Origin of the sequence: Shewanella kaireitica (assembly GCF_023284045.1) — a bacterium.
GTDB classification, from domain to species: domain Bacteria; phylum Pseudomonadota; class Gammaproteobacteria; order Enterobacterales; family Shewanellaceae; genus Shewanella; species Shewanella kaireitica.
In genome coordinates this window covers 57672-115342 of record NZ_JAKIKQ010000008.1, presented here as the reverse complement: position 1 = coordinate 115342, position 57671 = coordinate 57672, and the positions used below count along the sequence as shown (strand labels likewise).

Annotated in this window: 54 protein-coding genes and 1 pseudogene (2 of these 55 cut by a window edge); 44 read left to right on the top strand and 11 right to left on the bottom strand. The window is 45.3% G+C overall.

From position 1 onward, the window contains the following. From yihG (L2730_RS12125) to L2730_RS12115, 3 genes are all read left to right on the top strand, one after another. Positions 1 to 410, top strand: the 3' portion of a protein-coding gene (yihG, locus tag L2730_RS12125; protein WP_248974837.1) for a 1-acylglycerol-3-phosphate O-acyltransferase, YihG family. 496 nt of this gene lie to the left of the window's left edge; 410 of the gene's 906 nt are visible here — the last part of the coding sequence; its start codon lies off the left edge, out of view; it ends in the stop codon at positions 408 to 410. A 5-nt stretch (positions 411 to 415) separates the two neighbouring features. Next, entirely contained in the window at positions 416 to 1354 is a 939-nt protein-coding gene (gene yihG, locus L2730_RS12120) for a 1-acylglycerol-3-phosphate O-acyltransferase, YihG family (protein ID WP_248974836.1), read from the top strand. 207 nt (positions 1355 to 1561) lie between these two features. Then, on the top strand, positions 1562 to 1972 hold the full coding sequence (locus L2730_RS12115) for an energy transducer TonB (protein WP_248974835.1): 411 nt from the start codon (positions 1562 to 1564) through the stop codon (positions 1970 to 1972). Between the two features lie 76 nt (positions 1973 to 2048). On the opposite strand, the gene L2730_RS12110 is transcribed toward L2730_RS12115, so the two are convergent. Both L2730_RS12110 and L2730_RS12105 read right to left on the bottom strand, forming a co-directional pair. After that, positions 2049 to 3137 (bottom strand): branched-chain amino acid aminotransferase, encoded by a 1089-nt coding sequence (locus tag L2730_RS12110; protein ID WP_248974834.1) that lies wholly within the window; start codon positions 3135 to 3137, stop codon positions 2049 to 2051. A gap of 156 nt (positions 3138 to 3293) precedes the next feature. After that, positions 3294 to 4061 (bottom strand): TetR/AcrR family transcriptional regulator, encoded by a 768-nt coding sequence (locus tag L2730_RS12105; protein WP_248974833.1) that lies wholly within the window; start codon positions 4059 to 4061, stop codon positions 3294 to 3296. A 188-nt stretch (positions 4062 to 4249) separates the two neighbouring features. Here L2730_RS12105 and L2730_RS12100 point away from each other — a divergent pair, with 188 nt between their 5' ends. The 5 genes from L2730_RS12100 to L2730_RS12080 are packed head-to-tail and all read left to right on the top strand — an operon-like array spanning position 4250 to position 8570. Beyond that, a complete protein-coding gene (locus L2730_RS12100) occupies positions 4250 to 5752 on the top strand; it encodes a flavocytochrome c (RefSeq protein WP_248974832.1) in 1503 nt (500 codons plus the stop codon). A gap of 11 nt (positions 5753 to 5763) precedes the next feature. Further along, positions 5764 to 6117, top strand: coding sequence for a cytochrome c3 family protein (locus L2730_RS12095; protein WP_220740333.1), 354 nt, complete (start codon positions 5764 to 5766; stop codon positions 6115 to 6117). 32 nt (positions 6118 to 6149) lie between these two features. Further along, on the top strand, positions 6150 to 6887 hold the full coding sequence (locus L2730_RS12090) for a cupin domain-containing protein (protein ID WP_248974831.1): 738 nt from the start codon (positions 6150 to 6152) through the stop codon (positions 6885 to 6887). Between the two features lie 57 nt (positions 6888 to 6944). Further along, complete coding sequence (locus L2730_RS12085; RefSeq protein ID WP_248974830.1) at positions 6945 to 7406, top strand: DUF3299 domain-containing protein; 462 nt, start codon at positions 6945 to 6947, stop codon at positions 7404 to 7406. A 30-nt stretch (positions 7407 to 7436) separates the two neighbouring features. After that, on the top strand, positions 7437 to 8570 hold the full coding sequence (locus L2730_RS12080; protein ID WP_248974873.1) for a hypothetical protein: 1134 nt from the start codon (positions 7437 to 7439) through the stop codon (positions 8568 to 8570). Positions 8571 to 8718: 148 nt separating this feature from the next. Here L2730_RS12080 and L2730_RS12075 read toward each other — a convergent pair whose 3' ends face one another. Next, complete coding sequence (locus L2730_RS12075) at positions 8719 to 9510, bottom strand: TetR/AcrR family transcriptional regulator (protein WP_248974872.1); 792 nt, start codon at positions 9508 to 9510, stop codon at positions 8719 to 8721. A 338-nt stretch (positions 9511 to 9848) separates the two neighbouring features. On the opposite strand from L2730_RS12075, the gene L2730_RS12070 reads away from it, so the two are divergent. The 5 genes from L2730_RS12070 (at position 9849) to L2730_RS12050 (ending at position 15089) form a co-directional block, all read left to right on the top strand. Next, positions 9849 to 11372, top strand: a complete 1524-nt coding sequence (locus L2730_RS12070; RefSeq protein WP_248974829.1) for a flavocytochrome c — start codon at positions 9849 to 9851, stop codon at positions 11370 to 11372. Continuing rightward, on the top strand, positions 11372 to 11740 hold the full coding sequence (locus L2730_RS12065; protein ID WP_248974828.1) for a cytochrome c3 family protein: 369 nt from the start codon (positions 11372 to 11374) through the stop codon (positions 11738 to 11740). The genes L2730_RS12070 and L2730_RS12065 overlap by 1 nt, the downstream gene beginning before the upstream one ends. 46 nt (positions 11741 to 11786) lie before the next feature. After that, a complete protein-coding gene (locus L2730_RS12060; RefSeq protein ID WP_248974871.1) occupies positions 11787 to 12920 on the top strand; it encodes an OprO/OprP family phosphate-selective porin in 1134 nt (377 codons plus the stop codon). Between the two features lie 179 nt (positions 12921 to 13099). After that, a complete protein-coding gene (locus L2730_RS12055; RefSeq protein WP_248974827.1) occupies positions 13100 to 14173 on the top strand; it encodes a DcaP family trimeric outer membrane transporter in 1074 nt (357 codons plus the stop codon). Between the two features lie 175 nt (positions 14174 to 14348). Continuing rightward, positions 14349 to 15089 (top strand): cupin domain-containing protein, encoded by a 741-nt coding sequence (locus tag L2730_RS12050; protein WP_248974826.1) that lies wholly within the window; start codon positions 14349 to 14351, stop codon positions 15087 to 15089. A gap of 70 nt (positions 15090 to 15159) precedes the next feature. Here L2730_RS12050 and L2730_RS12045 read toward each other — a convergent pair whose 3' ends face one another. The 4 genes from L2730_RS12045 to L2730_RS12030 are packed head-to-tail and all read right to left on the bottom strand — an operon-like array spanning position 15160 to position 19460. Next, complete coding sequence (locus L2730_RS12045; RefSeq protein ID WP_248974825.1) at positions 15160 to 16347, bottom strand: BamA/TamA family outer membrane protein; 1188 nt, start codon at positions 16345 to 16347, stop codon at positions 15160 to 15162. Further along, the gene (locus L2730_RS12040; RefSeq protein WP_346347824.1) at positions 16344 to 17645 is read right to left on the bottom strand and encodes a DUF4056 domain-containing protein; all 1302 of its coding nucleotides are present in this window, start codon (positions 17643 to 17645) and stop codon (positions 16344 to 16346) included. The genes L2730_RS12045 and L2730_RS12040 overlap by 4 nt, the downstream gene beginning before the upstream one ends. Continuing rightward, positions 17642 to 18550: an alpha/beta fold hydrolase gene (locus L2730_RS12035; RefSeq protein ID WP_248974824.1), complete on the bottom strand. Its 909-nt coding sequence runs from the start codon at positions 18548 to 18550 to the stop codon at positions 17642 to 17644. The genes L2730_RS12040 and L2730_RS12035 overlap by 4 nt, the downstream gene beginning before the upstream one ends. 22 nt (positions 18551 to 18572) lie before the next feature. Beyond that, positions 18573 to 19460 carry a virulence protein gene (locus L2730_RS12030; RefSeq protein WP_248974823.1) on the bottom strand — a complete coding sequence of 296 codons (888 nt, stop codon included), beginning with the start codon at positions 19458 to 19460 and terminating at the stop codon, positions 18573 to 18575. A gap of 538 nt (positions 19461 to 19998) precedes the next feature. Between L2730_RS12030 and L2730_RS12025 the strand changes: the two genes are divergently transcribed. Together L2730_RS12025 and L2730_RS12020 are read left to right on the top strand one after the other, a co-directional pair. Further along, the gene (locus tag L2730_RS12025) at positions 19999 to 20622 is read left to right on the top strand and encodes an outer membrane beta-barrel protein (RefSeq protein WP_248974822.1); all 624 of its coding nucleotides are present in this window, start codon (positions 19999 to 20001) and stop codon (positions 20620 to 20622) included. 172 nt (positions 20623 to 20794) lie between these two features. After that, a complete protein-coding gene (locus L2730_RS12020; RefSeq protein WP_248974821.1) occupies positions 20795 to 21499 on the top strand; it encodes an SOS response-associated peptidase family protein in 705 nt (234 codons plus the stop codon). Between the two features lie 103 nt (positions 21500 to 21602). On the opposite strand, the gene L2730_RS12015 is transcribed toward L2730_RS12020, so the two are convergent. Further along, positions 21603 to 22889, bottom strand: a complete 1287-nt coding sequence (locus L2730_RS12015; RefSeq protein ID WP_248974820.1) for an acetyl-CoA hydrolase/transferase family protein — start codon at positions 22887 to 22889, stop codon at positions 21603 to 21605. A gap of 743 nt (positions 22890 to 23632) precedes the next feature. Here L2730_RS12015 and L2730_RS12010 point away from each other — a divergent pair. The 5 genes from L2730_RS12010 to L2730_RS11990 all read left to right on the top strand — a co-directional run bounded on the left by L2730_RS12010 (position 23633) and on the right by L2730_RS11990 (position 30469). Then, complete coding sequence (locus L2730_RS12010) at positions 23633 to 24586, top strand: DmsE family decaheme c-type cytochrome (protein ID WP_248974819.1); 954 nt, start codon at positions 23633 to 23635, stop codon at positions 24584 to 24586. Positions 24587 to 24601: 15 nt separating this feature from the next. Beyond that, entirely contained in the window at positions 24602 to 26608 is a 2007-nt protein-coding gene (locus L2730_RS12005) for an MtrB/PioB family decaheme-associated outer membrane protein (RefSeq protein ID WP_248974818.1), read from the top strand. A gap of 40 nt (positions 26609 to 26648) precedes the next feature. Further along, entirely contained in the window at positions 26649 to 29078 is a 2430-nt protein-coding gene (locus tag L2730_RS12000) for a DMSO/selenate family reductase complex A subunit (RefSeq protein WP_248974817.1), read from the top strand. A gap of 12 nt (positions 29079 to 29090) precedes the next feature. After that, positions 29091 to 29726: a DMSO/selenate family reductase complex B subunit gene (locus L2730_RS11995; protein ID WP_220738040.1), complete on the top strand. Its 636-nt coding sequence runs from the start codon at positions 29091 to 29093 to the stop codon at positions 29724 to 29726. An 83-nt stretch (positions 29727 to 29809) separates the two neighbouring features. Next, positions 29810 to 30469, top strand: coding sequence for a TorD/DmsD family molecular chaperone (locus L2730_RS11990; protein WP_248974816.1), 660 nt, complete (start codon positions 29810 to 29812; stop codon positions 30467 to 30469). A 321-nt stretch (positions 30470 to 30790) separates the two neighbouring features. On the opposite strand, the gene L2730_RS11985 is transcribed toward L2730_RS11990, so the two are convergent. From L2730_RS11985 to L2730_RS11975, 3 genes are all read right to left on the bottom strand, one after another. Beyond that, positions 30791 to 31858 carry a phosphotransferase enzyme family protein gene (locus L2730_RS11985; RefSeq protein WP_248974815.1) on the bottom strand — a complete coding sequence of 356 codons (1068 nt, stop codon included), beginning with the start codon at positions 31856 to 31858 and terminating at the stop codon, positions 30791 to 30793. A gap of 90 nt (positions 31859 to 31948) precedes the next feature. Beyond that, entirely contained in the window at positions 31949 to 32842 is an 894-nt protein-coding gene (locus tag L2730_RS11980) for an NTP transferase domain-containing protein (protein ID WP_248974814.1), read from the bottom strand. Positions 32843 to 32966: 124 nt separating this feature from the next. Then, positions 32967 to 34067, bottom strand: a complete 1101-nt coding sequence (locus L2730_RS11975; RefSeq protein WP_248974813.1) for a DUF805 domain-containing protein — start codon at positions 34065 to 34067, stop codon at positions 32967 to 32969. 294 nt (positions 34068 to 34361) lie between these two features. Between L2730_RS11975 and gmk the strand changes: the two genes are divergently transcribed. The 24 genes and pseudogenes from gmk to L2730_RS11855 form a co-directional block, all read left to right on the top strand. Beyond that, entirely contained in the window at positions 34362 to 34985 is a 624-nt protein-coding gene (gene gmk / locus L2730_RS11970) for a guanylate kinase (RefSeq protein ID WP_248974812.1), read from the top strand. 61 nt (positions 34986 to 35046) lie between these two features. Continuing rightward, entirely contained in the window at positions 35047 to 35328 is a 282-nt protein-coding gene (gene rpoZ, locus L2730_RS11965) for a DNA-directed RNA polymerase subunit omega (RefSeq protein ID WP_020910538.1), read from the top strand. A 13-nt stretch (positions 35329 to 35341) separates the two neighbouring features. Continuing rightward, complete coding sequence (gene spoT / locus L2730_RS11960; RefSeq protein ID WP_248974811.1) at positions 35342 to 37447, top strand: bifunctional GTP diphosphokinase/guanosine-3',5'-bis pyrophosphate 3'-pyrophosphohydrolase; 2106 nt, start codon at positions 35342 to 35344, stop codon at positions 37445 to 37447. Between the two features lie 45 nt (positions 37448 to 37492). Further along, positions 37493 to 37876 (top strand): RidA family protein, encoded by a 384-nt coding sequence (locus L2730_RS11955; protein WP_248974810.1) that lies wholly within the window; start codon positions 37493 to 37495, stop codon positions 37874 to 37876. A gap of 71 nt (positions 37877 to 37947) precedes the next feature. Then, positions 37948 to 38634, top strand: a complete 687-nt coding sequence (gene trmH / locus L2730_RS11950) for a tRNA (guanosine(18)-2'-O)-methyltransferase TrmH (RefSeq protein WP_248974809.1) — start codon at positions 37948 to 37950, stop codon at positions 38632 to 38634. 254 nt (positions 38635 to 38888) lie between these two features. Beyond that, positions 38889 to 40544: an AMP-binding protein gene (locus tag L2730_RS11945; protein WP_248974808.1), complete on the top strand. Its 1656-nt coding sequence runs from the start codon at positions 38889 to 38891 to the stop codon at positions 40542 to 40544. Between the two features lie 202 nt (positions 40545 to 40746). Continuing rightward, a complete protein-coding gene (locus tag L2730_RS11940) occupies positions 40747 to 41676 on the top strand; it encodes a calcium/sodium antiporter (RefSeq protein WP_248974807.1) in 930 nt (309 codons plus the stop codon). Between the two features lie 108 nt (positions 41677 to 41784). After that, a complete protein-coding gene (locus tag L2730_RS11935; RefSeq protein ID WP_248974806.1) occupies positions 41785 to 42474 on the top strand; it encodes a tetratricopeptide repeat protein in 690 nt (229 codons plus the stop codon). A gap of 56 nt (positions 42475 to 42530) precedes the next feature. Then, on the top strand, positions 42531 to 43601 hold the full coding sequence (locus tag L2730_RS11930; protein ID WP_248974805.1) for a sensor histidine kinase: 1071 nt from the start codon (positions 42531 to 42533) through the stop codon (positions 43599 to 43601). A gap of 6 nt (positions 43602 to 43607) precedes the next feature. After that, entirely contained in the window at positions 43608 to 44204 is a 597-nt protein-coding gene (locus L2730_RS11925; protein ID WP_248974804.1) for a response regulator transcription factor, read from the top strand. Between the two features lie 80 nt (positions 44205 to 44284). Further along, positions 44285 to 46360, top strand: coding sequence for an ATP-dependent DNA helicase RecG (gene recG, locus L2730_RS11920; protein ID WP_248974803.1), 2076 nt, complete (start codon positions 44285 to 44287; stop codon positions 46358 to 46360). A 193-nt stretch (positions 46361 to 46553) separates the two neighbouring features. Next, entirely contained in the window at positions 46554 to 47426 is an 873-nt protein-coding gene (locus tag L2730_RS11915) for a DUF3014 domain-containing protein (protein WP_248974802.1), read from the top strand. Positions 47427 to 47750: 324 nt separating this feature from the next. Further along, positions 47751 to 48467, top strand: a complete 717-nt coding sequence (locus L2730_RS11910) for a beta-ketoacyl synthase chain length factor (protein WP_248974801.1) — start codon at positions 47751 to 47753, stop codon at positions 48465 to 48467. Next, a pseudogene (locus L2730_RS11905) lies at positions 48460 to 49282 on the top strand (lysophospholipid acyltransferase family protein). Before L2730_RS11910 ends, L2730_RS11905 begins: the two are co-directional and overlap by 8 nt. Further along, positions 49260 to 49514 carry a phosphopantetheine-binding protein gene (locus L2730_RS11900; protein WP_220738057.1) on the top strand — a complete coding sequence of 85 codons (255 nt, stop codon included), beginning with the start codon at positions 49260 to 49262 and terminating at the stop codon, positions 49512 to 49514. Before L2730_RS11905 ends, L2730_RS11900 begins: the two are co-directional and overlap by 23 nt. A gap of 8 nt (positions 49515 to 49522) precedes the next feature. Next, positions 49523 to 49771 carry an acyl carrier protein gene (locus L2730_RS11895; protein WP_020910524.1) on the top strand — a complete coding sequence of 83 codons (249 nt, stop codon included), beginning with the start codon at positions 49523 to 49525 and terminating at the stop codon, positions 49769 to 49771. Further along, complete coding sequence (locus tag L2730_RS11890) at positions 49771 to 50319, top strand: COG4648 family protein (RefSeq protein ID WP_248974799.1); 549 nt, start codon at positions 49771 to 49773, stop codon at positions 50317 to 50319. The genes L2730_RS11895 and L2730_RS11890 overlap by 1 nt, the downstream gene beginning before the upstream one ends. Then, complete coding sequence (locus L2730_RS11885; protein ID WP_248974798.1) at positions 50316 to 51695, top strand: AMP-binding protein; 1380 nt, start codon at positions 50316 to 50318, stop codon at positions 51693 to 51695. Before L2730_RS11890 ends, L2730_RS11885 begins: the two co-directional genes overlap by 4 nt. After that, entirely contained in the window at positions 51692 to 52084 is a 393-nt protein-coding gene (locus tag L2730_RS11880) for an ApeI family dehydratase (RefSeq protein WP_248974797.1), read from the top strand. Before L2730_RS11885 ends, L2730_RS11880 begins: the two co-directional genes overlap by 4 nt. Beyond that, on the top strand, positions 52084 to 53802 hold the full coding sequence (locus L2730_RS11875) for a glycosyltransferase family 2 protein (protein WP_248974796.1): 1719 nt from the start codon (positions 52084 to 52086) through the stop codon (positions 53800 to 53802). The genes L2730_RS11880 and L2730_RS11875 overlap by 1 nt, the downstream gene beginning before the upstream one ends. Then, the gene (locus tag L2730_RS11870; RefSeq protein ID WP_248974795.1) at positions 53799 to 55358 is read left to right on the top strand and encodes an HAL/PAL/TAL family ammonia-lyase; all 1560 of its coding nucleotides are present in this window, start codon (positions 53799 to 53801) and stop codon (positions 55356 to 55358) included. Before L2730_RS11875 ends, L2730_RS11870 begins: the two co-directional genes overlap by 4 nt. A gap of 34 nt (positions 55359 to 55392) precedes the next feature. After that, entirely contained in the window at positions 55393 to 55863 is a 471-nt protein-coding gene (locus L2730_RS11865; protein ID WP_248974794.1) for an acyl-CoA thioesterase, read from the top strand. Next, a complete protein-coding gene (locus L2730_RS11860; RefSeq protein WP_248974793.1) occupies positions 55860 to 56588 on the top strand; it encodes a LolA family protein in 729 nt (242 codons plus the stop codon). The genes L2730_RS11865 and L2730_RS11860 overlap by 4 nt, the downstream gene beginning before the upstream one ends. After that, a protein-coding gene (locus L2730_RS11855) for an MMPL family transporter (RefSeq protein ID WP_248974792.1) crosses the window boundary here: on the top strand, positions 56585 to 57671 show its start. The gene runs 1331 nt beyond the window's last position; the window shows 1087 of its 2418 coding nt (coding positions 1-1087); its start codon is at positions 56585 to 56587; its stop codon lies off the right edge, out of view. The genes L2730_RS11860 and L2730_RS11855 overlap by 4 nt, the downstream gene beginning before the upstream one ends.

The following is a 57671-nucleotide window of genomic DNA, read 5'->3' as shown; positions in this document are numbered from 1 at the left end:
CCAAATTTAAGCATAAGCCTGTCAGCGTAATGAACTTTGTCGAAGGCACACGCTTCCATCCTGCTAAGCATAAAAAACAAAACTCACCCTTTACTCACCTGCTTAAACCTAAGGCTGGCGGCATGGCTTTCGCGTTGTCGGCAATGGGTGAGCATATTCATAAGCTCGTTAATGTGTCTATCTACTATCCAGGAAAAGTACCAACATACTGGGAGTTCATTAGTGGTCAAGTCGATGACATTAAAGTGCATATAGAGGTCAGTGAAATTGGCGAATCACTGCGTGGCGATTACATAAAAGATCGTGAATTTAAAATTGAATTTCAGAATCAATTGAATGAAATGTGGCAACAAAAAGATCAGGTGCTTACCCAGTTAGCACAAGCAGATACAAGCAGCAAAGAGGCTTAAGCACAATGTTGAATTTTTTACCCGGCTCACTGTTATATTTTATGAGCACAACTTTATTAATCATCAACACGGTTTTATGGGCCTCACTTATCTCTATTGGCGGGATAATTAAACTTGTGGTGCCTTTTACCGCAGGTCGCAACGCACTAACCCATTTGATGAATCGTTTTATGTGGGCTTGGGCGACCTGTAATGGCGGGATTCTGCACTTACTTGCGGATATAGAGTGGGATGTAGAGGGCTTAGACAACCTTGATAGAAAAAGCTGGTACCTACTGATAAGCAATCATTTGAGTGGTTTTGACATTGCTGCGCAAACCTATGTACTGCGTAATCATATCCCTATGCTTAAGTTCTTTTTAAAGCGTGAGCTGATGTACGTCCCTTTTCTTGGTTTAGGTTGCTGGGCACTTGATATGCCGTTTATGAGCCGCACCAGCCCAGCAAAACTGAAGAAAAATCCCAAGCTCAAAGGTAAAGACTTAGAGAGCACTCGCAAAGCCTGTGAGAAGTTCCGCTTTATGCCCACCTCAATCATTAACTATGTTGAAGGCAGCCGATTTACTGAAGAGAAACATAGACGTCAAGACTCACCTTACCGCTACTTGTTACGTCCTAAAGCTGGCGGTATCGCCTTTGCGTTATCAGCAATGGGCGAACAGTTTACCAATGTGCTGAACGTAACGGTGCTCTATCCTGAAGTGTTTAAGAAAGATGCTTTGTACGAAGTGATGCATGGCCGCTTAAAGAAGATAGTAGTACGAGTGAAGGTGCTGCCGGTACCAGAAGTGGACAATAAACGCTATTTTTCAGAATCGAGTTATCGTGTTGAGTTCCAGCGTTGGTTGAATCAACTTTGGCAAGAAAAGGATGAAGAGATCCACCAGCTGATGATAAAGCACGGTGCACCGACAGAGCACATTGTCGAAAAACCAGCAAGCTAACTAAAAATAAAGGGTGTACTAATTGTGCGCCCTTTTTTGTGCGCTCTATTACGGTTAATTTGACTGTGTTGTCATTAATAAGATCACTACTCCTCCCTCACCAACCAAGTGCGATACGTCAAAAAAATGTCGACAGTCATACTAATGGCCTATATATTACCTGCCAAATAACATTTACATAACACCTTTATCGCAAGGGTACTATCTATGTCCATCAACAGGCTAAAAACTGGCAATATCTTTTTGCTCTCTCTATTAGTGCTATTTTCGCTAACTGCTTGTAGCAGCAACCTATCTCATCCAAACAGTCACGGCGTTTTGGAGCTAGATAGTACTAACTTTGCAAAATACTGGGTCGCAAAAGATAAGCTTATTGACTGGAAAAACAGCCTATCAAGAGAATTACAAAATAACTCCAATGAAAGCACAACTCAATATAAAGCCTCATTTGTAGTTGATAGTAGTGGCCAAATGACTCAGTTAAAGATTATTAATAGTGTAACGGGAGAGCTTATAGAACAGGCTTCATTAGCGGAAATCTTAGAGCAAGAGTTTTACCCCACTACGCAAAACCACGCACAACAAGCCGTACGGATTAATACAAGTTTCCGATTGTAAAAATACCGCCAGAAGCTTCTATAAAGCATAAAAAAAGCTCCTAACTAGGAGCTTTTTTATGCTATCAGCCATCGTGCTAAATTCGACGTTCTACCAATTTAACCCAACCATCAGGCCCAGCAATGTGACCTTTCTGGATTTCAGTCAAGACTTTATAAATGCGCTTGGTATGCTCGCCTACATTGCCATCACCGACCGTAACCACACGATTATCTTCAAAGATATATGAACCTACTGGCGATACCACTGCCGCAGTACCAAAGCCACCCGCTTCAATAATTTCACCAGATTCTATATCAGCAATAAATTTGTCTAACATCACCGTTTCTTGGCGAACTTCACAGCCTAGCAGCTCACCTAAATCGAGAATGGATTGTGAGGTAATCGACTTCAAAATGGTGTCAGTAAACTTAGGGATAATAATGCTGCCGTCTTTAAGCACATGGAAGTGGTTCATCGCACCCACTTCCTCAATCTGCTTGTTATTAGCATCTAAATAAAGTACTTGCGCTGCGCCATACTCTGCCGCTGCTTTACCCGCCTTAAGCGAGGCGGCATAGTTACCCGCTGCTTTTGATGCACCAGTGCCACCCGATACTGCGCGGTGGAAGCGTTCGCTGATCAGCAGACGAATCGCCTTATCGAAGCCATCAGTATAGTAAGGGCCACTTGGACTGAGCATCACACAAAAAGTATACTGCTCACTTGGGCTCACAGATAATCTATCTTCAGTAGCAAACACAAATGGACGAATATAGAGGCAGGCATCTTCCTGCATCGGAAACCATAAACGGTCAACATCAATCAGTGCGTTTATAGCTTCAATTTGCAATGCTTCAGGTATTGCAGGAATACAGATAATGTCTGCAGAGCGGTTTAAACGCTCGGCATTTTTATCAATTCGGAAGGTATAGATTTCGCCATTTTCATGCTGAAAGGCTTTAGCACCTTCAAACACTGATTGACCGTAATGCAACGCAATTGCACCCGGTGCCACTTCAAATGGACCATAAGGTACCACTCTAGGATCACACCATTGCCCATCACGGTAATCCATCAAAAACATATGGTCAGTTCTGAGGTTACCAAAGCCAACATTTGTGGTCGGTTTGAACTGCTCTGTACGGCGCTCTGACGCAGGTTTTAAATTATAGTTTATTTGCATTGCATACCACCTTGAATACTGACTGAGCAGCCTATGCAGTGGTCACAAAAAAGTCAAGTGAAACGCGGGTTAGCATCAATAATTTCAGTCCCAAAATGCCATTCAAACTATAGCCAAATTTCATTGAAATTGACGACCCTACCAGCTTACTCCTATTCATATCGCAGACTGACGACAATCATTCAGTTTTCCAATCGCTAAGCAGGTATCACAACTTCGAATTTTTCCTGAGCCTTTATCTAGGAAAGCACAAATTCTTTTACTCAAGCCTTGCATCATCTCTTGGGTAATAGGCTTACGCCACTGATAGTGATTCATTAAGCGACTGACATGACGATAAGCCAGTACATCTTCGCTAGTAAAATACTGCTCATCCATCAACTTACTCTCAAAAGAAGAGGTTGCACCCGCTAGAAAGAAATACAATGCCTGGCTTAAGTCTCTTATATCGGTATCCGTCGCTGTTAAATCACCACTGATGACTGCATCTTCTAGTGGCCTCTTAATGCGACTCCAAAATAAATTCACTCTGTTTCTTAATATTTCAATTTTATCTGAACTAGCTAATTGCCAAAACATACTATTTATAGATACAACTCTCAAAATATTAAATATTGGGCTTCTTTTCACAACTTCAAACGTAAATAGAACGGCAAGAACTGAACGTTCATTAATAGTTAAGTCTGGATTTTCTTTTATAAAAATAGGTATTTGACTAGATGTTGTATTTCGTAAAAAAAGACAAACTAGTACATCTTCTTTTGATTCAAAGTATTTATACAAAGTATTTGTTGAACAGCCTGCACCTTTTGCTATCTGAGCAAACCTAAAAGACACAACCCCTTGATTATCAATAAGTTCCTCAGCAACATCTAACAATTGATTACAACGAATCGCATCTGCATGGTTATTTGGACATTGCATATTCATACCTAGCTTAATATAAAACTAATTCCATTTTATGGGGTTAGCTTAATTTAGATACATAAAAGAAACATTTTCTTGAACAGCACCACAAAAAACTTTCTCGTCCGATACAAAGTGTGATTTCGCGCATAATTGAATGACAAGCAGAAGCATATTGTAACCCCAAGTTAATTGGAGATAACAATATGCAAACAAGACGTTCATTTTTAAAGTTTGGCGCTGGAGCTGCCGCCGTTGGCGCACTTTCACCACTAGCCGTAAGTGCTAATTCATCTGATGTTGAATGGGATGAAAAGCATGAAATCGTTATCGTAGGCTCTGGTTTTGCCGGCTTAGCTGCTGCTGTTGAAGCGGGCAAATTAGGTGCCAAAGATATCGTCATTTTTGAGAAATTAGGTGTATATGGTGGCAATAGCACACTCAATGCTGGCCAAGCTTGTTTCGCCAATACAGACCTACAAAAACAGCTCGGCATTGAAGATAGCGCCGAACTGATGGTGCAAGATCAACTTAAATCGGGTCGCGGCTATGCCAGCGAGGAACTACTAAGACACAGCGCCGAGCTTGGTCCGTACATCTACCAACTGACCAAAGACTGCGGTTGTATCTATCGCGACCATATCATCAACACTGGCGGTACCAGCGCCACCCGTAGCCATCAAGTGGTTGAGCGCAGCGGCGCAGGTTTTATTCGCCCGATGCTCAAAACTGCACGTAGTTACGGCGTCAAAACCAAAATCCGCCATAAGTTCGAGCATTTAATCACAGCTAAAGACGGTACTGTACTGGGGATCCAAGTGCGACGCGGTTACCACTTCGGTCATGAAAACTCTGGCGAACTAATCAATGTTAAAGCTGAAAAGGGTGTGTTGATTGCAACCGGTGGTTTTGGTGCCAACGTCAGTTTCCGCCAAGCACTTGATCCAAACCTTGGCAATGAAGTGGGTTGCACTAACGCGCGTGGCGCCACAGGTGATGGCCTTATCGCCATGCTTGCAGAAGGTGCTATGCCGGTGCATTTGAGCTTTATTCAGTCTGGCCCATGGGCATCTCCTGATGAAGGTGGCTTTGGCTACGGCGCTGGCTTCTCACTGTACAACTTCCCTCACTCTATCGCTATCGACCGTAACACCGGTCAGCGCTTCATGAACGAAACGGCTGATCGTAAAACACGCGCCGACTTAGAAGTACAGCGCCGCGATAAAGACGGTAACCCTAATCCAGCACTCCTCATCGCACCTAAACATGAAGCGATGAAAGACCCATCGATGGCTAATGTATTGAAATACAACGTTGCTTGGGAGTTTGACAGTGTAGATGCAATTGCTAAGCACTTCGACTTGCCTAAAAAAGCGCTTAAAAAGCAAATTGATGATTGGAATTTATACGTTAAATCTGGCGAAGACCCCCAGTTCGGAAAGCGCATGAACATGAGCACAGGTATCTACCTCACTGCACCATTCATCGTGCAGCGTTTATGGCCAAAAGTACATTACTGCCAAGGCGGTATCCAAATTAATGCCAAAGCAGAAGTGATTGCTGCAAAAACAGGACAGAGCATTCCAGGACTTTATGCCGCAGGTGAAGTATCCGGTGGCGTACATGGCGTGAGCCGACTCGGTGGTTGTTCAACACCTGAGTGTATGGCATTTGGCGTAACCGCTGCTCGTTCAATGATGAAGGCATAAGGAAAATTACCATGAAGACAGTTAACACATTACTTGCACTCATTCTTGGTGGTTGCATTGCCGTTTCAGCACAAGCTCGCGATCAGCGCGATTATCACGAAATGGTTTACGACTCAGGTTGTAAAACCTGTCACGACCAGGGCATGAAAGCTTTTCCATCAGACGATTCATGTCTGCAATGCCACGACATGAGCGAATTGGCAGAGCAAACAAAACGTGAAGGTCATGAAGCAAGACAAAACCCTCATGACAGCATGCATTACGGCCAAGAAGCGCCGTGCATGGAATGCCACGGAGAGCATACACCTAAGCAGGCCATTTGCATGGATTGCCACAACTTTGATTTCCCAAAATTTAAGCAATAAACATAAAACTACATATATAAAGGAAGATGATGATGAAAAAACTACTCGCGATGTCAGCCATTCTTGTTACAAGTTGTGCTGTAGCCGGTGATAAGCCAGCAGATAAGCCTTGGCACAATGAAAAGCCAACCTTGTCGACCATTAATGCACCGACCAAAGTCATGCCTATGGTGTGTAAGCAAGAGCAAGCAATGGCTTACCTGAAGGAGCTGCAATCAGGTGAAAAAGATATCTATAACATCAAGTCTAATGACCATGGCGGTAAAGGCGCTAACGAATCGGGCTGGTTAACTTGGCGCGTAGATGACCCAAGCAACCTTATCCCTTGTCCAGAAGGCGGCGCTAGTGCTACTGAAGTAGGCATGTGCTGGAAAGAGCTAAATGACGAACCAACTGTTATCGGCCTAGTACGAGTCGCCCCAGGCACTGCGGCGCCTCACTACCATCGTGAAATGGAGTGTTACTACGGTTTAAGTGGTCAAGGTCTAACTTGGGCACAGGAACGTATGCAACCATTTGGACCTGGTGACTACATTGAGATCCCAAGTAAAGCAATGCACTACACACCAAACACCTATGACGATCAAGATCTGATCTACATGTACTGGTTCCCACTTGACGGTAAGTTCTCAACCTTTAAGTACCAGTGGCCACAAGATGTAGGTCCAGGTGAGCAGCTAATGTTCGACTTTATCCCATACACCAACTCTAAGCTTGTGCGCTCAGGTAATGGTGGTTACGGCTGGGATGTTGTTCAAAAAGCCAAGTAGTCCAATTTAAAATCAACAAGAGTATAGGGCCGAGTTTAATCGGCCCTATTAAAAAATATGAAAAATCTTATTCTGGCATTTAGCTTACTGTTTAGCTCATCTCTTTTTGCAGAAGAGCCAGTATCGATTCTCTGGCACAACTTAGCACCTGGCGCGGCAGACTTACCGGTTGAGACCAACGTTAACTTAGCCCTTGATGGCAAGAAGGTGGTTATTCCCGGTTTTATCGTACCGCTTGATGGCAAAAATAGCGGTTACGTAAAGAACTTCCTGTTAACACCGCAACAAGGCGCCTGTTTTCATAAGCCACCATCTCCGCCTAATCAGCTGATCCATGTTTCTTTTGATGTCCCTATCGCAATACCTGATCTCGAGCAGCCTATGTATGTGACAGGTATTTTGAACGTAAAAAGTGCTCAGGCTGGCTTCGCTAAAACGGGTTACCACTTAAGCGGTATAGAGACTATCCCTTATCCGGTGAAGATCAATACTGCCGAAGAAAATGATCACAGCCACTAAACAGCCAACGGATAAGATAAACAAGGAATGATGATGAATAAGAGCAATAGATTTGTACTGTCGCTGGTCGCGGCAGCGATCGCACTTTCTAGCTCAACTGCATTTGCAGAACAGCAAGAAGATGGCATCAATATTGGCGGCGCTGTGAGGGTTAACTACGGCTACAAAGACTACAGCGAAGCCTCAAAAGATAAAGGTGGCGATCTCACCTTTGACATGGCAGCGATTAAGTTTAACGGTAAAAAAGGCGACTGGGGCTTGGCCGCAGAGTACCGCTTTACCTCAGATACTAATTATATAAAGTACGGCTATGGCATCTACGATTTTAACCCTGAGTGGCAACTGCAATTTGGTATTAACAAGGTGCCTTTTGGTAACCCTGAATTTATCTCCAACAGTTTCTGGTTTGGTCTGCCCTACTATCTAGGCTTTGAAGATGACCATGATGTTGGTGTTAAAGCTATCTATGAAAGTAATGGCTGGCACACAGATTTGGCTTTCTACAAAAATGCTGAATATGGCCCGACAGAGAACAAGCGTTACGCGACCGATCTGTACACAGGCACCATTAATGGTACTGAGTACAACAACGAAGAAACCAACCAAGTTAACGTTCGACAAACTTATACCATCGAACACAATGGTGGCTCAACAACCTTGGGTGGCTCGGCGCAATTTGGCCAGATCTACAACAATAAAACGGGCAACAATGGCGATCGTTATGCCGTCGCTCTGCACTTAGACTCAAGCTTTAACGGCTGGAACCTGCAGCTACAAGCGATACAGTATGAATACGATGCCGCAGATGCTGACGACCCAAATAAAATCGGCGTATCAGTGGTTAGCTGGCAGTATGAGATTGCGTCTAAAGGGCAATCATATAGCGCCAATATCGCTAAAACCTTTGATACCGATTGGGGCAGCGTTAAGTGCTACAACGATTTTGGTTTAATGACGCCAGATGTTGATGACGATGATTACGACAACAGCATGCAAAACGTCACTGGCTGTGCCATTGCCGCGGGCCCAACTTACACTATGATCGACTTTATCATGGGTAAGAACATGACCTTCTCAACGGCTAACAACGATCACGTTGGCTTGCCTGAAATGGGCAATGACTGGGATAAGCGAGTCAACATTAACTTTGGTTACTACTTCTAGCCATTCAGTTCCCCTGCAGCTCATGGTCATTGCTCCCAATATACAATGACTATGGGCTTCAATTTTAGGATCGACAGCAACACCTCAAACATCACTATTCGACACCATCTAATTTCGATCCAGCCCTCTAGGTTGAGGGCTTTTTTTCCTAACGTGCAATAGCCTGTAGACGAGAGCACGCAGAGCTCACATCATTGTTAGCAGCACATAAGGCACTGCAAGCAGCACAGGTCATATGGTCGCGATAATGCTTATCAAAAAAGTCTGAGCTTCTTTGCTCCAATGAGTCAAACAATTCTGGCGTTAACGGTTTGCGCCATTTGTACTGCCCCATCAACCTTGCTAAATGGCGGTAACAGGTTTCGCGGCGGTTCCCCAGGTACTCAGGTGCAATAAGCTGACTCTCAAATTGAGTCAAAGAGCCTGTCAGGTAAAATGTAATCCCCTGAACTAACTCTTTAATTTGCAAAGGAGTCGCTTCTAGCTCTCCATTTTCTACCGCTTCATATAAAGACTTTGTAAACCAGCTCCAAAAAGCATCAATACGCTTTTTAAAGCGCTCTACTTTTTCATCACTCGCGAGCTGCCACACCATGGTGTTAACTGACACAGAGCGCAACGTGAAAAAGCTCTTACTGCGCTTAATCGTTTCGAAGGTAAATAAAATCGGTAGTAACACCTTTTCTTGTGCCGTCAATTCTGGATGCTTGTTGACAAAGCTTGGCAGATGGTTACCTGTTGCACTGCGTAAAAACAGACATACTAATACATCCTCTTTACGCTCAAAGAATTTGTATAAGGTCCCCGTCGAACAACCGACCTCTTTCGCCAGTTGAGAAAACTTAAATGACACTATTCCTTGTGACTCTATTAGCAGCTCTGCAGCATCGAGTATTTGATTACAACGCAGCATAGGTAGTGCTTCAGCCGGGCATTTCATCATTAAGCCTTATTATTAATTTGTGCTAATTATGCGCTGTTAATAATTGTTGGTTTAGTTGAGGCGTCGCTAATCGAGATTAACATCACGCTAATACTACTTTATTAGTAGGCTTTGTGAGTTACCTCAAACAAACATTCCAACTCAAACTATTAACTCAGTATAAAATCCTGTCACATTTTCCGCCGTAACTCGCGAATCATTTTTACTTAGAGAAAAGATCTTCGAGATCGGCCTCACGAATAAATTTGTCGCTGAAAAAATCACGTGACTTAGTTCACCTTTAGCAGCCGAACTTGCGTTTATCGTTACCTCATTCCCATTCAGAGGATTTAAGAATGCAAGGCAGAAGACACTTTTTGAAATTAACAGCGGGTGCTGCAGTTGGCACCGTAGCTGCAACATTACCGGGTACGGTTCAAGCAAAAACATGTGGCGAAATTAACTGGACAGAAACTGTCGACACCTTAGTGGTAGGTTCAGGCTTCGCTGGATTATCAGCAGCGCTCAACGCCAAACGCCAAGGGCTAGGTTCAGTATTGGTGTTAGAGAAAATGCAGGTGATTGGTGGCAATTCAGCCATCAACGGCGGCTGGTTAGCTATCCCTAAAAACCCTGTACAACTGGCGCAAGGCGTTAGTGACGATTCACCAGAAGAGTTGGTTAACGATCAGATTATTTCTGGCCGTGGCATGCAAAATGAAGCGGCGCTGCGTCAAATCGCTAATCGCGCATTAGATGCTTATGCGTTATGTATCAACACCGGCGTTAAATTCAAAAAAGACTTCAACATTCAAGTTGGTGGCCATAACAAAGCGCGCGCTATCCGCACTCAACACGGCACAGGTGGCGATATCACCACCAAACTTTATGAAGCAGGTGTAAAAGAGGGGGTTGAATATCGCCTGCAGCATTACATCGAAGACTTCATCATGGACGGTCAGCAGATCATCGGTGTAAAAGTACGTAAGAACTACCGCTTCCCCGATCTCAAAACTGGCAGCAGTGTTTTCATTAAGGCCAATAAAGCGGTCATCTTAGCTAACGGTGGTTTTGCCCGTAATATGGCGCTGCGCGAAGCGGTTGATCCATCACTCGATCCAACATTGGACTGCACCAATGCTTTGGGCGCAACCGGTGAAGTGACCTTAACCGCCATGGCGCATGGCGCACTGCCAGTGCACATGAACCTGATTCAAACTGGCCATTGGGGTTCGCCTGATGAGGGTGGATTTGGTTGGTCTAATGCTTTGTTATCAATCGGTTGGCATCAAGGTGCTTCGATTAGCGTATTAAATGGTAAACGCTTTATGGATGAACGCGCCGATCGTAAAACCTGCTCAGAAGCGATTATGAAAAACCGTTATCAAGACGGCAGCCCTGCATACCCAATCGTACTGTTTAACTACGACAACTACGCCAAAGATGATCGAGTCGTGCGTGCAATCCGCGACAAGATGGCTTGGAAGCTTGATTCTCTCGATGATATAGCCGTCAAATTCGATATTCCCGTAACAGAACTCAAGCGCAGCATTAGTGAGTACAACACTCACGTTGTTGACCGCAAAGATCCGCTATTTAACCGCAAGATGGACACTGCAGAAGTACTACAAGGCCCATTTGTCGTTTCGCGTATTTGGCCAAAAGTGCACTACTGCATGGGAGGCTTAAAAACTGATCTTGGCGCTCGTGTTGTCGATGGTCGCTCAATGAAACCGATTAAAAACCTCTATGCCATTGGCGAAGTAACTGGCGGTATTCATGGTGAAGCACGTCTGAGTTCAACCTCATGCCTAGAGTGTCTTGCAATGGGAATTGTCGTTGCCGAAACCATCAAAGCCGATCTACAGGGAGCCGTCTAATGAACAAATTATTACTAACTGCTCTACTATCTCTGGCTATTTCTGGCGGCGCTGTGGCCGGTGAACTGGTCAAGATGAAAGGCAGCACTAAAGGCCGAGTTAATCACGAATTTATTTATCAAGATGGTTGTCAGTCTTGTCATCAAGGTTCAGGTAAGAAAAACGCTACCGATGCAGCCTGTGTTGAGTGTCATGGCGACATTAACAGCATACCAGTAGATGAAACCAAGCTGGCGATCCCAGAAGCAAGTCCACACAAATCTTTGCATTACAACCAAGGTGCAAGTTGCCTTGCATGTCATGGCGAGCACGAGAAAAAGGCACCAGTTTGCGCAGAGTGTCACCGTACTTGGTTTGACGAGATGTAATGCCACAAATTGAAATACAAAAAATCTAAAAATAGATAGGGGAATGATGATGAAAAAAACCACTAAGTTTATGTTGTCGATGGTGGCTACAGCAATCGCACTTTCAAGTTCAGCGGCCTATGCCGAAGAGCAGGAAGATGGCATTAACATAGGTGGCGCAGTGCGCGTTAACTATGGTTACAAAGACTACGATGAAGCCTCAAAAGATAAAGGTGGCGATCTCACCTTTGATATGGCGGCGATTAAGTTCGACGGTAAAAAAGGTGATTGGGGACTAGCAGCTGAGTACCGCTTCACCTCTAGTACTAACTACATCAAGTATGGCTATGGTACTTATGACATCGATCCTGACTGGCAGTTACAGTTTGGTATCAACAAGGTGCCTTTTGGTAACCGCGACTTTATCTCAAATAGCTGGTGGTTTGGTCTTCCTTACTACCTAGGCTTTGAAGATGACCATGATGTCGGGTTCAAAGCCGTTTATGAGAGTAATGGCTGGCACACAGATTTAGCTTTTTACAAAAATGCTGAATATGGACCAACTGAAAACAAGCGTTACTCTACTGATCTGTACACAGGCACCATTAATGGCACTGAGTACAACAATGAAGAGACTAACCAGTTCAACGTACGCCAAACCTACACTGCAGCGCATGAAGGCGGTGAAACAACCTTCGGTGGTTCGGTACAGTATGGCCAGATCTATAACAGCAAAACGGGTAACAACGGTGACCGCTATGCCCTAGCACTGCACTTAGACAGCAGCTACAAAGGTTGGAACTTGCAACTACAAGCGATGCAATATGAGTACGACGCTGCTGATGCTGAAGATCCAAACAAAATCGGTGTATCGGTTGTTAGCTGGCAGTATGAGATCGCCTCTAAAGGTCAAGCTTACAGCGTTAACTTAGCGAAAACCTTTAATACTGATTGGGGTAGTGTTAAGTGCTACAACGATTTTGGCTTAATGACGCCAGATGTTGATGACGATGATTACGACAACAGCATGCAAAACGTGACCGGCTGTGCAATTTCAGCAGGCCCAACTTACACCATGGTCGATTTTGTTATGGGTAAAAACATGACCTTCTCAACTGCCAACAACGACCACGTTGGCCTACCAGAGATGGGTGATGATTGGGACAAACGCGTAAACATCAACTTTGGTTACTATTTCTAAAGGATAAAGAAATAGCCAACTAAAGCGTAGGCGGGGAAGTTGCTCCCACTTCTCCACCTACCACCCGCATTTCTATTCATCTATAGCGCACAAATTTCGACGGTTAAACTGCCTCAGTTGTAACCCCTACAAGTCGATTCAAATTCGGCCAGAATCACCCATTTCAACAAGAAAAAACCATGAAAATAACAGTAAGATTGCCCCTGTACCTCAGCGTTGCAGCGCTTTTATCTACGCCAGTATTAGCCACTGAATATCACTTCGGTGGATTTTTAAAGGCCAATGCTCGCTACGTTGAAGGCAACATTGCCTTTCAAGACAGCTGGACTGGAGGGGGAAGCGTGACTGAATCGGCTAAGCGCAGCCAATTTAGCGCCGCTGAAAGTCGTTTTAACGTTAGCGCTAAACAGGGCGATGTCCACGGTTTTGCTGAAATCGATTTTGCTGGCTCATCCCAAGGCAATGCGGTGTTTTCAAACTCTTACAGCCCGCGCCTCAGACATGCCTTTATAGAATACCAAGGCGTCACTGCAGGGCAAACATGGTCAACCATGGTTAATACCAGCACCTTCGCCGAAACTGCTGACCTTGGTGGGCCACTCGTCGGCCAAACAATGGTGCGCCAAGCGCTGGTGCGTTATCAAAGTGGTCACTGGCAGTTTGCATTGGAAAATCCCTACAGCTATGGCACCACAGAACAAAGCACAGATTTACAAAAGCAGTGGATAGATCCCAGCAACGACTATGTCCCCGATGCAGTTATCCGCTATGACCAGCAAGGCGACTGGGGCAATGTTTCAGTTTCAAGTTTACTGCGCTATTTAGACCCTGATGATAGCGCCCAATTTGGCGCTGGCGTATCAGTTGCTGCTAAACTTTACACCTTGGGTAAAGATGACCTACGGCTGCAACTGCATTACGGCAACCTAGGTCGATATGTCGGTACCGATGCAGCACGAGACATTGTCAACGGCGAACTTGAAACCACACGTTCAGCCATGGTTGCCTACCGTCACTTTTGGACCGACGCCACCCGCTCAAGTCTATTCTACGGTCACACCACCACAGAGGTGGAACAAACTGATCGCTTCCACATTGGTGCCAACATTTTTACCAATTTAACGCCGGTATTAGCGCTGGGGGTTGAGCTAGGACGCTACCAAATAGATGACCAGCAACCAGCATATTCACTGCAAAACCCTGCAAAAGGTTCGTCAAACTACGCTCAAGTGAGTTTGCAGTTTTACCTTTAATGAAATCGATAGAAAAGAATATTCGCGACCCTGCTCACGAATAAGTTTGTTAAGCAAAACACGGCGTGATCTATTTCAAACTTACACCCTCACGATCGCATTATTGTTAGTTCAAGCCCGTTAAAACGAGCAAAATATCGCAGCAAAAGCTGCATCAGCTAAAAATAGGATAGGAATGATGAAACTAAAAATGATCTTCGGCATCGCCGCAATGACCTCTTCAGTCGCTATGGCGGCGGGACCGCAGTGTGACCATGCACAACTTCCATACCAGCAGATGACGCCAGTGCCATATGACAGCACCCCATATTCACCACAAGACACTATGCCAGTGCAATGTAGTAACCCTGAAGTTGAAGCTTATATTGCTGACTGGGAAGCGGGCAAAATTGATTTCAATAGCATTAAATCAAATAGCAGTATCGCTGCTGATCAACGCTTCTGTAAAACACTCGATGATGACGGTAATGTATTAGAAGTTAAAGACTGTGATAAGTCTAAATCACCTGTTGGCTACATCTGGAAAGAGCTATCTGATAGCCCAACGGTTATTGGTATTACTGATGGTGGTAAATCAGACCATGCACCACACTTCCATGGTCAGCCAGAATGTTACTACGTCGTCAATGGTGAAGGGCAAACTCTTGCTGATAACCAGTTTAAAAAACTTGGTACTGGTCAATACTTTTATATTCCTGGTGCAACAATCCACAACACTCCAATCATGTCTGACAGAGGTTTAGGCGTGATGTACTGGTACCCGAACAATGCACATTTCAACGGCTTCAAATACTACTGGCGCAAAGATGTTAAAAACCTACGCGTAGCAGAAGAAGCATTCGACCGTGTTGATGAGATCCGTAAGCGTGACCTCAACTTAGGCCCATACGGTACCAACGAAAAAGTCTTTAAGTAATCGTTACCACTTTAAAACCGACAATATTAAAAGGGCTCATAAGAGCCCTTTTTCATACTTATCAACGCCATTAAAACGCCTCATTGACGTTAAAGTAAAAGCCTGTGTCGCCATCGCCCCAGGCCATATCAAGCCTTAAATTGACCCTAGGTTTAACTTCAAAGCGATAACCGACACCGCCATTAGGTAATAATTGATCGCTGCTAAACTCACTGACATCATCAGCAATAGCACCTACACCGCCCCAAAAAACCATGCCATGACGACCCGGAAGGTTGAGTCGATACTCCACTTGGGTCATCAACATCTGTTTATCTCGATAACGCCCCGAAGTATAGCCACGCAGTAAGTCGCCGCCACCCGCCTTTGAAAGTTGATCCCAAGGGACATCACCGGAGGTAAAGCGACCACGAACCTGCCAGGCTAATATATCTTCACCACGGCCACTTTTCAGGTATTCGCTATATAGCGCATTATAAACATCGAAGTCCGTTTTACTGCCCAGATACTGCCGATAGAAAGCCGCATCGATCTCCAAGATCCGCCCTGACTGCGGGTTAAGTACATTGTCGCGGCTGTCGTGATTCAGCAGTAAGTTGACGCCGACACTGCGGGAGCTATCTTGTAATATCTCGGTCTCCACACTTGAATCTAAAGAGTTAATGCTATCTGCGCTGGCGTAGCTAAAATCAAATCCTATACCAAAAAAACTGCTGGGGCTCATGCGCTGTAGCAACATAGGATTGACCGAGATGATGCGTTGATTGAACTCAACCCGATTAACGTCACTATGGTTATTATCGTAACCCACACCATAAAACACATCCGGTGCGTCAAAAAACTCGGCGTTAAGATAGAAGCGTTGTCTGTCTTGGTTAATGAAGGTCTTATTGGCTATCGCGACACCTAAAGCGCCATTAGTGGATGCCAAGCCATTAATGACTAGTGAGGATAGCTGGCTAACCTCATCATCGGGATCATATTGGTATAAACCAACCGCAGAGATCCCCACCCCCAAATCCATCTCAGGGTTATAAAAAGGCCCCGGCAGGTAGCTAAAGTCGATAAGCTTGTCAGAGTCAAACTCGCCATCGGCACCAAGAGTCGCTAAAAAATCTTCCAGCCAGCCTTGTGATTCAGCGTCCACGTGCTGCTCTGGAGCAGTAACCTGCTCACTAGCATCTGCGATTGCAGTGCTCAGCGCTAAAATAAGCCCACAGCAGACCCCGACAGCTTTGGCGCTATAACCCATATTCATGGTTGCACCTCTAATTCACTAAGATGGGGCGCCTTTTGCTCTATATGCTCAGCTAACTCAATATTGTCTTGAGTTTGGTTGTATTCACTGATGCGATAGAAATCCTGGTGACTAAATCCATTACGCCACAACGACTCAGGAATGTGCCCAAAGCTGGCTTGAAACTTGTCCGCCACCCGCAGCTTTTGCTGGGCGATGGCATCGATATCGATACCATGTATGCTGTTAGTCAGCGCTAAGTGGTGAGGTTGAACATCAGCCTGATAAAGTTTGCTAACTTCTGTCCACTGAACATGTGATTTTGCCTGCGCCTCCGGTACCAAATAGGGCGACTGCTTATCCCCTAACTCGTAGTGACGTTTAAGCAACATAAACTTGCTCGGCAGCGGCTGCTTAGAGTCCCACCACACGCCATCAATCACATCAAACATGGCATTGGTTTGCGCTATCGTTACCGGCTCTAACCAGTCAAGCGTCGCACTGAGCCATTGGGTCATATGCTGGTTAAACAGTTCCTTATTCATCGCCAGATTATTGCTTAGCAAGGCCAGTGCGATTTTGGCGCCCAGCATGTTGGAATAGAGATCTTCTGGCGAATAAGCAGATACCGCCTCAGACCAAGGTGCCCAGCTACGGTAACCATGCCACTGGGCGATTTCATGTGCTTCTGCCATAAAGTAAGCTTGTCTGACTGCAATTGTCGCTGCCACCTCCCAACGCTGAGCAGCGGTTAACCCTTGGGTATCAAAGGCCGTCAACTCTATGGTGCGTGGGCCTATCTCATTAGGTAATACAATAGATTGTGCCTGCCCTAACTTGGGGAAAATACGATAGAACAGTGCAATGGCATTGTCGGCGGTATCGCGCACATGGGCCAAATCGATAAAGCCGCCGCGCAGGGTATAGATCTGGCCGTTGTTTTCTCCGCCACGACTGCCGTTAGGTGCATCTTTCTGATAGCTGAATGTGCCCGCCTCAAAAGCATGTGGCCCAACGCTGTCGACCGCTAGGGTATTGGCATAGCGAAAGAATGGCACTGATATTGACGCTACTTGCACTTTTTGAGCATTACCAAATGCGCAGCAAGGCCGAACATCTTCCGGCATCCGCACCAATGGTAAATCTTGCAGCACAACCTCACCCAACAGTAATGGATCAGGCTCGCTATCGAGTGCCGCAGCAACTGCTGTTTCACTCGGTAGCGCCCGCACTTGCCAGTCAGCACTGCCGCATCCAGCCAGTAACAGTAGCACTGCTATAGTAGTGATGCGCAGCTGGTTAATCTGAGCTAGCATCATTGGATGAATGCCTTAATCGCGCGGCTGATGATATCAGGATGGTCATTACTCAGCCCATGGGCTGCTTCGGGAATAACCACGATTGGCGAGTTGAGGTAATCAGCCAGTTGAATGCCTGATGCTAATGGAAATACGACATCGTGCTCGCCCCAGATAAGCATACTTGCGGGCAATGCATCGACGTTGATATTGCTCGCAATACGATCTCTATCTTCAGTTAAGCCACCGATAAGCTGACGTTTTTCATCAAGATGTTTAGCAAAATAGCGCTCAAAAATAGCACTGTCGATAAAGCTCGGGTACCAAGGGAAATCGATAAATGTTGCTTCCAATAAACGGCGCATCAGCTTAGGTGATTGCGGCACAAAAATATCGCTTGCATCCGCAACCCCAAAACGCTGATTCATTGCCGCTAAATCGGCATTTGAGAACAGTACCCCAGGACTTGCCAATAGCACTGCTTTATCTACTTTGGGTTCATTAATCATTAAGTCAAATGTGACAAAACCGCCATAAGAGATCCCAACGACATTGACCTTATCAAGTTCGAGTTTATCGATAAGCTGGGTCATTGCTTTGGACTGCACCTCTAAGCTTGGCTTAGCTTGACTCACTGAATCGCCAAACCAAGCAAGATCGGGGGCTATTACGCGGTAGTTTTGACTCAATTGCAGCATCACCTGCTGCCAGCTCGTCACAGCGCTGCCACCAAAACCATGAATGAGCAGTACGGTTTTTCCTTGCCCTGCCTGCCAATAGTTAAGCGTCCCCCCCTCACAAAGAGTGACTTGTTGCTGCACAAAACCAGCTTCTATCAGTAATGACTTTTCAGTCGAGTCAACCTTATCGACGATAGAACATCCAGCCGCTAATAACACAAAAAGTAATAGATTTATTATCCGCATAACTCCCCCTGTCATTCGTAAGCTAGAATCGGTAACCGAGTCCCATCATGAAGCTGGTGCGGGTGCCGAAACCTAACTCCATTAACAGATCTATGTTCTTAGTAATGCCCACTTGACCGCCCAATAAGCCATTCCATTTATCTTCAAGATGCTGGTTTACTTCAAACTTAGCATTGCCCAGTGGAATACCAATATCGCGCAAGTAGCCGCTAAAGGTTTGCTCAACATTTTGGTACATGGCACCAACCCAGACTTGAATATCATGCTGCTCATAGCTCGTCCTGTAACCCGCGCGAGGAGAGACGACAATGCTGCTGATCTCACCGTCTAAAATATCGAGGTTAGTATTGGTGTAGTTAACATCCAGTAGAGCAAACCAGTTGCCAATACCGCCCACTAATGTGCCGCCAACACCATAAGTGGTGCCTTTAAAGTTGAGTTCAAAATCAAAAGGATCACTTGTGCCAAAACAAGGAGCGACCAAGCAGGCAGCCGGCGGCAGAATAGTTGACCAGTCAGCTTCTAACTGCACATTGGCGACGCTACTCCCTTTTGTATGCCCAATAAGGCCATAAAGGTTTAAGAACGGCAGCACCCAAGCATCCGCTCTAAATGTAATCGTCTCCGAGTCTTGCTGTGCTTCGCTGCCCTTAATACTCAGCAAGTCATCTAAGCCACCCAAGCCAGAAAATGCGACAGAGTCGACGACTAGCGGTTGTTCCATAGTCATATAATTAAAAGTAAAACCGTAGGGCTTTGGCAGTTCATGACCAAGATCTATCGCTTCTTGAGCCCAAATAGGAAAAGTACGGTCATAGCGCTCTTTATGAGGCTCCCGCTCTATTGCGTTAGCAGATGTCATACACAGCAGCATCGACGATACCGCCATAATTTTTAAAAAATTAAGCATGTCTAGATTGAGCCTATAAAGAAATAATGAGGTAAATGATGTTTAAATGAAGGTCAAACGGGTTGAACTTAAACCAAACAATCCATTAGCAGTGGGCAATTATTACCCATTAAGCTGAAGTGACGCTGAAGTTAAACTTAGAATGAGACAAATAGAGTTAATACTCTAAATCGTAATCTATGAATATTAGAACTGAACTTATCGCTTACCAATAAGTATTTTTGGCGAATAAAAATACTCGCGTTCTTGCTCATCAAGCTGAACGTAACCATAACAGCCGCTAATAGACTTGAAATAAGTTGCCATTTAGCGACACTTATATTCATTACCATAAATAAAAACAAATAATTTAATCCATATAGATCATACAATTAACGGTACTGCATTCTGTTACTTATAGCTAAAACAGAAAACAGAACGATCGCTAATATCATTCAGTTATTATTCAGCTACTGTCCCCTACTATGGCTCCAACAAAACGAAACACCAGATTGGCAATTAGCACAATCAAACTATTTCTTAGTGTGGGAGCACAAACATGAAAACTAAATCACTTATCTTAGCGTCTGTAATCGCAACTGTAATTTCGGCACCAACAATGGCAGCTGATTGGTTTATCGGCGGCGGCGTCGGTGCACAAGAGAACACCTATAAAGGTTCTTACGTACCAGAAATTCAAAACCCAATTGCTGGTGGTCCACAAACACAATCTGTCAAAGAAACTGAAAGCAATGCAGTTTACGAACTAAGAGCTGGTGTTTATTTAAATGACAACAACCGTGTATACGGTACTTACTCTTACAACTCAGATGATTTTTCTAAGCAGCAAAGCTTCTTAATGTCATATGATTACCTAGTTGGACTTGGCGATAGCAACAAGCTGAACTGGTTCATTGGTGCAACAGCGGGTATGAACCACATAAGTCCAGACACTAGCACACTAGACTCTAAGAACAGATTCGTATGGGGTGGTCAGACTGGTATTATGTATAAGATTAACGATAACCTAAGCACTGAAATTGGTTACCGTTACCTTAAGCAAGACTATGAAGAAAACTTAGGTCCTGAAGCAGTACCATATAACGGCGCTGTAGCCGGGACAGAAACTGCCTCTTTGAATGACAGCCAGCAACTATACCTATCAGTAGACTACCGCTTCTAAGCGAGTCGAAAATAGATAACTGCCTAACGCTAGCGCTACAGGCAAACATAAAATCCAGCAATACTATAATTGCTGGATTTTTTGTATCTGTAACTGTCTTGCCAGCTCAAGCACCATTAAATAACTAACTGTGCTAGGTTATAGCAATCGAGCCATATAACAGAGAGCGCTGATGTGCGGACGGCTTAATATTATCGATGACATGTTTGTGCAGGCATTGATGGAAGATCTGCGCATCAATAACAGCGAACAGATGTTGTTTTCACGCTTTAAAATGCCCACCAATGACATCAGCATTGTGCGTGAGCATAATGGCGAGCGATTTTTGCAAACAGCCTCATGGTGGCTACTACAACAAACCACCTATGATGGCTTTAAGCCAAGCCGATTTACCTCTTTTAATACCCGTTACGACAAACTCAATCAGCCCAACAGCGCAGGCTATAACGCCTTTAGGGAAAGCCGTTGTATTGTGATTGCTAAAGGCTTTGGTGAAACAGAAAAGTCTGGCTCAAGCAGCGTTTACCATGATTTTATCGCTGAAGATGCAGCGATTGCCTTTGGCGGTTTATTTAGAGAGTGGCATCACCCGAGAACGGGTGAAAGTGTCACCTCTTGCTCGATTATCACTAATGCTCCTCACCCTGACTTAATGCCATTCCATAGCAAAGCCAGCCCAATGGTTTTACCTCAAGATGAGTTAATAATGGCTGCATGGCTAAACCCGAATAATCAGCAGGTAGATATGTTTGATGATCTATTAACGCCTGCGCTTAGGCATGACTTTGAAGTGCAACAAATAGATAAACCCAGCTTGCATAACCCCATTGGTCAGTCATCAAGATTAACGCCCAATGACTTCCTCGCTGGTCAATAAATAAAAACTTAAACTGACTACCTCGGGCTAAACCTTAGCGGCCGAAATTCAGATGTGCTAAAACAAGGGGCAGGCAAATAGCATCAGCCATTGTAAGATGTGATTAAACCGTCAAACCCCACATATCAAACGTCTCTTGGCAAAGCTGCTCTCTGAAGTCTGGATGAGCAATCGCAATTAAGTCTCGCGCTCGTTCACGCAGTGATCGACCTCTTAAATTGGCAATACCATATTCGGTGACAATATAGTGTACATGTGCGCGAGTGGTAACCACTCCTGCACCTGGAGATAACACGGTTGCTATTCGAGAAACTTTGCCACCAGCAGCGGTACTTGGCAATGCTATGACCGAGCGCCCCCCATCAGATAAACCCGCGCCGCGGATAAAATCCATCTGCCCACCTACTCCAGAGTATATTTTAGTCCCTAAAGAGTCGGCGCAGATCTGCCCTGAAATATCCACCTGCAGTGCCGAGTTTATCGCCATCATATTGGGGTTTTTACGTATTATTGAGGTGTCGTTAACCTGTTCAATATCCATGAAAATTACCGACGGGTTATCATCAACATAATCGTAGAGCCGCTGGCTTCCTAGTGCAAAACCGGTGACAATCTTACCCGGATGCACTTTTTTGCAGCGATTAGTGATCACCCCTTGCTCCACTAGATTAAGCACCCCATCAGAGAATAATTCGGTGTGTACCCCAAGGTTTTCATGCTCAGTTAAACAAGATAGCACCGCATCAGGAATAGCGCCTATACCCATCTGTAAGCAATCACCATCACGCACTAGCTTGGCAACATTTTTACCGACAGCCAGACTGACCTCATCACTCGCTGCTAGTGGGTGCTGTGGCAGCGGCGTGCTCTGCTCAAATACCGCAGCAAATTTATCATAATGAATAAAACCATCGCCATGGGTACGCGGCATTTGTGGATTGATATGAGCAATGATTTTCTTCGCTACCTGACAGGCTGCCAGCGTGGCCTCTACTGAGATCCCTAAAGAACAGATCCCATGTTTATCCGGTGGCGATACTTGAATAATGGCAGTATCAATAGCTTGCTCACCAGAACGAAATAATTTGGGTACTTCAGAAAGAAAAATAGGTACATAATCTGCGTCCCCTTTCTGTAGCAATGATCGTGTTGGCAAGCCACCAAAGTAACAACGGTGTCGCAGATGCCCTATAAGCTTTTCATCACTCAAAGACTCCGCACATTCAGTGTGCAACTGTAACAAAGTTAAGTCATGTTTAGTCAGTGCATGTTCGGCCAACGCATTCAGTAACAGTGTTGGGGTTGCTCCCATAGAGTGGGTCCACAGTGTTTCACCACTTTCGATTAAAGACACTGCTTGTCGTGCACTACTGCAGATAATTGGAGCCATCAAAGATACCTAAAATGATTATTCTGTCTTTAGTGTATGAGGTTAACTCTGCCATTAACACTCTTATACTATCCAGTTAACATTAGTTTGATCTTAAACAACTCAAGCGATACCTGTGATTCTGATTGGCAACGTAAAGCATTAATGCTTCTCTCACACTCAAACGAAAACGAGTATTGAGTCTTGCTTACATTAATAAGCTTAATTAATCTGGCGGCTCAATAACTCAACTTCAACGATTATTAATAGACATTAACAATACAAATCTCCCCCCTCATTTTAAAACACACAAATAAAAACAATTATCACTTGAGCTAATGAATAATTATGAAAAGTTATTAAACATTATTAACAGAGATATTTAAACTTATTAATGAAATAGGGTAATTAAATTTATTCATGAAAAAAAATAAATATTCATTCATATATATAATTATAAATAAATATACCTTTAACATTTAAATGAAAATTAAATCCGCGTTGTAAACCTCAGCCAGAAAATAAAATAAAAACCTAAAAATCAACAACATACAAACCATACACTTAAAGCTAAAGTTATATACACCCGCATTAACCATCAAGCGCTAAATAAAGATCTCGATCACGTATAAATTATTTTTAAATTTAAAATCACAACTTCATAAATACCTATTTAGTAATAGGTGTACATTCGAACTACAATTCCCCTGCAAAATAATTAACAAAAATCACTAAACCGTAAAACAATTAACCGTAAGGCTAAGATGATGAACAAATGTATTATCACTAAGTTACTCTGTGTGATATTCGCTTTCGCTTGCTTATCCCTGCCAGTTCAGGCGACCGCCTGGAGTCAGCTCACTGGTGAACAACTGGAGCAGCAACTGACGGAGAAATTTGCTGAGGGTAATTACTCCAAAAAAGGCGCTGACTCCTGCCTAATGTGTCATAAAAAAAATCCCACTGTGATGGCTATTTTTGATGGAGTGCACGGCAATTCAAGCCAAGCAAATTCACCAATGGCAGGTCTTCAGTGCGAAGCGTGCCATGGTCCACTAGGCAAACACAATAAGGCTGGCAAGGAGCCGATGATAGCCTTTGGCAAAGAAAGTAAGTTGCCCGCTCAAACTCAAAACAGTGTCTGTCTTGGATGTCATAACAACCCCGAGCAGATGGCATGGCATAGCAGCAGCCACAACCTAGACCAAGTCGCCTGTAGCGATTGTCACAGTATCCATACTGATAAAGATCCGGTAATGGATCCGCTCACGGTCAATGACAGCTGCACCTCTTGCCACTCCCAGCAAAAATCAGCCATGAATAAGCGTTCATCTCATCCGTTGAAATGGGATCGAATGACCTGTGTCGATTGCCACAACCCTCATGGGTCTTTGAGTGAAAGCGCACTTAACCGCAACACAATCAATGACACCTGTTACAGCTGTCACGGCGAAAAACGCGGACCAGTTCTATGGGAACACGCGCCGGTGACTGAAAACTGTGCAAATTGTCATAACCCTCACGGCAGCGTGAATGAAGCCATGTTGACTTACCGTGCACCTCAGCTGTGCCAACAATGCCATATGGATGACGGCCATGCCAGCCGTGTCGTACAACAAGGCGGAACAGATGCCTTTGGCGGCGGTAAGAGCTGTCTCAATTGCCATAGCCAGATCCATGGTTCTAACCACCCAGCTGGCAGTAAGCTGCAGCGCTAATCAGGAGTCATTAAAATGAGATTCAAATTAAACCTGATCACATTATCATTTCTCGCAATATCGAGCGTGGTAACAGCCTCGGCAATGGCAGCGGACTTTGGCGTTAACAAGGCTAATACTAGCACTGTTAAGCAGGACAAATTCCAATGTAAACGTTGCCCTAAAGTGGATGGCTATAGCGGCACAATTGGTGTCAATGCCGCTTATATCAACAGCGATGACATTCATTCTGGCAATGCATTCGGTACCGATAAAGATGGCGCTAACGCCAGTGTCGATGCCGATCTTAAGTATCAAAATGATGCTGGCTATAAGGCGCTGTTTCAGGCTCACCGACTCGGCCTTGATAATAGCTTTGCTCATCTAACAGCTGGTAAGTCTGGCCTGTATACAGTAACAGCAGATTATCAACGCCTAACCAGTTATCAATCCGGCGATGCATTCAGTCAGCTTTGGTACAAAGATGATTTATTGACCCCGAGCGTGCACACTCAGACCCAACAGCTCTCCCTGCAGAGAAACCAAGCTGGCTTGGGTCTGAGTTATGGCCGAGATTTTTATAAGGCTTATGTACGTTATGACCATGAACAAAAAACTGGAAATATAAGCAGCAGTATTGTCACGCCACGTCCGGTTAATTTTGGCCAGCCTGTCGATGCCAATACAGATAACCTCACCGCTGGGTTGTCACTATCTGGTGAGCACTGGGTGACTGATCTCAACTACTTCGTTAGCCAGTACCAAAACGATATTGGCGCCTTAAGTCTGCCCTATCTTTATGACGTCTTTGCTGCGACCCCAGACAATCAGGCACATCGACTTAGCCTCTCTGGCCAATATCAAATAGGGCGCACCGTCATAAGCGGTCGTCTAGCGTCGGGAAAAATGATCCAAGATGATGCTCTCATTCAGATGCCTGGCAACCCGCTACAAAACTGGGATGGTGAGGTCAAAACCTTAGACGGCAAGTTCGCTGTCACTTCGCTTGTGAGCAACAAGTTCAGACTCGGTGGCAGCGTTGATTACAGCAAACGTGACAACAAAGGTTCGATATGGGAGTTTGCGCAATTTGAAGTTAACGGCATCACGGGTGCATTTAAGCAAAATGTACCGTTAGATACTGAGCGTCGTGGGCTTAAGGTTAATGCCAGTTACCGCTTAAGCAGCGACTATCGCCTGCAAGCTGGCTACGATCGTAAAGAGATGGAGCGTAGTTATGGCGACCGCGAACAAACCAATGATAATGCACTCTGGGCGAAGCTAAATATCCAAGCGCTTGATAACCTCAAACTTAAATTGAAGGCTACCTTAGATAACCGCGATGGCAGTGAATATCAAACTAACGCACTGACGTCATCAGAAACCAACCCGTTGCTCAGAAAATATTATCTAGCAGATAGAGAGCGCACCGCCTTCGAAGCTAAGTTCAATCACACCCCAACTTCATGGCTCAGCCTAGATCTAAGCGCTCGTTACGCTAATGACGATTACAACCAGACCCAAATTGGTCTAACGGAATCTGAAGATTACGGCTATGACATCAACCTTGGGTTGCAACTCAACCAGCACCTATCGGCTTACGCCTTTGGCGGACAGCAATGGATCAAATCTAATCAAGCAGGTAGCCAGGGCTTTTCAACAGCCGATTGGTACGCCGATATCGAAGATGACTTTATCAATCTAGGGGCAGGCTTCAACTATAGCGGGCTGATGCAAAATAAGCTCAGCTTGGGCGGCGACTACCTGTTCGCGAATTCAAGTAGCGATACGTCAGTCACCTATAACGTCACAGCGCCTCTCGGAGATTATTACTCCTTCAATCATAGTCTCCAACTACATGCGAACTACGCATTGAGTGAAGAGATGGCGCTAAAACTGGCTTACCAGTATGAGCGCTACTACGACACCGATTACGCGCAAATTGATGTCGATACCGTTCCGGGACTCACCACTTTAGGCGACCTGAACCATAACTATAACGCGCACCAAGTGATGTTGTCGTTTAGCTACCAGCTGCGCTAATGCAAACAGTGCTAACTATAACTGCAATGAGGATATGATAATGGAACGCAGAAGTTTCTTAAAAATGAGTGCTGCACTAAGTTGCGCAGCAACAGTGTCTGGCTGTAACTCAGGATCGAATGATGTTGAAGTCGTACCGCCTACGCCACCGGTTGCAGGTGAAAACCTAAACTGGTCGGCTTGTCTGGTTAACTGCGGCTCTAACTGCCCGGTACAGGTTTATTCAACTGATGGAGTGATCACTCGAGTAGAGTCAGAGTTCACTACTACAGATAAATATGGCGATCATGATGTGCGCGCCTGCCTTCGTGGCCGCTCTCTGAGAAAGCGTGTCTATGCTCCCGATCGCCTTAAATACCCAATGAAACGTGTTGGCCCGCGTGGCAGTGGGCAATTTGAGCGTATTACTTGGGATGAAGCGCTCGATCTTGTCGCTGAAAAACTGCAAGGCACCATCGACCAATATGGTAACGAATCGATTCACTTCACCTATAACTCAGGTGCCCGTTATCACTTTTCCGGTAAGCAGTGTCTTTACCGTTTGATGAATCTTAAAGGCGGTTACCTTAACGCTTATGGCGACTATAGCTGGTCGCAAATTTACGAAGCGGCAGGACAGACATACGGCTCAGCAGGCCCAGGCTGGCAAGGCAGCAGCGTCTCTGAGATGCAAAATTCTGACCTGGTATTGATGGTCGGTTATAACCCATCTGAGATCCGCATGAGTGGTTCAGGTGAAGCCTATGACTTCCTGATGCAAAAGCAGAAGAATAAGTTTAAGACTATCTTGATCGATCCTCGCTATACCGATTCTGCGGTAGGTAAAGAAGATCAGTGGATTGCAATTCGCCCAGGTACTGACGCTGCGCTGTTCGAAGCATTGGCCTATGAATGGATCACCACCAACACGGTCAATCAGGCCTTCTTGGATAAATATTGTGTCGGCTATGACGAAAAGACCATGCCTGCTGGCGTTGGATATGAAGCAAGCTACAAAGCTTACATTCTTGACAACACTACGGTAGGTGACTCAACACCAGGTGCGAACGCTAAGACACCTGAGTGGGCTGCTAGTATCACAGGGATCGAAGCGCATATCATTGTTGAGCTAGCCAGAGAACTGGCTGCGGCTCGCGCCCCGTTCATCCAGATTGCCGCCTCGTTAAACCGTCAGGCTGCAGGTGAAAACAATACCCGCGCAGGTTACATGCTGCCTATTTTATTAGGTCAGCTCGGTCTACCGGGCACTAACTGTGGTGGCTTGTGTAAAGGTTCATCGCTACACGCACCGTTTATGCCGACAGGAGCAAATCCAGTCAAAAAAGCGATCTCATTCTTTACCTTCACTCAGGCAATTGAAGACGGTAAGAACATGACTGTGCTGTCTGATGGCGTGCAGGGCGTTGAGCTTGATGACGACGGCGACGGCAAACTAGACACAGATATCAAAGCTATCATCAACTACGGTGGTAATGCCCTGATTAACCAACACTCAGATGTACGTAAAACAGAGAAACTGCTGCAAGATGAATCTAAGTGTGAGTTCATTCTGGTGGTTGATAACTGGATGACGCCAAGTGCTAAGTTTGCCGATATATTGCTGCCAGATGTGACTTGGTTAGAGTCTGAAGATCTTATCTACCAGAGCTACGCCGCAGGTGATACTGCAACGTTGGTGCAGATGAGCTCAGGCGTTGATCCTATGTTCGAGAGCCGTCCAATCTATGAAGTCTGTGTCGAACTTGCTAAGCGTATGGGTGTAGAAGCCGAATTTACCGAAGGTAAGAGTCGTAAAGATTGGCTGGATCAATTCTATGCAGAATCTAAAGCTGCAACACCAGAATTGCCAGAAAAAGAGGTAATGCTTAAGCAAGGGATCTATCGTAAGTACCTGCCTAATGGTGGTTACATTGTATTAGAAGATTTCCGTAATGATCCTGAAGCCAATCCGCTGGGAACCCCATCTGGCAAGATTGAGATCTACTCTTCGCGTCTGGCAGAAAAAGCCCGCACTTGGAAGCTCAAAGAGGGAGATGTGATATCGGCACTACCAAAATATGTGCCGACTTGGGAAGGCTACGAAGATACTGAAACCAAGAAGAAGTACCCACTGCAACTGACTGGTTATCATACTAAAGGTCGTGCTCATTCAAGCTATCACAACGTCCCTTGGTTACGTGAAGTAGTGCAAGATGCGGTATGGATGAACCCACTTGATGCCAACACACGCGGACTCAAAACTGGCGACAGAGTCCATATCTTTAACGACCGCGGCACTATCGAAGTTGAAGTTAAGGTGACACCTAGAATCATGGTCGGCGTAACGGCACTCGGTCAAGGTGCATGGTTCCAACCTGGCAGTGATGTGGATAAAGGCGGTTGCTTAAACGTTCTCACGACACAACGCACCACACCGGTAACTAAAGGTAATCCTCAGCACACTAACCTGGTTGAAATCCGTAAGGTTTGATAGGAGTTAGCAATGAACAATAATATCCAATACGGCTTTCATGTCGACGCAAGCAAATGTACTGGCTGTAAAACCTGTCAGGTATCGTGTAAAGATCGAAAAGACCTTCCTGTTGGCATCAACTGGCGCAGGGTCTATGAATATGGTGGCGGACAGTGGACAGAAAATGGTGATGGTACTGTCAGCCAAGACGTATTCGCCTATTACATGTCAATCGGTTGTAACCACTGCTCTGAGCCCGTGTGTGTAAAGGCTTGCCCTACTGGTGCAATGCACAAACGCCGCGAAGATGGATTAGTACATGTTGCTACCGATCTGTGTATCGGCTGTGAAAGCTGCGCAAGAGCTTGCCCATACGATGCACCTCAGATTGATAACGATCGTAAGGTGATGACCAAATGTGATGGCTGTTTCGAGCGGCTAGCGGAAGGTAAGCAACCTTCATGTGTCGAGTCTTGCCCGATGCGTGCAATTGACTTTGCACCTATGGACGAGTTGAAGGCTAAGTATCCAGCAGCCATTCTACCCGATGTCGCTCCGCTGCCAGAAAGCAGTGTAACAACACCAAACTTACTCATCACTCCTAACCGTCATTCGCGCCCGAGTGGTGCCACCGATGGTGAAGTGTTGAATTTCTCAGAAGTTTAAACCCTGCTTGGTGTCATTCTTCTAGAATGGCACCTTTTTTTGCTGTCAATTGCGACACTTGTCGTGCACTAAATGAGGTTAATATGTCACTCCTTACTGAAAATGAACTCTTGGAATATCAGGGCATTGCACGCATTCTTCATAATGTACTTTTTAACGACCCGACACCCGAGTTGCTGCAGAGTTTTATCGAACACGATGTTGCTCAAAGCTGGCCTGAGTTCAGCGCTTCAGCCCTGGAGTCGAATGGTCGCGAGTTATTGTCCAATTATCTCAAGCTATGGACAGCTGATAAACAACAAGCCCTAAAACTTGATTATGCCCAACTATTCTATGGTCCAGGCGAACCTAACGCAGTTCCTTGGGGCTCGGTCTACCTAAGCGAGAGACAACTTCTCAATGATAAGACCACACTGGCACTAAAAGCCTTTTATCAGGAGCAAGGTATCAGCTTCGATCTCGATACTAATCAGCCCGTCGATCATATCGGCCTATACTTTGCTGTGTTAGACCAGATGTTTGGCCTATGGGCTCAAACCAAAGATAGCGAAAAAATTCAGCGCAGCTGCATCGTGTTACTTCAACAACATCTTCTTCCGTGGTCAGGTCGCTGTCTAGCGCTTATCAACGAACACGCAAAAACTGATTTTTATCGCGCGATAGCAATGCTAACCCAGGCCTTTTTAGAACAATTGATTGTTAGATTAAATATGATTCCGATGACGACACGCCTGTACCGATAGCGGCTAAAACAGCTTGCATTAAACAGCTAATACCAATTCCATTGAAGGATATACTCTGTTCAGGGCTTTCAATTCAAGGCGCATTGTGGAAGAAGTGGTTATTCCCATTTGAGACAATGCAAGCAGAAGTGGAAAGGCTGAGGGGCTCACATAGTACGAGTTTCAAAACGCTGAGCAGTCAAACTTTTAATGCAATTGGTATGATACCGATGGCAAAGCCAATCAGTAAATGGAAGTAAAACTAAAGAAAAGTCATCGAGGTAGATCCCAATGACTTTACTCAGCTTAAACCCGCTTATTCAGACATTGAAAGCAGCTAATTTATTTCAGGTAGGCGCTAAGGCTGCCTTGTTGGCCCAACAAACTCTGATACAGAGTGAATTGATTTTCAGCACGTTCAAGGTTATGACCTTGATGATGGATATGGAAATAAACGTCGCCGTTTAAGTGGTCGGTTAAAAACCTCACGCCAATCATTAAGCACATGACTTTGGCACCTAACCATAAGCTGCGGCGCTCTAGGTCAGATAGCACCGGTGCTAACTCGCCCAAATAACCTTTACAGATTGCGGCAAAAATAGACTCGCGCACAGTGACTTTATCTAATGCAGTTGAGTCTTCCTCTTCCGGGCTACAAAAAGTACGTACCATGTCACCAAAGTCATACATCAAGTAGCCTTTCATGCAGGTATCAAGATCAATAATCGCCATACTGCTCATATCGCGTTTATCAAACAGCATGTTGTTGATCTTGGTGTCATTATGGCAAATTCGGCGTGGTAGTTTTGCTTCAACCTCAGCAAGCTCTTGCAGTAGCTCAGTTTGTGCCATCACCATATCAACCCAGTGCTGACAAGCACCAAGTCGCCCTTGGCTATCGTTAGCTGCAGCGAGCGATAGCTGTTCAATTCGACCAGGAAGGTGGTGGAAGTTTGGAATAACATCTGCAATAAGCTCGGCATCAAGATCGCTTAGCGAGCAAGAGAAGTGACCAAAGGCTTTAGCCGCTATTTCAGCATGTGCTTCGGTGCTAACAACATCTACACTGTGGCTGTGGGGCAGATAGTTAATCGCTCGCCAGAAACCATCTTCACCAAGATCAACACAAAGCGTACCGGCCTGAGTCTGCTCAGGAGAAACGACTTGCAGCTGGTACTGCTGTTGCTGGCTCTTAAATGTTAAATGGCGACTGATCTTGTCAGCATTATGAACTAAAGCATCGGGAGTGGTAAAAACTTGAGTGTTGATTTTTTGCAGCACAAATTCTCGTGTAGGGCTCCGCACTAGAAAAGTATGGTTTATATGGCCATTACCTAATGGCGAAACTTTAGCGTTATCCATCTGCTCACCAAAGTGCGACAAAACGTTTTGTCTTATAAAATCAATCACCCAACTCTCCAGTTTCTGTCAATATCGTTGCTTCGACCTGTTTATCTTCCAGGTTTTCCATGCAAACTCATTATGTATTAGTAACGATGTTTAAACTGTTGCTAATTTTTCAAATAATTTCTGTTTAACCCAGTTAGCATCTTCAGGATAGGTAACACCATACCAAGACTCCTGCGCCACGCTGACATTCACACCGTATGTATTTTCGCTTGCAAGGTTTTGCTGCAATCTCGCTTGCACCACACTCGGCAGATAGCACTCGCTTTTAGCTTCACCACCGTGCTTAATAATAAAGTCTGTTAGCTGCGCTTCAATCACTGCAAAAATATCGGCGTTAAAACCCCAACATGTCATCGACACTAAAGCATCTCTAGCAATGGTTTGCTGTTTACCTGCAAAAGTACCAACTAGCTCATTAGCATGAGACTGAATATCTAACCACTCAGCAACATCAACAAGCTTGCCGTCCTTTACTTCACACAAACCACGGTTAACGCCACCGTTATCAGATAAGGTCAAATGGATTGGGTAGGCTACCATCATCCAATCGTCCACGCTGTTAACCAGCCCTTGAGCTAACAATGAAAAAGCACTATCGCCATAAAAATCATCGGCATTAATAACGGCCATTGGGCCTGTTATCAGCTTTCTTGCACTCCATAATGCATGCGCGGTACCCCATGGTTTTTTACGAGCTTCAAAATCAACATAATGCGCCACCGACTCTGGCAAGTCATCCAGTGACTGAATGCAGTAATCACAATGAAAATCCTGCGGCAATTTATCAGCTAAGAGTCGATCTAAGCTGGCTGCAAGTTCAGGACGGATCACTAACACTGCTCGATTAAAACCAGCTTTGTGAGCACTACGGAGCGACAATTCCAGCATGGTTTCGCCATTTGGCCCCAACCCCGCAAGTTGCTTGTCACCACCAAAGCGTGTGCCTAAACCCGCAGCAAGAATCACTAAGGTTAAATCAGCCATCTTGTCACCCATCGAGTCTGCTGGTATATGCAATTAGCGCAAACTATTACGCAAAAGTTAAGGCGAAGCAGTTTAATGACTCTCCCTTGCAATTTCCAGTCATACCTAACCACAATACTCTAAGTTATAAATAAGTGGCGAACGCTGCAACCTTTCCAATTGCGGCTTGGCTGCCTTTTAGGCTGAAGTTATAGCCACAAAGACTCACATTTCCGCGACGCGCCATATCAACAATAATCGCCTCAGTATCAAGCGGGGAAAAACGTGCTTCGGTGCCGGTATCGGCTAATAAACTCACCTCTACAGGGCGATACTCAGTGCCATTGTTAAACTTAAGCGCTGCACAGGTTCTATCACCTTTTGCTGTAGCAAGAGACCAAAGCGTTGTAGGTGATCCGGTCTCCCCTAGCCATCTTACAATTAATACATCATCTTCAAGTACCAGACTAAAGCCGTCCGGCAAGGTTGTCATTTTGCGCTCAACAGCAGGCGCCTTTACTAAAGTTTCTATCTCTGTAGTAGCTTGCTCTGCAGCACTGGCATCATCATTCGGTATTAGCGACCAAACACTTAATAACAACATGCAAACCAATAAAGCAGCCACTCCTGAGAACGCCATTTTTTGATTGGCCATAAGCCAGCGCTGTATTTTTATAAAGCTGCTACTTAAGCTTGCCTCCTGCGCGGGTGAATCTGTTGCAGAGCCATTAGCGAACCCAGCTTCAAAATCAGTTTCCGAGTTCGAAAAAGTAGTCGTTGCGGCTTCTTGATGACTCTCGCTGGCAGTTAACGTTGGCTCAACACGTACCCTTGAACCTTTTGCAGCGGCACGGTCGACGATTTTAATAGGACCTGAATATCCCTGTCGGTAACTAGCCTTTGAAATCGAGGGTAAAATAGCGATGTAGCCTATCGCGAGCGCCGCAAACACCATAAAGGTAAGCAGCAGCATCACACTGTCTATATGCACTAATGTGAGCAATACCAAGATAAATGGAGCCAGCGTTAATGCAATCAATCGCGGCGTTTTTCCACTATCTCGTAATCGTCTATAACTGGTTAAGCCTAAAATAGGTAGTAACAATATACCAACGACATACAATGCAGCTGTCGAGCCCAGTATTACTGCAGCCAATAACAAAACAAAGAAAATCAGTCCACTGATGACCGCAAATCGCTGGCCATTATCACGACCTACCAAACAAAAAAGTGCTGAAAACTGCATACCCTGATATTCCTACCTTCTCAATCAAACCTAAATGAAAGTGGATGACTTTCCACTTAACTGTATTTATGCTCAGGCGAAAACATAAAGTAAGTAAATAGCCTACCCAATTTGCCTGAAAATGTCAGTGTTTTAGCTGTATACAGCTAAATTAGTCTGAAAAATAACGTTAAGCACTAAATTATGCTTGAGCACGCTGTCATGACTAGCGCAAATATCATCCTAGGCTGTATAATGCGCGGCTAAATCTTTTCACTGGCCCCACAAAGGGCTAAAGCACCGGATAGGCAAAACATGACTGCACGCGGGAATCTATTTATCGTCTCAGCGCCAAGTGGCGCAGGTAAATCATCACTGATATCAGCTTTATTAAAAGATCAACCAGCTGATATGCAAGTATCTGTGTCGCACACTACACGTCAGCCTCGTCCGGGTGAAGCAAATGGTCAGCACTATCACTTTGTCAATCAAGATGAGTTTAAAGCACTCATTGCAGATAATGCATTTTTTGAGTGGGCTGAGGTATTTGGTAACTACTACGGCACTTCACGAGTCACCATTGAACAGACACTTGCACAAGGTATCGATGTATTTCTCGATATTGATTGGCAAGGCGCTCAGCAAGTGAAAAAAGTCATGCCGGAATCCATCGGGATCTTTATTCTGCCCCCTTCACGTACTGAGTTAGAGCGCCGCCTTACAGGTCGTGGCCAAGATAGCCAAGAAGTGATTGCAGGTCGCATGGCACAAGCAGTATCAGAGATGTCGCACTATAATGAGTATGATTTTATTTTAGTGAACGATGATTTCGACAAAGCGCAGAGCGATCTTTTAGCAATCATTCATAGCCAAAGATTAACCACTGCTAGCCAAATTCATACGCAAAATGATATGATTAAAGATCTGTTGGCAGACTAACTGTCTTCATGTACAATTTTGCGTCATTTTTTCAATCGATAAAACACTGGAGTTTCCAAACATGGCTCGCGTAACTGTAGAAGACGCCGTAAACAAAATCGGCAACCGTTTTGATATGATTCTGGTTGCAGCGCGTCGTGCTCGCCAAATCGCCGTGCAGGGTAAAGACCCTATGGTTGAAGAAGAGAACGACAAGCCAACGGTTATCGCACTACGCGAAATCGAACTAGGTTTAGTCACAGCTGATACTTTGGACGCCGATGAGCGCCAAACAGTTCGTGAACGTGAAGCAGCTGAAATTGCTGCTGTTGCTGCCATCGCTGAAGGCCGTAACGCTATATAAGGAGTAGAGTCACTTGTATCTGTTTGAAGGTCTCAAGGAGTCTGCTTCAGGTTATTTAGAACCTGAACAGGTAGAATTACTCAAGCAGGCCTATCAGGTGGCGCGCGATGCCCATGAAGGTCAGATGCGCACGAGTGGCGAACCTTATATTACCCATCCGGTTGCGGTAGCCCGCATCCTGGCCGATATGCGTCTCGATCATGAGACGCTTATGGCCGCACTCTTACACGACACCATCGAAGACACCCCTGTTACCAAAGAGGAACTGGCTGAAATATTCAGTGAGTCTATTGCCGAATTGGTGGAAGGTGTATCTAAGCTCGACAAGCTGAAATTTCGCGATAAGAAAGAAGCACAAGCTGAAAACTTCCGCAAAATGATGATGGCGATGACCCAAGATATTCGCGTCATCTTAATCAAACTTGCCGATAGAACGCATAACATGCGTACCTTAGGTGCTTTACGCCCCGATAAACGTCGCCGTATTGCCCGTGAAACCCTCGAAATTTACGCCCCAATAGCCAACCGTCTTGGTATTCATAATATTAAGAGTGAGTTAGAAGATTTAGGTTTTCATGCCTACTATCCGATGCGCTACCGTGTATTAAAAGAGGTGGTAAAAGCCGCACGTGGTAATCGTAAAGAGCTAATCCAAAGTATTGAAGCTGCTGTTGGCACTCGACTCGAAGACACTGGTCTTGAAGGCACAGTTAAAGGTCGTGAAAAGAACCTTTATTCCATCTACAACAAGATGCGTAATAAAGAACTGCAGTTTCAAGAAGTCATGGATATCTATGCCTTCCGAGTCATCGTTGACTCCATCGATACCTGTTACCGCGTTATGGGGGCCATGCATGGCCTCTACAAACCCCGTCCAGGTCGATTCAAAGATTATATCGCTATCCCTAAAGCCAACGGCTATCAGTCATTACATACTTCACTATTTGGTCCTCACGGCGTGCCAGTTGAGATCCAGATCCGTACCGAAGATATGGACCAAATGGCTGACAAAGGGGTCGCGGCACATTGGTTATACAAGAAAGGCAGCTCGCAAGAGCAAGGCACCACCACTCAAGTGCGTGCTCGCAAATGGATGCAGAGCCTACTCGAGCTGCAACAAAGCGCCAGTACCTCATTCGAGTTTGTTGAAAACTTCAAGACAGAACTATTTCCTGAAGAGATCTACGTGTTTACCCCTGAAGGCCGTATTCTAGAACTGCCCGTTGGCGCCACCGCAGTAGACTTTGCTTATGAAGTGCATACTGATGTCGGCAACACTTGTGTTGGTGCTCGCGTCAATCGCCAAGCATACCCGTTAAGCCAACCGTTAATTTCAGGCCAAACAGTTGAGATCATCACCGCCAAAGGTGCTCGTCCTAATGCTGCATGGCTCAACTTTGTGGTGACAGGTAAAGCGCGCGCTAAAATTCGTCAGCTGCTCAAGAGTCTAAAAGAGGATGATGCCGTTCTGCTCGGTAAGCGCCTATTGAACCATGCGTTAGGCGATACCAAGCTAGATGACTTGCCAAAAGAGCAAGTTGAAAAAGTGGTTAATGATACTAAGCACGACACGCTTGATGAGTTACTCGCCGATATAGGCCTGGGTAATGCAATGAGTATTGTTATCGCCCAGCGTTTACGTGGCGACCAAGTCGATGCCCAAGAGGCAAGGGAGTCACATACCATGCCTATTCGCGGCGCTGAAGGTATGTTGGTGACATTTGCTAACTGTTGTCGTCCGATACCAGGTGATGCGGTTATTGCCCATGTTAGCCCAGGTAAAGGCTTAGTGGTACATATGGAAAGCTGCGCCAATATCCGCGGCTACCAAGGTGAACCCGACAAGTATATCCCTGTACAGTGGGACAGCGCTGAAGGCGTTGAATATCAAGCTAACTTACGAGTAGAGATCGTTAACCACCAAGGTGCGTTGGCTAAGATCACCTCAATTGTTGCCGCTGAAGGCTCGAATATTCATAACTTAACCACAGAAGAGCGTGATGGGCGTGTATTCCTCATCAACCTAAGAATTTCTGTACGAGATCGTATTCATTTAGCTAACGTGATGCGCCGTATTAGGGTTTTACCTGAAGTACTGCGAACTTCACGTAACCGCTAGCTCATTTTAACTAAACATTAGTTTACTTAATACAAAGGGAAGATCATGGCAAAGAAGATTATCATTGCAACCGACAAAGCGCCGCAAGCTATCGGTACATACTCTCAAGCAGTAAAAGTAGGCAGCACAGTTTATCTATCAGGTCAGATCCCACTGAATCCTGAAACAATGGAAATGGTAAGCGATGAATTTGATGCGCAAGTAGTTCAGGTTTTTGACAACCTAACAGCTGTTTGTGCTGCCGCTGGCGGTTCATTAAGCGATATTGTTAAACTCAATATCTTTATGACAGACCTAAGCAACTTTGCCACAGTAAATGAAATTATGGGTCGCTACTTTGAGCAACCTTACCCTGCTCGTGCAGCAATCGGTGTTAGCCAACTTCCAAAAGGCTCATTGGTTGAAATGGACGGCGTAATGGAAGTGTAATTCCACTCCATTAACTGAAGAATCGGGCGCTACGGCGCCCTTTTTATTGATAAAAAAGTTTGGTAAAAGACATGAGTCCAGAACGCTTCGCTCGCATTAACAGTATGCTAGACAACCGCCAGCCAGATCTAACACTGTGTTTAGACAAGGTGCATAAAACCAATAATATTGCAGCTGTTATTCGCACTGCTGATGCGGTTGGCATTCATGAGATCCACGCAGTATGGCCTGAGATTGAGATGCGTGTTTCCGGCAACACCGCCTCTGGTAGCCAGCAATGGGTGAAGTCTAAAGCGCACAATAAAATGAGTGATGCAGTGGCTGAATTTCGCCGTCAAGATATGCAGATCCTCGCGACCAACTTCTCCGAAACAGCGGTCGATTTTCGCGAAATCGATTATACCCGCCCAACCGCTATTATTTTAGGTAACGAACGCGATGGCGTCAGCCCTGAAGGTATCGCTAGCGCCGATCAGCATGTGATTATCCCGATGATTGGTATGGTGCAGTCACTCAATGTTTCCGTTGCTGGGGCACTAATAATGTATGAAGCCCAGCGTCAACGTGAAGCAGCTGGCATGTACGGCACTCGAAAGCTTGATGAGCAATATTGTCAGATAAAATTGTTTGAACAAGGCCACCCTATATATGCCAAAGCCTGCCGCCGCAAAAAGCTCGCCTACCCGGCCATTGATGCAGCAGGCCAAATAGTTGCCGATGAGCAATGGTGGCAAAAGATGCGTGCGCCGTCAGAGTAAAGCCAATAAAAGACCGTGCTAGCACTGTAGGCTAGCACGTCAACTACTGCGTTAAGTCCCCACTCCCCTTCACTCAAAAGACGTGCTTTAATCGCTGCATTGCGAGAAATTATAACGAGCGTTTGAAAAAGTTGTCATAGATCACATTTTTCGCCATACTCAATATTGTCACATCAGGCTGTTAAACAAACGATTAAAACAAAAAAGCAGCAACAGACTGAATTGGAATTAACAATAATCAATATGGAATTGCGATGGAATCTTCTATGAAAACCCCAATTGAAATGCTTGAACATTGGGTTGAAAAACAAGGCGATCAAGTTTATCTAAAGCAGCCTATTGACGGCCAATACAAGACCTTTACTTGGCGTGAAGTACAGCAAAAAGTACAACAAGTTGCAGGCGCACTTAGACACTTGGGCTTAAACCCTGGCGACAAAGTTGCCATTCTTTCTAAAAACTGTGCCGAATGGTTTATTACCGATTTAGCGCTTATGCATGGCGGCTACATTAGTGTTCCTATTTACCCAACAGCCAATGCAGACACCATACGATACACGCTTGAGCACAGTGAATCTAAAGCGATATTCATCGGCAAGCTTGATTACTGGGCAGATCAAGAAAGTGGTGTTGGTGGTGAAATTCTACGTATGGCAATGCCTTACGATACCATGCCTGCACAATACCACTGGGATAAACTGCTCACCCTAGGTCAGCCGTTAATCGATGCGCCATTGCCTTCACTTGAACAGATCATGAGCTTAGTTTATACCTCAGGTTCGACAGGCAAACCTAAAGGCGCAATCCAAACTTTTGCTAGCTATGGCTGGACTTGTAACGCCGTAGTGCGAGATTTGAAAACTGACGTTGAAGATAGATTAATCTCTTACCTGCCACTGGCACACATCACCGAGCGTGTGGCAATACAAGGCTCTTCATTCTATTCAGGTAGTAGTGTCGCTTTTGTTGAGAGTCTTGATAGCTTCGTTGCCGATGTGCAGCGAGCTAGACCGACAGTATTCTTCTCAGTGCCACGCCTTTGGAGCCTATTTCAGAAAAATATTATCGATAAGATTGGTGCCAGTAAGCTTAATTTTTTACTTAAGGTTCCTATTGTTAGCGGCATCGTAAAACGTAAAATTCATGCAGGACTTGGCCTTGAGCATTGTCATCTTCTCGGTTCAGGTTCGGCCCCCATTCCGCCATCGTTGGTTAGCTGGTATCACAAAATCGGCCTTAATATTAGTGAAGCTTGGGGCATGACAGAAAACTGCGCCTACTCCATTATTAACCACCCATTTGATGCCAGTAAAATAGGCACGGTTGGACATGCTATTGAAGGTTGCTCTATCAAACAATCTGATGTCGGCGAACTCATGGTTAAGAGCCCAGGGTTAATGCAGGGTTACTATAAGCAGCCAGAAGAGACCGCAGCTTGCTTTGATGAAGAGGGTTACTTCCACACAGGCGACGTTGTCAGTATCGATGATGATGGCTGCGTTACCATTACCGGACGCGTGAAAGATAACTTCAAGACATCTAAAGGGAAATACGTTGCACCAGTGCCTATCGAGCGCAAGTTAGCACAAGATCTTCACGTTGAGATGATCTGCGTGATAGGTTCAGGTTTACCACACCCAATTGCATTAGTGCAGCTTTCTGAAGGCGCATCAATGCAGCCTAGAGAAGAGATTAGAACCTCTTTGAAAAATACTCTAGATGCGGTTAACCCTCACCTTGAGTCCCATGAAACAGTCGACGCGATTATTGTTGTCAAAGAAAATTGGGACGTCGACAATGATGTATTAACTCCAACGTTGAAGATCAAACGTCACGTATTGGAGAAAAACTTCAGTGAGAAAGTGGACGGTATTCGCGGTGGCAAAATCTGCTGGGAAGATGAAATTTAACTATCTTCCGATGACGCTTTAAAAATTAACAGCACACCTTTAGGTGTGCTGTTTTGTAATGACTGTACTTCAAAGTACCAGCTCCTCCTATCAGGCTAAATGGGTAAACTATATTTAATGCTTACTGGCTGATTATTTGTTGCGCTCTTAGCAAAAATAACTATGCTAGCCGTCCTTTTCATTTCATCTAATAAGTAGTGCTATGTTCACTTGGTTATCGATTATTGGCGGGTTTGTGATTTTAACCCTAGGCGCTGAATCACTAGTGAGAGGCGCAAGCAGTATCGCCCTAAAACTGGGCTTGTCACCGTTAATTATCGGCTTAACGATAGTGGCTTTTGGTACCAGTGCGCCAGAGCTTGCGGTGAGTATTAAGTCGGCTGTTGCTGGCAATAGCGGAATTGCGCTGGGGAATGTCATTGGCTCCAACATAGCAAATATAGGCTTGATCTTAGGTATTACCGCACTCATTCGTCCTATCAAAATTGAATCGCAAATGGTGAAACGTGATATCCCCATTATGATTGCAGCATCACTGCTATTTTGGGGCTTGCTACTTGATGATGGACTGAGCTTTATCGATGGTGCCATTCTTACCACTTTGCTCGTTACCTACTTAAGCTACAGCTATTTCACTGCTGACAAACAAACCTCTGCTGAGAATGAAACTGAAGACGCAGGACAAAGCCAATGGCTGTCAATCATCTTTATTATTGTTGGTATTAGTATGTTAGTCGGTGGTGGGATCTTGTTTGTTGATGGTGCCGTCGCACTGGCACAATCCTTCGGGATCAGCGAAATAATTATTGGACTGACTATTGTCGCGATAGGGACGAGTATGCCAGAGCTAGTGACTTCTATCGTTGCTGCACTCAAAGGGCAAAGTGATATTGCTATCGGCAATGTCGTAGGATCAAACCTGTTTAATATTTTGGGGATTTTAGGTGTCACCGCACTTATCCACCCCATTATTGGCAACGATATCAGCGCCCTTGATTGGCAGGTGATGATAGGGCTCGCCGTGATGCTACTCCCCTTTGCCTACACTGGTTTGCGTATTGGTCGCCGCGAAGGAGCGATCTTGGTATTAGGCTATCTAGCCTATATCAGTTACTTAGTGACTCAAGCTTAAATTGATGACAATTGTCATGCTGTTCTGGTGACGTTTGTGCCTACTGCGTCACCTAACAATCTCTAATAATGGTTCCGTACCCAATACAGGGCTCAAAAGGAGATTGATATGAAATCACTATTACTTGTTACTTCAATGGCTATTATCAGCCAATTTGCTCAAGCAGATACTATTAGCAATATAGATGCCGCAGCCAACCATATGGACGTTAAAACTTTACAGTCACTCACCGAACAAGGTGATGATTACCAGCAAGCCTATGCAGGTTATCGCCTCGCCATCAGCGCCAATATTCTAGGTCAACGTGAGCTTGCAATTAGTGCACTCGAGTCAGCAAAAGAGAGCCTTGAGCCACTAACAACATCGAATGCTAACGCAGACAACCTAGCCCTGCTCTCTTCTGTTTACGGCATGTTAATCGGCCTAGATTATAGTAAGGGAGCACTTTATGGGCCCAAAGCTGCCAGTGCGATAGAACAAGCTAAAGCGTTAGATCCTACCAACCCTCGGGTGCCATTAGTGCAAGCGATTGCGGCTTTTAATACCCCTGAAACCTACGGTGGCAGCAAACAGCGAGCCGTTGACCTGAGTAGTAAAGCGATTGAGCTTTACGCAATTCCCTGTGATAACATTTGCTGGGGTCATGCAGAAGCTTACACCTGGCGAGGACTGGCCAAACAGAGTTTAGGTGATGCAGATGGCGCAATTGCTGACTGGCAACAAGCTTTAGCTGTAGAAGAGGATTATGGTTGGGCACAGTTTTTACTGCAGCAAAATAACCAAAGTGCCAAGCGATAATGAGCTAGGTGGAGAGCGGCTATATCGCTTAGCTCTCCTATAAAAAGGAGTTTTTCATGACAGAGTCAGCTCAATCAAAAGAAGATAAATTAGCTTGGGTTTATCTAGTCAATCTGGGGTTTTATCTTATCCCCATCTTCGTCACAAAAATGCTGCCTTGGGAAATAGCCTTAAGCTTAGCCGCTTTAATCCCTTTTATTTATTGCTATTTCTGGGCTTACCGTTCAACCACGGCTAAAGCCTATCAGCCGATTTTGGCAATGATTACCATTGGTGTACTCGTCACGCCAATTAATACCGGTTCACTATCACTGTTCACCTTTGCAGGATTTTTTATCGGATTTTTCTACCCGCTGAGAACTGCCATTTTCAGCCTAATAGCGCTCATAACTCTATTATTCCTACTAAATGCAGGGCTCAACTTTGACCATTACTATTGGGTAATTTATGGTGCGGGACTCATCGCTGGAATCGGTCTTTTCGGTGTCGCAGAGCGTAAAAGAGTCGAGCATAAATGCAAAGAAAAAAAGAGCCAAGCAGAGATCCAACAGTTGGCAACAATGTTAGAGCGAGAACGAATCGCTCGCGATCTGCACGACATCATGGGACACAGCCTTTCATCCATCTCTTTAAAAGCAGAGCTGGCCGAAAAGCTCATCGCCAGTAATCAAACTGAGCAAGCAAGGCAGCAATTAACAGAGCTTAATAGCATTGCTAGGGAAAGTTTAAGTCAGATCCGCCAAACTGTATCAGGCTATAAACACAAAGGCTTAGCTGCCAGCGTGACCCAGCTTTGTCAGACTCTGCGTGACAAAGGCTTGAGCGTAAGCTTATTTGGCGAGATCCCTAAATTAGCTCCTGAATTAGAAACCCAACTAATCTTAAGTTTAACCGAGCTTTGCAGCAACATTGTTCGTCACAGCAAAGGGAGTCGCTGCGAATTGCACTTTGAGCAAACCTCAACAGAACTGCGCATTGTCATAAGTGATGACGGCTGCCCAAACCAAATTGAACAGGGTAATGGACTGACCGGGATCAACGAAAGGCTGGCTAAATATAAAGGCGCACTCACTTGGAGTTTAGACCCTGATTGCCAATTTACTATTAGCTTGCCAACACAAGGATAACCCTAAGTGAGAATTTTATTAGCAGAAGACCAAGCCATGGTGCGAGGCGCACTTTCAGCGCTGTTATCATTGAGTGGCGAATTTGACATCACCCAAGCCGCAGATGGAGATGAAGCATTAGCGCTATTGAAAACTTCTGCGTTTGACCTGTTACTCACCGATATTGAGATGCCAGGTCTCAGTGGTTTAGAGTTGGCAAACTGGTGCCAACAAAATAAGCCAAAATTAAAGATTGTGATTATCACCACTTTTGGCAGAGCTGGATATATTAAACGCGCCATAGAATCTGGGGTTGGTGGCTTTCTACTAAAAGATGCGCCATCAGACACTTTAATCAAAGCGATAAACCAAGTAATGGCAGGAAAACGCATAATCGACCCAGAGCTGGCAATCATGGCGGTCGGTGAATCGGACCCTCTAAATGACAAAGAGCGTAAAGCACTGCAGCTTGCGGGCGAAGGAAGATCGACTTCTGAGATTGCGGCTACGCTATTCATTGCAGAAGGCACGGTAAGAAATTACCTCTCAGAAGCAATTAGCAAACTACATGCAACAAACCGCATTGATGCCGCCAGAATCGCTCAACAAAAAGGCTGGCTTTAATATAAAAAAAGCCCAGATTTGCGTAAAACTATATCTCTGATAATATATGTATAAATTTACAGTGTTTGAGTGCTAAACGTTTGCAAAGACTCGATCTTGTTCCGATAACAGAACTCAAGGGCGTCGCGAAAAAGATGGCCGAGAGATTAGCAAAGCTAGGGATCACAACAGTGCAAGATCTGTTGTTTCACCTACCGCTTCGCTATGAAGATCGTACTCAAATTTATCCAATTGCCTCACTCTATCCTGGCAGCTACGGCACAGTTGAAGCAGTAATCCAATCCAGCCAAGTATTACAGGGACGTAAGCGCATGCTTACCTGCACAGTGCGTGATGATACTGGCAGTTTAACCCTAAGGTTTTTCAACTTCTCAGTTGCACAACGAAACGGTCTACAAGCGGGCAGTGTGATCCGTGCTTACGGCGAAATCCGCCGTGGTAAACACTTCAATGAGATCATTCATCCAGAGTACAAATTAGTTTCTATTGACGACCCCGCCCCTTTAAGTGACACATTAACGCCTGTGTACCCAACAACCGAAGGTCTTAAACAAGCCAGTTGGATTAAGCTAACGGAACAAGCGCTAACGATGTTAGCCAACGGCGGGCTACCAGAGTTACTGCCAAGCAACCTTCAGCCCAATCATTTGGAGCTGAAACAAGCACTGCAGCTACTGCACCGTCCAAATAATCAAGTGTCACTGTTTGATCTGGAAAACGGTACTCACCCCGCACAACAACGCCTTATCCAAGAGGAGTTGCTGGCGCATAATTTAAGTATGTTGCGCCTTCGCCAACGCACCCGCCGCGATAAAGCCGTTAGTATGTCGGCGACAGGCCAACTGCTAAACCCATTTTTAGCATCGCTGCCTTTTAAACCTACAGGGGCGCAGCAACGTGTGGTTAGCGACATCACTCGCGACCTTGAAAAAGCAGAACCTATGATGCGTCTTGTTCAGGGCGATGTTGGCTCAGGAAAAACATTAGTGGCGGCATTAGCCGCCCTGCAAGCTATCGAGAGCGGTTACCAAGTCGCGATGATGGCACCGACAGAGCTTCTTGCAGAACAACACGCAATAAACTTTAGAGGCTGGCTTGAGCCACTTGGACTTAAAGTTGGCTGGTTAGCAGGTAAATTAAAAGGCAAGGCAAGAACACAATCTTTAGCCGATATTGAATCAGGTGATGCCAATATCGTTATTGGCACCCATGCAATATTCCAAGAGCAAGTGCTGTTTAATAAGCTAGCGTTAATTATCATCGATGAGCAACATCGTTTTGGTGTTCACCAGCGATTAGGCTTGCGAGAGAAAGGTGTCAGTCAGGGCTTTCACCCACATCAGCTGATTATGACCGCAACACCAATTCCGCGAACGTTGGCGATGACAGCGTACGCCGATCTCGATACCTCAGTCATTGATGAACTGCCACCAGGACGAACTCCGGTTACCACAGTTGCTGTATCAGATCAGCGCCGTGATGAAGTTATCGACAGAGTACGCCAAGCAGCCGTTAACGATAATCGCCAAGCCTATTGGGTATGTACGCTTATTGAAGAGTCCGAGGCATTAGAATGCCAAGCCGCCGAAGACACCGCAGAGGAACTCAAACTTGCCCTGCCCGAGTTAAAAGTCGGTTTAGTGCACGGCCGAATGAAGCCTGCTGAAAAGCAGCAAATAATGGCAAGCTTTAAAGCCGGCGAATTACACTTGCTCGTCGCGACAACTGTGATTGAGGTCGGTGTAGATGTTCCTAATGCCAGTTTGATGATTATTGAAAACCCTGAACGTCTAGGACTAGCGCAACTGCACCAACTTAGAGGTCGTGTTGGCCGTGGCGCCATCGCCAGCCATTGTGTGTTGATGTATAAGCCACCGCTATCAGCCACTGCAACGAAACGCTTAGGTGTATTAAGGCAAAGTAACGACGGTTTTGTTATCGCACAGCGAGATTTAGAGATCCGCGGTCCAGGGGAAGTGTTAGGTACAAAACAAACGGGGGTTGCAGATATGAAAATCGCAGATCTAATGCGCGATCAAGCATTAATCCCTCATGTGCAAAAGCTAGCCCCTCATGTTATGCAGCAAGCTCCCAGCAGTGTCGACGCCATAATTCAACGTTGGCTTGGTGATCGTGAGCAATTTGTCCAAGCATAAAGAAGAAACCACCACTTTAAGACAACTTAGCCATACTCTATGTGGTAATTAGATACAGTTTAAAACTTGATACAAATTAAATATCCTTAATAGAGCTTCAACCTATAGACAAGCCTGTTTAATTTTGCAAAATGGGTGAATAGTAAATGCATTACCACTAAAACGATTATCGTGCGGTAGCAGAGGAAACTAAATGCAACTCAGTCAAGAAGATAGAATTACGCCTCAGGAGAAATCCTCAGGTACAAATGGCCTAGCAATTATTGCCATTGCCGCAGTTGTGTTGATCTCTGCTGGAGGTTACTACTATTTAAGTGGTGATGATAAGAGTGAAGAACCACAGATAATTGCACCTGTTATCGTGCCAGACCCAATCCCAGCAGAGCCGCTTGAAACAGAAGCTACTCTGCCTGAACCAGAACCTGAAATTGTTGAACCTGTGCCTGTGCAGCTACCTGAAGTAGAGCCTGTTCCTGAAGTTGAGCCGCTTCCCGCTCTTGCCGACAGTGACGCTTATATCCATCAAAAGGCGATAGACATCGCCGACGGAATGGCCATTGAGCCATTGATGATTGAAGATAATGTTGTACGTCAGTTTGTGGTGTTTGTAGATAATTTGGCTCAAGGGGAGTTGGCTCGTAAAGTGAGCCCATTGAAAGCGCCAAACAACAGCTTCACAGTATCTGAGATAGCAAACAAAACCTATGTCGATCCTGATAGTTATCATCGTTATGATCTGTACGCTGACTTTCTTGCCAGCCTAAATGAAGAGGAGTTAGCTAAAAGTTACAAAGAGATGACTCCACTATTAGGTGAAGCATTTAGTGAACTCGGCTATAACGACACTTCGTTTGATGAAAGAATGCAGCAGGCAATCGCTGTCATGCTAGATGCGCCTATTATTGAACAGCCTATTGAGCTCGATGGTGTCAGCGTAAACTACCAATTTGTTGATCCGAATTTAGAAGCACTACCCAATGCACAGAAGTTGATGATCCGTATGGGGCCTGAGAACTCTCGTAAGGTAAAGTCAGCACTACGTCGGTTACAAAAGCACCTAAATTGATCCGTTAACAGTATTTAAAACTCTATAGAGGGCTCTTAAATAACAGAGCCCTAACCTAATCCCCACACCTCGATAACGGTCCACTGCATTAAGTTACAGCCGTATCTTAAAACACTTCTTGTTCAAACATATTCTGTTGTAGAATGGCGCCTCGTCAGCGTACTTTTTGATGGTAACGTACTACTCCCCATCAGAAGCTATCTCCACTGATTATGTACTTATTTAGCGCTCGTACAGCGTATTTGGTTTATAATTTAATAAATCAGTCACTTAGACATTCTATTTTAGGCACTACGAACGGATATTCGTATGTGAGGCAGTGCAATGAAGTTTAGCATTCTTTCATGGGGCGCTTGGTCGCCGCAGTATCAGCACAAAGCTGACTGGCAAGCTTGGCCTGCTGCGATATCAGATATTGGAGCGACAGTAACGGCTGCGCCTAAGTTGCCACAAGTCCCAGCAATGCAGCGCCGCCGTTTGAGTAAGTTGACAAAAATAATCCTTGATTCGATTTTTCAATGTGAGCCCCCGGCTCAATGTCGCAGTATTTTTGCCTCTCAGCATGGAGAGATAAATCGCACCATCAATTTACTCAATGACATTGTTGATCAGTCTCCACTGTCGCCAACAGCTTTTAGCCAATCAGTACACAATACTGCCAGTGGGATCTATAGCATTTTGAGCCAAAACCAAAACGCATCGACCTCTATCGCAGCTGGAAGTGAAACGCTTTACCAAGCATTTATCGAAGCATATGCGTTATTAGTCGATGATCCTGAACCCTTGCTACTTTCTTATGCTGATGACACAGTCCCTGATATCTATCAGCAGTTTGCCAGCGAGCCTGAGTGGCCAATTGCAGCCGCTTTTGTGATTGCCCCGAGTAACACTCAACACGTTGCGCTTGCCCAAATCGATTTGAAACCAATACAGGCAGATGTAAACCCGCTAACACTAGTAGACATACTCGCGAGTATTGCCCAGAAAAAAGCAACCTCAGGTAACTTCTCTGGCGCACATTGGAGTCTGTGTTTTGAGTAACCAACCTGCCCCGGCTCGACTAACAGGCATCGCTTACCTACCACGCTGGTTGGGTGGCACTTTGTGCTATATCGTTTTTGGCCTTGGCGGCCTACTCAGCTCATTAACTATTTTACCTATTCTCAGATTTTGGCCAGGCACAACCACACAGCGTATCGCACGAGTGCAGTATGCCGTTCATATTATGTTTAAAGGCTTTGTCCGTATGCTCACTTGGGCTGGTCTGATAAAAGTGAGCCATGGCGATCTACAGCAACTAAAAGATGCCAAAGGCATGATTGTCACCTCTAATCATCCGACACTTGTTGATGTCGTTGTGCTGATTAGCTTAATGCCCAATACCAGCTGTATTGTTAAACAAGGTATATGGCGCAATCCATTTATGCGTGGCGTAGTATCGAGTGCCGGTTACATCCCGAATCGTGGTGCAGATTTACTTTTGGCGGACTGCAAAGAGGTGTTAAACCGAGGCAATAACCTCATTATTTTCCCTGAAGGTACCCGCACAGTTATCGGCAAACGAGTCAATGATTTTGCGCGTGGTGCTGCTAATATCACCATCCGTACCCAAAGCGATTTACTACCATTACTACTTAAAACCAACTGTGTCGGCTTTAGTAAACAAGAGTCTTGGTATCAACTACCCAGACGTACAATAGGCATGCATATCGAAGTAGGCGAAAAACTGCCCTATCTACGTTATGATGCTACTGCGGGTGGCAATGCTAAAATGGCTCGCCAAATGACTCGTGATCTTGAAGAATATTATAAACAACAATTAGATAAATACTTATGAGCTTAGAAAACGAAATTAAACAATTGATCATCGACAGCCTTGATCTTGAAGATGTCACTATTGATGATATTGATGCCGATGCAGCGCTATTTGGCGAAGGCTTGGGATTAGACTCTATTGATGCCCTTGAACTTGGTTTAGCAATCAAGAAGCAGTTCGATGTAAAAATTGAAGCAAATTCTGAAGCAACCAAATTGCATTTTTACAGCGTTGCTAGCTTAGCAAACTTTGTTAAGTCACAGCGAGTGTAGGAGACATTATGCAAACTCGTGAACAGATCTTAGAAGCACTGACTCACATCTTAGTTGATGAATTTGAAGTGGAAGCTGACGATATAACGTTAGAGGCATCACTCTATGAAGAACTCGATCTAGACAGTATTGATGCTGTCGATCTGGTGATAAAACTGCAGCAGATGACAGGTAAAAAAATTAAGCCTGAAGAGTTCAAAGCAGTCCGCAGCGTCGGTGACGTCGTCACTGCGATTGAAGGATTAGTTAAAGGCTAATGCGGCTATTTTTGCAAATAGTGACCAGTTTAGTGGTTATTGGCTACCCTCTAGCCGTCTACTTTGGTTTGCACTATTTGCCAAGCGGCACAATAGCACTGCTACTATGTGCAGTATTACTACTGCGCCTAATGCTGCAACAGCAGAAACTTAAAGCGTTACGCTTACCCATATTTATTGGTATTGGTCTTACTGCCGGTAGCTTTTTCGCCAGACAGCATGATCTTCTATTGTTCTATCCGGTAGTGATTAATCTCACCATGTTGGGGTTATTTAGCTACTCACTGCTTCGCGGTCCTAGCATGATCGAACAGTTAGCCAGACTAAAAGAGCCTGATCTGCCACAGACGGCTATTGGCTATCTCAATAAAGTAACGTTGATTTGGTGTGGACTGTTTATTTTCAATGCTAGCGTGGCACTTTATACCGCGCTCTATACAGATTTAGCGACTTGGACACTCTATAACGGTTTAATCGCCTATTTGCTTATCGGTTTACTACTCGCTGGTGAGTGGTTATACAGAACATTGTGGTTAAAAAAGACATGACTCAATTACTTAAATCTTGGTTGTCTCAAGGGCCAACCGCACAGCAGTTGATCAGCTTCAACCATCACAATATTGTGACTGGTTCCGTTTTCAGCAGTCAAGTAGCTCACTTACATCAGCAATTAGTCAGCTCAATAGAAAAACGCTGGCTACTTAGTTGTGAAAGCAGTGATATGTTTGCCGTAGGCCTGTGTGCAGGTTTGCTCGCAGGTAAACAGATTATCTTGCCCGGCAATACTCAAGCTGGAACATTAAGTGAATTGACTCACGAGTTTGAGGGGGTCATTTCAGATCTACCACTCTGTGAAGGCAAAGCTTTCCTGCGCCTAGATAAAGAGCTGAACCTACCAACATCGACCTGGCCTCAATTAACGCACTGGGGCGAACTAATCCTATTTACCTCTGGTAGCAGTGGTAAGCCTAAGAAAATAGCAAAATCACTTAGCCAACTCGATGCAGAGGTTAGCGTATTAGAGCATACCTTTGCCGAACACTTGCCTCACTGTAGCGTGATCTCCACCGTTTCACACCAGCACATTTATGGATTGTTATTTAAAATTCTTTGGCCACTAGCAGCCAGTCGTCCATTTCTGAGCGACCTTGTCGAATACCCAGAAACACTTAGCTATTACGCAAATCTATTTCCGAATCTATGCTTAATCAGCAGCCCGGCGCAACTGTCTCGTTTACCTGATGCGCTCGATAACGAGCCGCAACTTCGCGCGCCAAGCTTAGTATTTAGCTCTGGCGGCCCGTTAAGCTTTGACGCTGCCATGGCGATTAAACATTGTTACGGTAAGTTACCCACAGAAGTATTTGGCAGCACCGAAACTGGCGGGGTTGGTTATAGACAACAACACTCCCCTTTAGAGCCTTGGCAAACATTTGCCAAGATAGAGATTAAGCGTGATGCCGCCGATGGGGCACTGCAGCTTCGATCTCCCTATTTAGAAGATGATCATTGGCTTAGATGTGAAGATAAAATTAGCATAGTTGCCGACGGTCAGTTTACGCTCGAGGGGCGTCTAGACCGTATCATCAAAGTTGAAGAGAAGCGCTTATCTCTGGTGCAAATGGAGTCATTGCTAGAGAGTCATCCCTATGTCACCAAGGCAGCATTATTGATGCTTGAGCAGCCTAGAACACAGTTGGGGGCAGCAATTGAGCTTTCACCCCAAGGCCTAGAGCAGCTAGAGTTAGCTGGAAAATTGGCGCTCAACAACCAGTTTAAACAGCATCTTTTGTCACAATTTGAACGCGTCACACTGCCAAGACGCTGGCGCTATCCAGAGCAACTGCCAATGGATCAACAAGGTAAACGCGTCCATAGCAACATGTTGGCTTTATTTGATATCGATAAGTTTAAAAGTAAATGATTAAATCAGCACTACCAGCAATTATCAGTACCCAAGCGGATACCGACTCCATCTGTTGGCGATTAAATATCGTCGCAGAGCTGGAGTACTTTAACGGTCATTTTCCTGAACAACCGGTGCTGCCCGGGGTCACTCAGCTTGATTGGGCAATCAAACTCGGTTGCCAACACTTTGGCTACGATTGCAGCGTGGCAGTGCTTGAGGTGCTCAAGTTTCAACAGTTGATGTTACCTGACACTCAGGTAGATTTAACCATCAACCATAACGCTACTAAAGCCAAGCTTATTTTTGCTTATAGCGATGGCGAAAAGCGCTTTGCATCGGGGCGAATTGCACTCAATAAAGCAGAGCAAACCACTCTCCAAACCGCGGATGAGGTAAACGGTTAATGCGCATCGCTTTGGTCATTCCCAATTACAATCACCGAGCAGCTATTGCTGAAACACTTGCGCGACTGGATACGCTTGCGCTGCCCTGTTACTTAGTCAATGACGGCAGCGATGATGAAACTCGGTTTTTGCTTATTGAACTGGCAAACAAATATTCTTGGGTAACATTGCTACACCACCCTTTTAACCGCGGCAAAGGCGCCGCTGTAATGACAGGGCTGCGCACCGCCTACACGGACGGTTTCAGTCATGCATTGCAAGTCGATGCAGATGGGCAGCACAACCTAGATGATATTCCAGCGATGATAGCGCGGGCAGAATCAGAGCCTAACGCTTTGATTTCTGGTTTACCGCAATATGATGATTCCGTCCCAAAAGGGCGTTTATATGGTCGCTATCTCACCCACTTTTGGGTTTGGATAGAAACCCTTAGCTTTGATATTCAAGACTCTATGTGTGGCTTTAGGGTTTACCCCTTAGCAGCAACAGAAAAGCTATTTTTAAGCCATGCCCTTGGCGAGCGAATGGATTTCGATATCGAAGTATTAGTGCGCCTATATTGGCAGGGCGTACCCGTTGTGCATATTCCAACCCGCGTAATCTACCCTGAAGATGGTATTAGCCACTTTCAAGGTGTTAAAGATAATGTGCGGATATCAGCGATGCACAGCCAATTGTTTTTTGGCATGTTACTACGCCAACCTAAGCGCTTGTGGCAAAGGTTGAGCCAGCGTAATCAAGATAAACATTGGTCAAGCATGCAAGAACGCGGCAGTTACTGGGGGGTCAAGCTTATTGCCGATAGCTATCGTTACGGCGGCCACTGGTTATGCCGCGCCATTATGTATCCTGTTATTTGCTACTTCTTTATCACAGGTACAACTGCTAGAGCCGCATCAAAGCAATTCTTAGCTCAAGTGAAAACAACTCAGCCTAACCACCCACAGCTTAGTGATAAACTTAGCTGGCGCGATAGTCTGAAACACTTTTTTTCCTTTGGTAATGCCGCACTCGATCGTATTGATGCTTGGTGCGATCGCATCAAACTTGCCGAAGTCGATTTTCCAAATAGACAGCTACTGACAGATCAACTTGAAACAGGCAAGGGGGCAGTGTTACTGGTCTCACACATAGGAAACCTAGAGCTTTGCCGTGCGATATCGATCCACCAGCGTAAAGTAAAAGTTAACGTTATGGTGCTAACCGATAACGCCGAGAATTTTAACCGCGTACTTAAACAACTTAATCCAGACAGCGCACTGAACCTTATTCAAGTGACTGAATTGGGACCGAGTACTTCGATCTTGCTGCAACAAAAGATAGATGAGGGAGAGTTAGTGGTGATTGCAGGAGATAGAACCTCATCACAAACGGCAGGTCGGGTTATATACGCACGATTTCTTGGGAAAGAAGCACCATTTCCCCAAGGGCCTTTTATCCTTGCTGGATTATTAGATTGCCCAGTATTCACCCTATTTTGCTTACGTGAAAAGGGGCGTTATCACGTCCATGTAAGCCACTTTGCAAATACCTTAAAAGGCCCGCGTGCAGGCCGTGCCGAACGGCTAGAAAATGCGGTACTCGACTTTAGCAAGCGCTTAGAATATTTTGCGCTGCGCCAGCCACTACAGTGGTTCAATTTTTATGATTTTTGGCACAAGGACGAAGATGTCCAACGTGCCGACATTAAAAGCAGTAAAGGACAACAACAAAAATGACACAGGCAAGCTCCCAGAACACCAATAAGCAATCGGTAGAATTTGGTTACCGCAACCTGTCTCTAGAAGACGTTGTAGCGATTGCCAAAGGCGCTACTGCAAAGCTAAACCAGACTGATGAATATCGAGCCTATATCCAAAAAGGCGCCTGGTTTATCGATAGTTTGCTAAAAGAGGAAGGCGTGGTCTATGGCGTAACCACAGGATATGGCGACTCTTGCACTGTCACTGTTGGACTTGATCTGGTACATGAATTACCGCTGCATTTAACCCGCTTTCATGGCTGCGGCATGGGTGATATTCTCTCCATTCCACAGGCAAGAGCTGTAATGGCCTGTCGCTTAAGCTCACTCGCGGTCGGTAAATCTGGCGTCAGCTATGAGCTACTCGAACGCATAGAAACACTGCTTAACCTTAATATAACCCCGGTAATCCCAGAGGAAGGCTCTGTGGGTGCCAGCGGTGACTTAACTCCACTGTCTTACCTCGCGGCAGTGCTTGTTGGCGAACGCGATGTGATGTATCAAGGTCAGCGCCGCCCAACCAGCGAAGTTTATCAGCAGCTAGGAATTACACCGCTAACACTACGTCCTAAAGAGGGATTAGCGCTAATGAATGGCACAGCAGTAATGACGGCATTAGCCTGCTTAGCCTACGACCGCGCCCAATATATGGCCCGTCTTTCAAGCCGTATTACGGCGATGGCGTCATTAGTGTTAAAAGGTAATTCAAACCACTTTGATGACATCCTGTTTGCCGCCAAACCGCATCCAGGCCAAAATCAGATCGCGGCCTGGATCCGTGAAGATCTCAATCATCACACTCATCCTCGTAATTCAGACCGATTACAAGACAGATACTCTATCCGCTGTGCACCGCATGTCATTGGAGTACTGCAAGATGCACTACCGTTTATGCGCCAGTTTATTGAAACGGAACTGAATAGCGCCAACGACAACCCTATTGTTGACGGTGAAGGCGAACATATTCTGCACGGCGGACATTTCTATGGCGGCCATATTGCCTTTGCCATGGATTCAATGAAGAACGCAGTGGCGAACATCGCAGACCTTATCGATCGCCAGATGGCATTAGTGATGGATCAAAAGTTTAATAATGGTCTACCGGCTAACTTGTCTGGTGCCATGGGGAAACGTAAAGCGATTAACCACGGTTTTAAAGCTGTGCAAATCGGCGTATCCGCTTGGACTGCAGAGGCGTTAAAAAATACTATGCCAGCCAGTGTATTTTCACGTTCAACTGAGTGCCACAACCAAGACAAGGTTAGTATGGGTACCATTTCTGCCCGTGATTGCATCCGAGTTTTGCAACTCACTGAGCAGGTGGCTGCCGCCGCGTTGCTTGCCATGTCGCAGGGCATTCGTTTGCGGATAGCACAGCAAGAACTCGTACCAAGCTCTATCACCCCCTCACTAGGCAAGACGCTAGCGCAAGTTGAAGAAGGTTTTGAACTACTTACCGAAGACCGACCGCTTGAGCAAACACTTCGCTCAACCGTTGATAAAATCCAATCGGGTTATTGGGAAGTATGCTAATTCATAGCGGCGATAAGCGGAGAGTTGTGAACTGATGAAAGGCATAATAAGCACCCAGATCGAAGTTGTTATCCCATTCCATGATGTCGATTCTATGGGCATTACCTGGCATGGCAACTACCTACGCTATTTTGAGGTTGCTCGCTGTCAGTTACTCGACAAGATTGATTACGGCTACCGTGCCATGCAAGATTCAGGCTATAGCTGGCCCATTGTTGATCTGCAGATAAAATATGTGCAATCGAGTACTTTCGAACAAAAAGTGATTATAAAAGCAGCCATTGTAGAGTGGGAGAACCGCCTTAAAATCAACTATCAAGTACTGGATGCCGCAACTCAAAAACGCATAACCAAGGGTTATACCATTCAAGCGGCAGTTGATATGCAAACTGAAGAGCTGTGCTTTGTGACCCCTGATATATTCCAGCATAAGATTGCAGCGCTAATAGCTGATGTCGAGCCATCGAGCCCTGCAGTTGGGTCAGTTAAGGGCATAAGCCGATGAGATTGATGCTGTTGAAAAGAGCATGTCAGCAACTTATATTACTAACCACTTTACTGCTGGCAAGTAGCGCAAGTTTTGGCGCCGATAACCAAACGGATTTTACCACTTTGTTTAGCCAACAGGCATCAAGTGCAGAGCTTGAACAACTGACGCAGCAACTATCACCGAGTCCGCAAGCAAAGGGGCTGTTTACTCAGCATCGCTATTTAAAAGTACTCAAAAAGCCATTGCTGAGCCACGGTAATTTTGTATTTTCTAAACAACTTGGTATCGTTTGGCAGCAACAATCTCCTTTTAGTAGCACCTTGATTTTGCAAGCCGGGAAGCTGACGCAAATCGACAGCCAAGGGCAAATTCAGGTAACACAGGCCCAGCAATCTGCTAGCACAAGTCAGTTATCACAGCTCATGCCCACACTACTCAATGCACTGCTTAGCGGCGACTTACAAACGCTGCAACAGCATTTCAAACTCAGCATCCACAGTGCCACCAGCAACAACCCACAATGGCAGCTAGGACTCACTCCGATAGATCCTATGGTGCAAAAGGCCATGCCTCGGCTCGTATTGAGCGGCGAGACGCATATTCAAACCTTAATCCTATTTAGCGATAATCAAGATCGCAGCCGTATTGAGTTTTCTGAGCTTGTTGAACAACCATTAACTGAGCAAGACAAGGCGCGCTTCTCGCCCGCTATCGCTGATATCCTCAGAGAGACTCAATGAGCGTCAAACTACAGAGTATCGCACTTGGCTTTCTATCCCGAATAAGCCCTACCAAAAAACTAGCGATCTGGTTGATGCTAGTCGTTAGCACGCTAGTTGTCGGCGGCGTTCAATGGCAATCTGGTGCAAAAATTCAAACCGACATATTAGCAATGCTGCCTAAAGTGAGCGAAAGCCCACTGACACAAAGGGCAATGGCAGCGGTTGAGCAGCAACTTGCTAACAGGCTCTATATCGGGGTTATTGCAGCAGATAAAAGTGAGGCGGTTAATAGCGCCTCACTGTTAATGCAGCAGTTGAAAACACACAGTGCAGCAGTATTCACTGATGTTGCAAGCGCAGATATATCTCAAGCACAGGCTTTAAATGCTTTTTATTTTCCCTATCGCTTTAACCTGCTCACCGATAGGCAACAGCAACAGCTTAGTCAACAGCAATGGCCGCAGCTCACTCAAGCCAGCCTACAAAAACTTTATAGCGCATTTGGCTATGCCAATAGTGGTCTCATTAGCCAAGATCCGCTACTGCTCTACCCTGATAACTTACTGGCACTTGCTCCCAAGCAAGCACTATCGGTGCAAAATGGCGTATTGCTGAGCACGTTGCCACAAAACAACAGCCATACTTCTCCCAAGTACATCGCGATTGTGATGGCGAAGGGGTTACAAAGCGCATTTAGTCCCAATGCTCAACAGCAGCAGTTAGCCGCACTAGAACAAGCAATGAGCGCTGTCACAGCTGATAATGCAGAGGTAAGTTTCATCAAGGCAGGCGCGCTGTTTCATGCCGCTGCAGCCACAGACAATGCCAAGCAAGAGGTCTCAAGTATTGGGCTAATCTCGCTTGTCGGTGTAATCGCATTAGTGTGGTTGGCTTTTCGCTCTGTGATGCCATTGACCATAGCTATCATTACCTTGAGTAGTAGCTTACTGTTTGCCATCGTGCTAACGCTATTGGTCTTTGGTGAACTGCATCTACTGACCTTAGTATTTGGCACTAGCCTCATTGGTATCGCCATCGATTACTGTTTTCACTTTTACTGCGAGCGCCTCAATAATCCGAGCCTTGATGCTAACCAGGCCT

Coding starts and splice junctions, on each gene's coding strand:
- yihG (WP_248974836.1), top strand. CDS start 416: ATGTTGAATTTTTTACCCGGCTCACTGTTATATTTTATGAGCACAACT.
- L2730_RS12115 (WP_248974835.1), top strand. CDS start 1,562: ATGTCCATCAACAGGCTAAAAACTGGCAATATCTTTTTGCTCTCTCTA.
- L2730_RS12110 (WP_248974834.1), bottom strand. CDS start 3,137: ATGCAAATAAACTATAATTTAAAACCTGCGTCAGAGCGCCGTACAGAG.
- L2730_RS12105 (WP_248974833.1), bottom strand. CDS start 4,061: ATGCAATGTCCAAATAACCATGCAGATGCGATTCGTTGTAATCAATTG.
- L2730_RS12100 (WP_248974832.1), top strand. CDS start 4,250: ATGCAAACAAGACGTTCATTTTTAAAGTTTGGCGCTGGAGCTGCCGCC.
- L2730_RS12095 (WP_220740333.1), top strand. CDS start 5,764: ATGAAGACAGTTAACACATTACTTGCACTCATTCTTGGTGGTTGCATT.
- L2730_RS12090 (WP_248974831.1), top strand. CDS start 6,150: ATGAAAAAACTACTCGCGATGTCAGCCATTCTTGTTACAAGTTGTGCT.
- L2730_RS12085 (WP_248974830.1), top strand. CDS start 6,945: ATGAAAAATCTTATTCTGGCATTTAGCTTACTGTTTAGCTCATCTCTT.
- L2730_RS12080 (WP_248974873.1), top strand. CDS start 7,437: ATGATGAATAAGAGCAATAGATTTGTACTGTCGCTGGTCGCGGCAGCG.
- L2730_RS12075 (WP_248974872.1), bottom strand. CDS start 9,510: ATGAAATGCCCGGCTGAAGCACTACCTATGCTGCGTTGTAATCAAATA.
- L2730_RS12070 (WP_248974829.1), top strand. CDS start 9,849: ATGCAAGGCAGAAGACACTTTTTGAAATTAACAGCGGGTGCTGCAGTT.
- L2730_RS12065 (WP_248974828.1), top strand. CDS start 11,372: ATGAACAAATTATTACTAACTGCTCTACTATCTCTGGCTATTTCTGGC.
- L2730_RS12060 (WP_248974871.1), top strand. CDS start 11,787: ATGATGAAAAAAACCACTAAGTTTATGTTGTCGATGGTGGCTACAGCA.
- L2730_RS12055 (WP_248974827.1), top strand. CDS start 13,100: ATGAAAATAACAGTAAGATTGCCCCTGTACCTCAGCGTTGCAGCGCTT.
- L2730_RS12050 (WP_248974826.1), top strand. CDS start 14,349: ATGATGAAACTAAAAATGATCTTCGGCATCGCCGCAATGACCTCTTCA.
- L2730_RS12045 (WP_248974825.1), bottom strand. CDS start 16,347: ATGAATATGGGTTATAGCGCCAAAGCTGTCGGGGTCTGCTGTGGGCTT.
- L2730_RS12040 (WP_346347824.1), bottom strand. CDS start 17,645: ATGATGCTAGCTCAGATTAACCAGCTGCGCATCACTACTATAGCAGTG.
- L2730_RS12035 (WP_248974824.1), bottom strand. CDS start 18,550: ATGCGGATAATAAATCTATTACTTTTTGTGTTATTAGCGGCTGGATGT.
- L2730_RS12030 (WP_248974823.1), bottom strand. CDS start 19,460: ATGCTTAATTTTTTAAAAATTATGGCGGTATCGTCGATGCTGCTGTGT.
- L2730_RS12025 (WP_248974822.1), top strand. CDS start 19,999: ATGAAAACTAAATCACTTATCTTAGCGTCTGTAATCGCAACTGTAATT.
- L2730_RS12020 (WP_248974821.1), top strand. CDS start 20,795: ATGTGCGGACGGCTTAATATTATCGATGACATGTTTGTGCAGGCATTG.
- L2730_RS12015 (WP_248974820.1), bottom strand. CDS start 22,889: ATGGCTCCAATTATCTGCAGTAGTGCACGACAAGCAGTGTCTTTAATC.
- L2730_RS12010 (WP_248974819.1), top strand. CDS start 23,633: ATGATGAACAAATGTATTATCACTAAGTTACTCTGTGTGATATTCGCT.
- L2730_RS12005 (WP_248974818.1), top strand. CDS start 24,602: ATGAGATTCAAATTAAACCTGATCACATTATCATTTCTCGCAATATCG.
- L2730_RS12000 (WP_248974817.1), top strand. CDS start 26,649: ATGGAACGCAGAAGTTTCTTAAAAATGAGTGCTGCACTAAGTTGCGCA.
- L2730_RS11995 (WP_220738040.1), top strand. CDS start 29,091: ATGAACAATAATATCCAATACGGCTTTCATGTCGACGCAAGCAAATGT.
- L2730_RS11990 (WP_248974816.1), top strand. CDS start 29,810: ATGTCACTCCTTACTGAAAATGAACTCTTGGAATATCAGGGCATTGCA.
- L2730_RS11980 (WP_248974814.1), bottom strand. CDS start 32,842: ATGGCTGATTTAACCTTAGTGATTCTTGCTGCGGGTTTAGGCACACGC.
- L2730_RS11975 (WP_248974813.1), bottom strand. CDS start 34,067: ATGCAGTTTTCAGCACTTTTTTGTTTGGTAGGTCGTGATAATGGCCAG.
- gmk (WP_248974812.1), top strand. CDS start 34,362: ATGACTGCACGCGGGAATCTATTTATCGTCTCAGCGCCAAGTGGCGCA.
- rpoZ (WP_020910538.1), top strand. CDS start 35,047: ATGGCTCGCGTAACTGTAGAAGACGCCGTAAACAAAATCGGCAACCGT.
- L2730_RS11955 (WP_248974810.1), top strand. CDS start 37,493: ATGGCAAAGAAGATTATCATTGCAACCGACAAAGCGCCGCAAGCTATC.
- trmH (WP_248974809.1), top strand. CDS start 37,948: ATGAGTCCAGAACGCTTCGCTCGCATTAACAGTATGCTAGACAACCGC.
- L2730_RS11945 (WP_248974808.1), top strand. CDS start 38,889: ATGGAATCTTCTATGAAAACCCCAATTGAAATGCTTGAACATTGGGTT.
- L2730_RS11940 (WP_248974807.1), top strand. CDS start 40,747: ATGTTCACTTGGTTATCGATTATTGGCGGGTTTGTGATTTTAACCCTA.
- L2730_RS11935 (WP_248974806.1), top strand. CDS start 41,785: ATGAAATCACTATTACTTGTTACTTCAATGGCTATTATCAGCCAATTT.
- L2730_RS11930 (WP_248974805.1), top strand. CDS start 42,531: ATGACAGAGTCAGCTCAATCAAAAGAAGATAAATTAGCTTGGGTTTAT.
- L2730_RS11915 (WP_248974802.1), top strand. CDS start 46,554: ATGCAACTCAGTCAAGAAGATAGAATTACGCCTCAGGAGAAATCCTCA.
- L2730_RS11910 (WP_248974801.1), top strand. CDS start 47,751: ATGAAGTTTAGCATTCTTTCATGGGGCGCTTGGTCGCCGCAGTATCAG.
- L2730_RS11900 (WP_220738057.1), top strand. CDS start 49,260: ATGAGCTTAGAAAACGAAATTAAACAATTGATCATCGACAGCCTTGAT.
- L2730_RS11895 (WP_020910524.1), top strand. CDS start 49,523: ATGCAAACTCGTGAACAGATCTTAGAAGCACTGACTCACATCTTAGTT.
- L2730_RS11890 (WP_248974799.1), top strand. CDS start 49,771: ATGCGGCTATTTTTGCAAATAGTGACCAGTTTAGTGGTTATTGGCTAC.
- L2730_RS11885 (WP_248974798.1), top strand. CDS start 50,316: ATGACTCAATTACTTAAATCTTGGTTGTCTCAAGGGCCAACCGCACAG.
- L2730_RS11880 (WP_248974797.1), top strand. CDS start 51,692: ATGATTAAATCAGCACTACCAGCAATTATCAGTACCCAAGCGGATACC.
- L2730_RS11875 (WP_248974796.1), top strand. CDS start 52,084: ATGCGCATCGCTTTGGTCATTCCCAATTACAATCACCGAGCAGCTATT.
- L2730_RS11870 (WP_248974795.1), top strand. CDS start 53,799: ATGACACAGGCAAGCTCCCAGAACACCAATAAGCAATCGGTAGAATTT.
- L2730_RS11865 (WP_248974794.1), top strand. CDS start 55,393: ATGAAAGGCATAATAAGCACCCAGATCGAAGTTGTTATCCCATTCCAT.
- L2730_RS11860 (WP_248974793.1), top strand. CDS start 55,860: ATGAGATTGATGCTGTTGAAAAGAGCATGTCAGCAACTTATATTACTA.